Annotated in this window: 51 protein-coding genes and 1 pseudogene (2 of these 52 only partly in view); 23 read left to right on the forward strand and 29 right to left on the reverse strand. The window is 71.4% G+C overall.

The window, feature by feature from the left end; translation table 11 throughout:
* The 11 genes from gpmI to IAI59_RS07745 all read right to left on the reverse strand — a co-directional run.
* Positions 1–491 carry the 5' end (the start) of a 2,3-bisphosphoglycerate-independent phosphoglycerate mutase gene (gene gpmI / locus IAI59_RS07695; protein ID WP_207416790.1) on the reverse strand. The gene continues 1,039 nt to the left of window position 1, outside the view, so only the first 491 of its 1,530 coding nucleotides appear in the window; the start codon lies at positions 489–491; its stop codon lies off the left edge, out of view.
* Positions 492–648: 157 nt separating this feature from the next.
* The gene (locus IAI59_RS07700; protein WP_207416788.1) at positions 649–1,671 is read right to left on the reverse strand and encodes an ABC transporter substrate-binding protein; all 1,023 of its coding nucleotides are present in this window, start codon (positions 1,669–1,671) and stop codon (positions 649–651) included.
* Between the two features lie 54 nt (positions 1,672–1,725).
* Positions 1,726–2,514, reverse strand: a complete 789-nt coding sequence (locus IAI59_RS07705; RefSeq protein WP_336512470.1) for an EAL domain-containing protein — start codon at positions 2,512–2,514, stop codon at positions 1,726–1,728.
* A 113-nt stretch (positions 2,515–2,627) separates the two neighbouring features.
* Positions 2,628–2,990, reverse strand: coding sequence for a hypothetical protein (locus IAI59_RS07710; protein ID WP_207416785.1), 363 nt, complete (start codon positions 2,988–2,990; stop codon positions 2,628–2,630).
* A 120-nt stretch (positions 2,991–3,110) separates the two neighbouring features.
* Positions 3,111–3,938 carry an ABC transporter permease gene (locus tag IAI59_RS07715; protein WP_207416783.1) on the reverse strand — a complete coding sequence of 276 codons (828 nt, stop codon included), beginning with the start codon at positions 3,936–3,938 and terminating at the stop codon, positions 3,111–3,113.
* Positions 3,935–4,867, reverse strand: coding sequence for an ABC transporter permease (locus IAI59_RS07720; protein ID WP_207416781.1), 933 nt, complete (start codon positions 4,865–4,867; stop codon positions 3,935–3,937). The genes IAI59_RS07715 and IAI59_RS07720 overlap by 4 nt, the downstream gene beginning before the upstream one ends.
* Positions 4,864–6,516, reverse strand: a complete 1,653-nt coding sequence (locus IAI59_RS07725; RefSeq protein ID WP_207416779.1) for a peptide ABC transporter substrate-binding protein — start codon at positions 6,514–6,516, stop codon at positions 4,864–4,866. Before IAI59_RS07725 ends, IAI59_RS07720 begins: the two co-directional genes overlap by 4 nt.
* A gap of 191 nt (positions 6,517–6,707) precedes the next feature.
* Positions 6,708–7,169, reverse strand: a complete 462-nt coding sequence (locus tag IAI59_RS07730; RefSeq protein WP_207416777.1) for a cupin domain-containing protein — start codon at positions 7,167–7,169, stop codon at positions 6,708–6,710.
* Between the two features lie 68 nt (positions 7,170–7,237).
* Complete coding sequence (locus IAI59_RS07735; protein ID WP_207416776.1) at positions 7,238–8,062, reverse strand: sugar phosphate isomerase/epimerase family protein; 825 nt, start codon at positions 8,060–8,062, stop codon at positions 7,238–7,240.
* 117 nt (positions 8,063–8,179) lie between these two features.
* On the reverse strand, positions 8,180–9,487 hold the full coding sequence (locus tag IAI59_RS07740) for an Nramp family divalent metal transporter (protein ID WP_207416775.1): 1,308 nt from the start codon (positions 9,485–9,487) through the stop codon (positions 8,180–8,182).
* Between the two features lie 167 nt (positions 9,488–9,654).
* On the reverse strand, positions 9,655–10,380 hold the full coding sequence (locus IAI59_RS07745) for an orotate phosphoribosyltransferase (RefSeq protein ID WP_207416774.1): 726 nt from the start codon (positions 10,378–10,380) through the stop codon (positions 9,655–9,657).
* A gap of 54 nt (positions 10,381–10,434) precedes the next feature.
* On the opposite strand from IAI59_RS07745, the gene IAI59_RS07750 reads away from it, so the two are divergent.
* Both IAI59_RS07750 and IAI59_RS07755 read left to right on the forward strand, forming a co-directional pair.
* Positions 10,435–11,385, forward strand: a complete 951-nt coding sequence (locus IAI59_RS07750) for a mitochondrial fission ELM1 family protein (protein WP_207416773.1) — start codon at positions 10,435–10,437, stop codon at positions 11,383–11,385.
* Positions 11,386–11,432: 47 nt separating this feature from the next.
* Entirely contained in the window at positions 11,433–12,650 is a 1,218-nt protein-coding gene (locus tag IAI59_RS07755) for an OprO/OprP family phosphate-selective porin (protein ID WP_207416772.1), read from the forward strand.
* A gap of 24 nt (positions 12,651–12,674) precedes the next feature.
* Here the strand turns inward: IAI59_RS07755 and paaI are convergent, their stop codons facing one another.
* Complete coding sequence (gene paaI / locus IAI59_RS07760) at positions 12,675–13,109, reverse strand: hydroxyphenylacetyl-CoA thioesterase PaaI (protein WP_207416771.1); 435 nt, start codon at positions 13,107–13,109, stop codon at positions 12,675–12,677.
* A 93-nt stretch (positions 13,110–13,202) separates the two neighbouring features.
* Between paaI and IAI59_RS07765 the strand changes: the two genes are divergently transcribed.
* The 6 genes from IAI59_RS07765 (at position 13,203) to paaE (ending at position 17,812) form a co-directional block, all read left to right on the forward strand.
* Entirely contained in the window at positions 13,203–14,069 is an 867-nt protein-coding gene (locus IAI59_RS07765; protein WP_207416770.1) for a PaaX family transcriptional regulator C-terminal domain-containing protein, read from the forward strand.
* 81 nt (positions 14,070–14,150) lie between these two features.
* Positions 14,151–15,158 (forward strand): 1,2-phenylacetyl-CoA epoxidase subunit PaaA, encoded by a 1,008-nt coding sequence (gene paaA, locus IAI59_RS07770; RefSeq protein ID WP_207416769.1) that lies wholly within the window; start codon positions 14,151–14,153, stop codon positions 15,156–15,158.
* Positions 15,158–15,445, forward strand: a complete 288-nt coding sequence (gene paaB, locus IAI59_RS07775) for a 1,2-phenylacetyl-CoA epoxidase subunit PaaB (protein ID WP_207416767.1) — start codon at positions 15,158–15,160, stop codon at positions 15,443–15,445. The genes paaA and paaB overlap by 1 nt, the downstream gene beginning before the upstream one ends.
* Entirely contained in the window at positions 15,445–16,224 is a 780-nt protein-coding gene (gene paaC, locus IAI59_RS07780; protein ID WP_207416765.1) for a 1,2-phenylacetyl-CoA epoxidase subunit PaaC, read from the forward strand. Before paaB ends, paaC begins: the two co-directional genes overlap by 1 nt.
* Entirely contained in the window at positions 16,224–16,712 is a 489-nt protein-coding gene (gene paaD / locus IAI59_RS07785; protein ID WP_207417076.1) for a 1,2-phenylacetyl-CoA epoxidase subunit PaaD, read from the forward strand. Before paaC ends, paaD begins: the two co-directional genes overlap by 1 nt.
* Positions 16,713–16,723: 11 nt before the next feature.
* Positions 16,724–17,812, forward strand: coding sequence for a 1,2-phenylacetyl-CoA epoxidase subunit PaaE (gene paaE / locus IAI59_RS07790; protein WP_207416763.1), 1,089 nt, complete (start codon positions 16,724–16,726; stop codon positions 17,810–17,812).
* Between the two features lie 184 nt (positions 17,813–17,996).
* Here paaE and paaK read toward each other — a convergent pair whose 3' ends face one another.
* A complete protein-coding gene (gene paaK, locus IAI59_RS07795; RefSeq protein ID WP_207416761.1) occupies positions 17,997–19,286 on the reverse strand; it encodes a phenylacetate--CoA ligase PaaK in 1,290 nt (429 codons plus the stop codon).
* Positions 19,287–19,314: 28 nt separating this feature from the next.
* The gene (paaG, locus tag IAI59_RS07800; RefSeq protein ID WP_207416760.1) at positions 19,315–20,094 is read right to left on the reverse strand and encodes a 2-(1,2-epoxy-1,2-dihydrophenyl)acetyl-CoA isomerase PaaG; all 780 of its coding nucleotides are present in this window, start codon (positions 20,092–20,094) and stop codon (positions 19,315–19,317) included.
* Positions 20,095–20,307: 213 nt separating this feature from the next.
* Between paaG and IAI59_RS07805 the strand changes: the two genes are divergently transcribed.
* Positions 20,308–22,398 carry a 3-hydroxyacyl-CoA dehydrogenase NAD-binding domain-containing protein gene (locus IAI59_RS07805; RefSeq protein ID WP_207416759.1) on the forward strand — a complete coding sequence of 697 codons (2,091 nt, stop codon included), beginning with the start codon at positions 20,308–20,310 and terminating at the stop codon, positions 22,396–22,398.
* Between the two features lie 25 nt (positions 22,399–22,423).
* Positions 22,424–24,460, forward strand: coding sequence for a phenylacetic acid degradation bifunctional protein PaaZ (gene paaZ / locus IAI59_RS07810; RefSeq protein WP_207416758.1), 2,037 nt, complete (start codon positions 22,424–22,426; stop codon positions 24,458–24,460).
* Here the strand turns inward: paaZ and IAI59_RS07815 are convergent.
* On the reverse strand, positions 24,457–24,927 hold the full coding sequence (locus tag IAI59_RS07815; RefSeq protein ID WP_207416757.1) for an Lrp/AsnC family transcriptional regulator: 471 nt from the start codon (positions 24,925–24,927) through the stop codon (positions 24,457–24,459). The genes paaZ and IAI59_RS07815 overlap by 4 nt on opposite strands.
* Before the next feature lie 176 nt (positions 24,928–25,103).
* Here IAI59_RS07815 and IAI59_RS07820 point away from each other — a divergent pair, with 176 nt between their 5' ends.
* The gene (locus IAI59_RS07820) at positions 25,104–27,191 is read left to right on the forward strand and encodes a transketolase C-terminal domain-containing protein (protein ID WP_207416756.1); all 2,088 of its coding nucleotides are present in this window, start codon (positions 25,104–25,106) and stop codon (positions 27,189–27,191) included.
* Positions 27,191–28,342, forward strand: a complete 1,152-nt coding sequence (locus IAI59_RS07825; protein WP_207416755.1) for a dihydrolipoamide acetyltransferase family protein — start codon at positions 27,191–27,193, stop codon at positions 28,340–28,342. Before IAI59_RS07820 ends, IAI59_RS07825 begins: the two co-directional genes overlap by 1 nt.
* Here the strand turns inward: IAI59_RS07825 and IAI59_RS07830 are convergent, their stop codons facing one another.
* The 6 genes and pseudogenes from IAI59_RS07830 to IAI59_RS07855 all read right to left on the reverse strand — a co-directional run bounded on the left by IAI59_RS07830 (position 28,343) and on the right by IAI59_RS07855 (position 35,133).
* On the reverse strand, positions 28,343–29,305 hold the full coding sequence (locus IAI59_RS07830) for a tripartite tricarboxylate transporter substrate binding protein (protein WP_207416754.1): 963 nt from the start codon (positions 29,303–29,305) through the stop codon (positions 28,343–28,345).
* A gap of 139 nt (positions 29,306–29,444) precedes the next feature.
* Positions 29,445–30,257: a PEP-CTERM sorting domain-containing protein gene (locus IAI59_RS07835; protein WP_207416752.1), complete on the reverse strand. Its 813-nt coding sequence runs from the start codon at positions 30,255–30,257 to the stop codon at positions 29,445–29,447.
* Between the two features lie 379 nt (positions 30,258–30,636).
* Positions 30,637–31,125, reverse strand: a pseudogene (locus IAI59_RS07840) (ABC transporter ATP-binding protein); the annotation flags it as partial.
* Positions 31,122–32,912, reverse strand: coding sequence for a branched-chain amino acid ABC transporter ATP-binding protein/permease (locus IAI59_RS07845; RefSeq protein WP_207416750.1), 1,791 nt, complete (start codon positions 32,910–32,912; stop codon positions 31,122–31,124). The gene IAI59_RS07845 and the pseudogene IAI59_RS07840, both read right to left, overlap by 4 nt.
* Entirely contained in the window at positions 32,909–33,952 is a 1,044-nt protein-coding gene (locus IAI59_RS07850; RefSeq protein ID WP_207416747.1) for a branched-chain amino acid ABC transporter permease, read from the reverse strand. Before IAI59_RS07850 ends, IAI59_RS07845 begins: the two co-directional genes overlap by 4 nt.
* A gap of 29 nt (positions 33,953–33,981) precedes the next feature.
* A complete protein-coding gene (locus IAI59_RS07855; RefSeq protein ID WP_207416745.1) occupies positions 33,982–35,133 on the reverse strand; it encodes an ABC transporter substrate-binding protein in 1,152 nt (383 codons plus the stop codon).
* A 206-nt stretch (positions 35,134–35,339) separates the two neighbouring features.
* On the opposite strand from IAI59_RS07855, the gene IAI59_RS07860 reads away from it, so the two are divergent.
* Together IAI59_RS07860 and IAI59_RS07865 are read left to right on the forward strand one after the other, a co-directional pair.
* On the forward strand, positions 35,340–35,942 hold the full coding sequence (locus IAI59_RS07860; RefSeq protein ID WP_207416743.1) for a TetR/AcrR family transcriptional regulator: 603 nt from the start codon (positions 35,340–35,342) through the stop codon (positions 35,940–35,942).
* A 3-nt stretch (positions 35,943–35,945) separates the two neighbouring features.
* Positions 35,946–36,701, forward strand: coding sequence for an SDR family NAD(P)-dependent oxidoreductase (locus IAI59_RS07865; protein WP_207416742.1), 756 nt, complete (start codon positions 35,946–35,948; stop codon positions 36,699–36,701).
* Positions 36,702–36,705: 4 nt separating this feature from the next.
* Here the strand turns inward: IAI59_RS07865 and IAI59_RS07870 are convergent, their stop codons facing one another.
* From IAI59_RS07870 to IAI59_RS07880, 3 genes are read right to left on the reverse strand one after another with little or no spacing between them, the layout of a single operon-like run.
* Complete coding sequence (locus tag IAI59_RS07870) at positions 36,706–38,352, reverse strand: hydantoinase B/oxoprolinase family protein (RefSeq protein WP_207416741.1); 1,647 nt, start codon at positions 38,350–38,352, stop codon at positions 36,706–36,708.
* 3 nt (positions 38,353–38,355) lie between these two features.
* A complete protein-coding gene (locus IAI59_RS07875; protein WP_237181213.1) occupies positions 38,356–40,434 on the reverse strand; it encodes a hydantoinase/oxoprolinase family protein in 2,079 nt (692 codons plus the stop codon).
* An 11-nt stretch (positions 40,435–40,445) separates the two neighbouring features.
* On the reverse strand, positions 40,446–41,948 hold the full coding sequence (locus IAI59_RS07880) for an ABC transporter substrate-binding protein (protein WP_207416740.1): 1,503 nt from the start codon (positions 41,946–41,948) through the stop codon (positions 40,446–40,448).
* 129 nt (positions 41,949–42,077) lie between these two features.
* Here IAI59_RS07880 and IAI59_RS07885 point away from each other — a divergent pair, with 129 nt between their 5' ends.
* Genes IAI59_RS07885 through IAI59_RS07910 form a run of 6 tightly spaced genes read left to right on the forward strand, consistent with a single transcriptional unit; the run spans position 42,078 to position 47,463 of the window.
* Positions 42,078–42,746 (forward strand): GntR family transcriptional regulator, encoded by a 669-nt coding sequence (locus IAI59_RS07885; RefSeq protein ID WP_207416739.1) that lies wholly within the window; start codon positions 42,078–42,080, stop codon positions 42,744–42,746.
* A 20-nt stretch (positions 42,747–42,766) separates the two neighbouring features.
* The gene (locus tag IAI59_RS07890; RefSeq protein WP_207416738.1) at positions 42,767–43,816 is read left to right on the forward strand and encodes an NAD/NADP octopine/nopaline dehydrogenase family protein; all 1,050 of its coding nucleotides are present in this window, start codon (positions 42,767–42,769) and stop codon (positions 43,814–43,816) included.
* Entirely contained in the window at positions 43,816–44,736 is a 921-nt protein-coding gene (locus IAI59_RS07895; protein WP_207416737.1) for an ABC transporter permease, read from the forward strand. Before IAI59_RS07890 ends, IAI59_RS07895 begins: the two co-directional genes overlap by 1 nt.
* Positions 44,736–45,560: an ABC transporter permease gene (locus IAI59_RS07900; RefSeq protein WP_207416735.1), complete on the forward strand. Its 825-nt coding sequence runs from the start codon at positions 44,736–44,738 to the stop codon at positions 45,558–45,560. Before IAI59_RS07895 ends, IAI59_RS07900 begins: the two co-directional genes overlap by 1 nt.
* Positions 45,560–46,564, forward strand: a complete 1,005-nt coding sequence (locus tag IAI59_RS07905; RefSeq protein ID WP_207416733.1) for an ABC transporter ATP-binding protein — start codon at positions 45,560–45,562, stop codon at positions 46,562–46,564. Before IAI59_RS07900 ends, IAI59_RS07905 begins: the two co-directional genes overlap by 1 nt.
* Complete coding sequence (locus tag IAI59_RS07910) at positions 46,561–47,463, forward strand: ABC transporter ATP-binding protein (protein ID WP_207416730.1); 903 nt, start codon at positions 46,561–46,563, stop codon at positions 47,461–47,463. The genes IAI59_RS07905 and IAI59_RS07910 overlap by 4 nt, the downstream gene beginning before the upstream one ends.
* A 1-nt stretch (position 47,464) precedes the next feature.
* Here IAI59_RS07910 and IAI59_RS07915 read toward each other — a convergent pair whose 3' ends face one another.
* A complete protein-coding gene (locus IAI59_RS07915) occupies positions 47,465–49,057 on the reverse strand; it encodes an ABC transporter substrate-binding protein (protein WP_207416729.1) in 1,593 nt (530 codons plus the stop codon).
* 225 nt (positions 49,058–49,282) lie between these two features.
* Here IAI59_RS07915 and IAI59_RS07920 point away from each other — a divergent pair, with 225 nt between their 5' ends.
* From IAI59_RS07920 to mtgA, 3 genes are read left to right on the forward strand one after another with little or no spacing between them, the layout of a single operon-like run.
* A complete protein-coding gene (locus IAI59_RS07920) occupies positions 49,283–50,281 on the forward strand; it encodes a YihY/virulence factor BrkB family protein (protein WP_207416728.1) in 999 nt (332 codons plus the stop codon).
* 43 nt (positions 50,282–50,324) lie between these two features.
* Entirely contained in the window at positions 50,325–50,981 is a 657-nt protein-coding gene (locus IAI59_RS07925) for a thermonuclease family protein (protein ID WP_207416727.1), read from the forward strand.
* The gene (mtgA, locus tag IAI59_RS07930) at positions 50,981–51,646 is read left to right on the forward strand and encodes a monofunctional biosynthetic peptidoglycan transglycosylase (RefSeq protein ID WP_207416726.1); all 666 of its coding nucleotides are present in this window, start codon (positions 50,981–50,983) and stop codon (positions 51,644–51,646) included. The genes IAI59_RS07925 and mtgA overlap by 1 nt, the downstream gene beginning before the upstream one ends.
* A 28-nt stretch (positions 51,647–51,674) precedes the next feature.
* Here the strand turns inward: mtgA and IAI59_RS07935 are convergent, their stop codons facing one another.
* The 4 genes from IAI59_RS07935 to IAI59_RS23330 all read right to left on the reverse strand — a co-directional run.
* Positions 51,675–52,271, reverse strand: coding sequence for an ankyrin repeat domain-containing protein (locus IAI59_RS07935; RefSeq protein ID WP_207416725.1), 597 nt, complete (start codon positions 52,269–52,271; stop codon positions 51,675–51,677).
* A gap of 49 nt (positions 52,272–52,320) precedes the next feature.
* Positions 52,321–52,677, reverse strand: a complete 357-nt coding sequence (locus IAI59_RS07940) for a hypothetical protein (protein ID WP_207416724.1) — start codon at positions 52,675–52,677, stop codon at positions 52,321–52,323.
* Between the two features lie 67 nt (positions 52,678–52,744).
* The gene (locus IAI59_RS07945) at positions 52,745–54,844 is read right to left on the reverse strand and encodes a hypothetical protein (protein WP_207416722.1); all 2,100 of its coding nucleotides are present in this window, start codon (positions 54,842–54,844) and stop codon (positions 52,745–52,747) included.
* Positions 54,844–56,264 carry the 3' portion of a DUF4159 domain-containing protein gene (locus tag IAI59_RS23330; RefSeq protein ID WP_207416721.1) on the reverse strand. Its footprint extends 1,273 nt past the window's final position, so only the last 1,421 of its 2,694 coding nucleotides appear in the window; its start codon lies off the right edge, out of view; it ends in the stop codon at positions 54,844–54,846. The genes IAI59_RS07945 and IAI59_RS23330 overlap by 1 nt, the downstream gene beginning before the upstream one ends.

Consider the following 56,264-nt stretch of genomic DNA (forward strand, 5'->3'; position numbering starts at 1 on the left):
AGGAACTCCGTGCTGCCCAGCGGCGCGGTGTCCCGGCCGTCGGTCCAGGCATGGATGGCGACGGGGATGCCGGCCTCGGCGAAGATGTTGGCCAGGGCCAGCCCGTGATCCTGATGGCTGTGCACGCCGCCGGGGGACAGCAGGCCCATCAGCTGCAGGGTGCCGCCGCTGGCGCGCAGCTTGGCCATCAGGTCCTGGACCTCCGGCAGCCGGGCCAGCGAGCCGTCGGCGATGGCGCGGCCGATGCGCGGCAGGTCCTGCATCACCACCCGCCCGGCGCCGAGGTTGAGGTGGCCGACCTCGGAATTGCCCATCTGCCCGTCCGGCAGGCCGACATCGGGGCCGCAGGTGTGCAGAAAGGCGCGCGGCCCGGCGGCCCAGAGCGCGTCGAAGCAGGGGGTCCGGGCTTGGCGCACGGCGTTGTCCGCCTCGTCCTCCCGCCAGCCCCAGCCATCGAGGATGACCAGCATCACGGGCTTGGGCTGCGGCATGGGCGGGGCTCTCCGGCGGTGGTGGGCGAAACTTGCCCCGGATTAGACCCTGGGGGGCGGGTTTGCCAGGGGTGGGCGCGGGGACACAAGGCGGGGGCATCCGGACCTGACCGGGCCGCGAGGCGGTGCCCGGGGGAATGCCTGCCCCCGACCGTTGCTACGCCGGCAGGCGCAGCGCCTCTTCCGGCGGCAGGTAACGCGGGTCGTAGAGATCCTCCGCCCGCAGCGGGGCCGCGATGTTGAAGACGTCGCGCAGCGTGTCGATCGAGGCCTGGACACGCGGCATCGCCAAGTTGCCCATGCCGCCCTGCATCACCTCCGGCGTGCGGATGAACCCGAAATTGGCCAGCATGCGGGCCTTCTCGATATCGGCCGGTGCCGTCGGGTCGCGCTTGACCAGGGCGGCGATGGCAGCGTCCGGCGCGCGCCAGGCTTCGGCATGGCCGCGGGCGATGGCGCGGATCATGCCGGTCACCACCCTGGGGTTGGCCTCGGCATAGGAGCGGCGCACCAGCAGCGCGGTGGACAGCAGCGGCACGCCGGCATCGGCATAGCGCATGGACAGGATGTCGCCTTCCGCCACGCCCAGCGAGCGCAGGCTGAAGGCGCCGCTGATCTCGAAGCCGCTGATGGCATCCGCCTCGCGGCGCAGCAGCATCGGCTCGCGCAGCTGCGGCGTGACGCTGACCCAGGTGACGCTGGCGGGGTCCAGCCCCACGGCCTTGGCGAAGGCGGGGAAGAGCTGGCGGCCGGAATCGGTTTCGGGCGCCGCGATGCGCTTGCCGGCCAGGTCCTGCGGCTTGCCGATGCCGCGCCCCTTCAGCGCCATGACCGCCAGCGGGCTGCCCTGCTGGATCACCAGCGGCGCGATCACGTCCGTCTCTGGCGAGGCGAGGCGCATGCGGATGGTGGGCGACAGGTCGGCGATGCCGAAGGGATAGGCGCCGCTGGCCACCTTCACCGGCGTGTCGCCCGAGCCGAAGCCGCGATCGATGGACAGGTCGAGCCCTTCCTCGCGGAAGTAGCCCCGGTCCAGCGCCAGCAGATAAGGCGCCTGGGGACCCTGGAAGGCCCAGTCGAGGCAGAACTTCACCGGGGTCAGGGACTGGGCGCGCGCCAGGGCGGGCAGGGCAAGGGCGGCGGAGGCGCCGAGCAGAAGGGTGCGGCGGGTGGGCGTCATGGGTGGCGGAGGCTCCGGAACTGCGTGCCGCCGGGCCCGGCCGGCGCTCCGCCCTCAGGCGTCGGCGCGCAGGCGCGGCAGCTGCTCGAAGCCCGGCTTGGCGAGGTAATAGCCCTGGAACAACGAAACGCCCAGGTCGCGCAGCGTGTCGTATTCAGCCGGCGTTTCCACTCCCTCGGCCACCAGCGCCACGCCCAGGTCGCGGCACATGGCGATCACGTGGCGCATGATGATGGCCTTCTTGGCGTCATGGTCCAGGCCGCGGATCAGGTCCATGTCCACCTTGACCACGTCCGGCTGGAACTTGGCCAGGAGGTTCAGGCCGGAATGGCCGGCGCCGAAGTCGTCGATCGCGGTGCGGAACCCCATCTCGCGGTAGCTGTGCAGGATGTGCAGCAGGTGGGCCGGGTCGCGCATCACCTCCTGCTCGGTCACCTCGAACATCAGCGAACGGGCGGGAAAGGCGCTGCGCTCGGCCGCCGCCAGCGTGGCGCGGATGCAGGCGCGCGGCTCGTACACGGCATTGGGCAAGAAGTTGATGGACAGCAGCGCGCCGGTGGCCGGCAGGCCGAGACGCGAGGCCAGCTCGATGGCCGTGACGCGGCAGCGCTGGTCAAAGGCATAGCGGTTGCCGTCCTGCACCTGCGACAGCACGCTGCCCGCCCCTTCGCCGCCCTTGCCGCGCACCAGCGCCTCATAGGCGAAGACGCCGGCCACGCCGTCATCGCCGCTGGTGAAGATGGGCTGGAAGGCCATGGAGATCGGCATGGAAAAGCCCTGGCCATCCCGGCAGCCTTCACAGCGCGCGGGGGCAGGGTCGGCAACCGGTGCATCACGGGTCATGCGGAATGTCCAAGCACATCCGCGGCGACCATGCGCCAGGAAATGTCAAATTTCCTGAAATTTTCCGCAAATATCGCTCTGGCCGTCAAAGGCTGTGGCAGCCGGGGTGGCGGTCAGTCCTCGTGTCCCTCGGTCAGGCGCATCGCCTTCCAGGTGGCCCAGATGCCGAGCGACAGCATCAGCACCAGGATCACCGAGTAGAAGACCCGGCCGGTCTTGGCGATGTCGGCGATCACGAAGTCGAGGTTGATCATCAGCAGCGACAGCATCAGCCCGCTGTACAGCGCCCAGGCCGCGACCAGCACGGCGGGACCGGTGGCGCGGGCGCGCCAGGCCGCCCAGAACAGCACGGCGGCAACGGCCAGGTCATCCAGCGCGAGCGGAATGAAATGCGGGTCGCCCCAGCGCCGGGCAATCTCGCCGCTGGCGACCAGAAAGCCGATCATCACGGCCAGGATCTGCAGCAGGACCTTCACGCGGGCTGTCTCCTGGCCATGCGGGTGCGCCGAATCGGAAGCGCGGCCATTGATGGTATCACGGTGCCGCCGCCTTCATCATCCCCGCTTTGCACCGGCCGATCCAGCCATCAGCCCCGCTCACTCCCCCGCGCGGGACACGCCGTCGGCCAGCAATCCGCAGGCGGCGACGGCCAGCAGGATGGCCAGGCCGGGCCACAGCGCCGCCAAGGGTGCCGCGAAGACCGCCTCCTGCGCATTGGCCAGCATGTTGCCCCAGGACGGTGCCGGCGGCTGGATGCCGAGGCCCAGGAAGCTCAGCACGCTTTCCGCCAGAATGGCGCCGGCGACGGCCAGGGCGGTGGCGACCGCCACGGGGGCCGCGATGCCGGGCAGCACGTGGCGGCGCAGCAGACGTGCCTCGGAAACGCCCAGGGCGCGCGCGGCCCGCACATAGTCTGTGGCCAGCACGGACAGCGTGGCGGCGCGCGCCAGCCGCGCCACGCCCACCCAGCCGAACAGCACCAGGATGACCGTGATGCGCAGCATGTCCGTCCAGGCCTCGCCGCGTGGCAGGCCGAGACGGGCGGGGTCGATGGCCGCCAGCAGCACCAGCAGCGGCAGGGCGGGCAGCGCCAGCAGCCCGTCGGCTAGGCGCATCAGCACGGCATCCACCCAGCCGCCACGCCAGGCGGCCAGCACCCCCAGCGCGGTGCCAAGCAGGCTCGCCGCCAGCGCCGCCGAAAGGCCGACGGCCAGCGAGACGCGGGCGCCGTAGAACAGCCGCAGCAGGATGTCCCGCCCCAACTCGTCGGCGCCCAGCGGATGCGCGGCGGAGGCGGGCTCGTAGCGGGCGAAGAGATCGGGCGCGAAGGGATCGGCGCCCAGCCAGTGTTGCAGCAGCGGTGCCCCCAGCGCGGCCAGCGCCAGCAGCGCCAGGATGCCGAGGCCGAGGCGGGCGCGCGTCACGCCGCTTCCAGCCGCGGGTCGAGCCAGCGTTGGGCGACATCGGCCGCCAGCGTCGCCAGCATGGTGACCAGCGCCACCAGCAGCAGCGCCAGCAGGGCGAGGTTGTAGTCGTTGCCCATGACGGAGTCATACAGCAGCTTGCCCATGCCAGGGCGGGCGAAGACCGTTTCCGTCACCAGCGCGCCGGACACAAGGCCGCCGACATCCAGCGCCAGCAGGGTCAGCAGCGGCACGCCGGCATTGGGCAGGGCGTGGCGCCACAGCACCCGGGCTTCCGTGGCCCCGCGTGCCCGCGCGCTGCGCGCCCAGGGCTGGCGCAGCGCCTCGGTGAGCGCCGCCGCCGCATGCCGCGCATAGGCGGCGAGCTGGCCGAAGGCGATGGTGGCGACCGGCAGCACCAGAAAGGACAGCGCGGACTGCCCCGCCCCCGGCAGCCCGCCCGCCGGCAGCCAGCCCAGCCAGACGGCGAAGAAGATGACCAGCAGGATGCCCAGCCAGAAGGATGGCGTCGCCTGCGCCAGCAGCGCCAGCCCGTCGACAAAGCCCGCGAGGCGCGGCCGCGCCGCCGCCAGCGCCCCCAGCGCCACGCCCAGCACGGCGGCGATGGCCACGGCGGCGCCGACCAGCGCCAGGGTGGAGCGCAGCGCCGGCCACAGCACGGCGATGGCGGGCTGCGCGAAGAGCCGGGAATAGCCGAACTCGCCGCGCGCGAGGCCGCCAAGCCAGGCGAGGTATCGTTGCAGCAACGGCTGGTCCAGCCCGTGCAGGGCGCGCAGCCGGGCCACGTCCTCGGCCGTCAGCTTCGGATCGGACATCAGGGCCAGGGAGGCGGGGTCGCCCGGCATCAGCCCGATCGCCAGCCAGGCGGCGAGCGAGAGCAGCAGCAGGGTGAGCGCGATCTGCGGCAACCGCGCCAGCACCAATCTCACGGCGAAACCTTCCACTCCGACACCCAAAGCGAGGAGTAGTTCTGGTGCCCGGTGGGCCGCACGCCTTGCAGCCAGCGCGGCCAGACATGCGCCTCGGACCGGTGCCACAGCGGCAGGGCCGGCAGCTCAGTGGCGATCACCTTCTGCAATTCGGACCACAGGGGGCGGCGCTTGGTGGGGTCCAGTTCCAACGGCAGGGCCTCGATCAGCCGGTCGGCCTCGGGGTTGAAAAAGCCGGGGTAGTTCTGGCCGGACCAGTTGCGCGCGGCGGTCGGGATCTCGTCGCTGAAGAACAGCGTGCGCGGCACGTTTTCCGGGCTGCTGACCCAGGCGAACATCGCCATGCCCGCGAAGCGCCGCTTGCTCACCGTTTCGCCGAAGAACACGCGGGCCGGCTCGTTGCGGATGCGCGCCTCGGCCCCCACCGCGCGCCACTGGCCGGCCAGCACCTGCTGCACCTGCTCGCGCGCCCGGTTGCCGGCGGTGGTCATCAGGTCGAAGGACAGCGTCTCGCCTGCGGCATTGCGGCGGATGCCGCCGGGGCCGGGCATCCAGCCGGCTTCCTCCAGCAGCGCGCGGGCCCGCGCGGGGTCGTAGTTCCAGGCGGGGACACCGGGGTCGAACATCGGGTCCTCCGGGTGCACGTTGCCCAGCGCCACCGGCTGCCGCCCGTCATACAGCCGCGCCACGATCTGCGCCCGGTCGGCCGCCAGCAGCAGCGCCTGCCGCACCCGGCGATCCTTCAGGATCGGGTTGTCCAGGTTGATGTCGATGTGCTCGTAGGTCAGGCCGGGGCGGTAGTTGAACCGAAAGCGGTCTCCCGTGCGCTTTTCCAGCGCCACCACCTGCTCCAGCGGCAGGCCCAGCTCGCCCGCCACCATGTCCACCTGCCCGGCCAGCAGTTGCGCTTCCATGGCCGCCGTGTTCTCCACCGTGCGGACCTGGATGCGGTTGAAAGCGGGCGCCGGTCCCGCCCAATGCGCGTTGCGCTCCAGCGTCACCCCCGCGCCCGGCTGCACGGCGCCGATGCGGTAGGGGCCGTTCCACAGCGCGGGGTCGGTGGTCGCCGTCTCGTAGCGGCTGCGGGTGCGATAGCCGGCCTTGTCCGCTTCCCAGATCGGCCGCTCGATCCGCGCCGGCAGCGGCTGGAACTGGCCGAGCCCGGCATAGTCGAAGGTCACCTTGTCGAAGCGGATCGTGAAGCGCCGCGCGTCCTCGATGATGAACTCATAGGCGGAGCGGTAGAATTCGGCGGGGCCGAAGCCGGTTTCGAAGGCCCGCCCGGCTTCCCAGGCGAAGCGCAGGTCCTCGGTGCTGACCGGCGTGCCGTCGCCCCACGTCTCGCCCTCCCGCAGCGTCCAGGTGATGCGGATGCCGGGCTTGCCGTCCGGCGTCGTTTCCCGCACCGCCTGGCCGTTCTCCAGGCTGGGCAACGCCGTGCAGGACAGGCAGGCGAGCTTCCAGTCCTCGCCATAGGCGGTGACGGGCCGCAGCACGAAGCCGCCGATATAGGCCTTGGCGGCCATGCTCTCGATGTTTGGGTGGAAGTTGCCCGGATACTGCGTGATGCCGATCGTCAGGCTGTCCCGCGCCGGCTGGGCCAGGGCAGGGGTGGCGAGGAGCAGCAGGGCGGCGAGGGCTTTGCGCATGACCGCGATGATGCCGCCTGGGGCTGGGTGGGAGAAGGCCGGGGGAAAGAATTCCCCCGGACCCCCATCCTCTTTTTATCTGTCTTGCTGGTGCGCCGGGCTGAAGCGTTCCGCTTCCATGGCCATCACCGGAAAACAGACAGAAAAAAGATGGGGGGGTCCGGGGGGAATTCATTCCCCCCGGCTTTTCTTCACGGCACCGGCTGCGTATCCCCCGCCCGCTGCGGCGGCAGCTTGATGGCCAGCGCGCGGAACCGCCCGGTGCTGGCGCGCGACCCGGCATGGACGGTGCCGCGCGGGATGATCACCAGGTCCCCCGGCTTCACCTGCTGCTCGGTGTCGCCCAGCCAGAAGGAGCCCTCGCCGGCCAGGATGAGCTGGATCTCGTCGCTGCCGGAATGGGTGTGGCGCAAGACGTTGCCGCTTTGCACGCTGACCGTGCCGTCCGGCGTCGCCGCGAGCAGGCGGGAGCGCAGGTCGGTGCCGGCCACCAGGGGACCGATCTCATCCTCGGTCATGGTGGACAGGTTGACGATGCGGGGTTGCAGCGGCGGCGGCGCGGTCTGCGCGCCGGCGGCGGGAACAAGGTGCTGGGCCAGCAGCCCGGCGGCAAAGGCGGCGGCGAAGCCGGCGCAGGCGAGGGAAAGGCGCATTCCTGGTGGTCCTCCGGTGCGTGTGCTTCCACGCACCGGGGATCATGCGCCCGTGGCCGCGGGCCGCGCTACTGCGCGAGGCCGAGGGCTTCCAGATGGGCGGCGCCCGCGCGCACCAGGGTGTGGTCGCGCAGCTCCAGGATCAGGCGCGGGTTGGAGGACAGCGCGCCAATGGCGGCGAAGACCGGCGCCCAGCGGATAGTGCCCTGGCCGGGCGGCCAGTGGCGGTCGGCGAAGCCGTCGGCGTCCTGCAGGTGAATGTGGCGCAGCGCCTCGCCGGCGGCGCGGATGTAGTAATCCACCGGCGGCGCGCCCAGGCTGCCATGGGCGTAGTGGGCATGGCCGGTATCGACCGAGACGCGCACGGCGTCGCTGTTGAAGGAGGCGGCGAGTGCCACGCGGGCGCGGGGGTCGCGGTCCTCGATGTTCTCCACCACCAGGGTCACGCCCTGCTGCTCGGCGCGGCTGACGACGGGGCGCAGCGTCCGGTGCGTGCGCTCGGTCAGGTCGGCCAGCCCGGTGCGGTCGTTGTCGAGGTTGTTGTGGTCCCAGGCCGTGAAGGGCGAATGGATCACCATCTGGTCCGCGCCCAGCACCGCGCAGGCATCCAGCGCCTGCATCAGGCGGCGGGACACGACGTCGCGGATGTCGGGGTCATGCGAATCCAGCTTGAAGCCCCAGAAGGGGCCATGGATGCCGCGGCGGCCGGTATGGCCGTCCAAAAGGCGGCTGGTGCGCTCGGCCATGCCGCGCCAGTCGCCGGACAGGTCGGCGGCGCTGTGGAAGTCCTGCAGCTCCACGTCGCGCTGCTTGTCCAGCAGCCAGTCGCGGTGCTGGGTGAGGCCGGCGATCTTCAGCGCGGCGCCGAGAACGGGAAGGGAGGTCTGAGGCAAGACACGGCGCTCCGGCCCGGGCGGCGGGGAAAGTCCCGCCTCCGGGTGGGCGCCGTTCTGGCCAGCGCATCTGACGCCGCCATGACGGGGCGGCGAAAGATCCGTGACAGCAGGCCGTCAGCCGAAGAAGAAGTCCTTCAGCAGCATGACGTTCAGCCCGACGATCAGCACCGCGCAACCCCAGCCCAGCGCCATCTGCCACAGCGGCGTCGCCAGCGCGCCCATCCGCTTGCGATCGCCGGCGAAGAGCATCAGCGGGATGACGGCGAAGGGCAGCTGCAGGGACAGCACCACCTGCGACAGCACCAGCAGCTGCGCCGTGCCGCTTTCGCCATACATCCAGGTCACCACCACGGCGGGGACGATGGCGATGCCGCGGGTGATCAGGCGGCGCAGCGCCGGCGGCAGGCGGATGCGCAGGAAGCCTTCCATCACCACCTGCCCGGCCAGCGTGGCGGTGACGGTGGAGTTCAGCCCGCAGGCCAGCAGCGCGATGGCGAAGAGGGTGGGGGCGGCGGTGCCCAGCAGCGGCGCCAGCAGGGCGTGGGCGTCACCGATCTCGGCCACCTCGGTCCGGCCGTTCACGTGGAAGGCGGCGGCGGCGAGGATCAGGATGGAGGAATTGATCAGCAGGGCGAGCACCAGCGCCACCGTGCTGTCGATGGTGGCGAAGCGCACCGCCTCCTGCTTCTCCTGCACCGACTGGCCGGCATCGCGCGACTGCACGATGGCGGTGTGCAGGTACAGGTTGTGCGGCATGACGGTGGCGCCGAGGATGCCCAGCGCCAGGTAGAGCTGCGTGCTGTCCGTGACCACGGAGGCGGCGGGCAGGTAGCCGCGCAGCACGTCGCCCCACACCGGGTCCGCCATCACCAGTTGCGCGACAAAGCAGATGACGATCACGCCGATCAGCGCGATCACGAAGGCTTCCAGCCAGCGCAGGCCCTTGTGCTGCAGCCACAGGATCAGGACGGTGTCCAGCACCGTCAGCAGCACGCCTTCCAGCAGCGGCAAGCCGAACAGGAGCTGCAGGGCGATGGCGGTGCCGATCACCTCGGCCAGGTCGGTCGCCACGATGGCGGATTCCGCCAGCAGCCACAGCGGAAAGGACAGCGCGGGGTGGAAGCGCTCGCGGCACAGCTGCGCCAGGTCGCGCCCGGTGGCGATGCCGAGCCGGGCGCAGACCGCCTGCAGCAGCATGGCCATCAGCGAGGACAGCAGCGCCACGGAAAGCAGCGTGTAGCCGAAGGCCGAGCCGCCGGCGATGGAGGTGGCCCAGTTGCCCGGGTCCATGTAGCCGACGGCCACCATGTAACCCGGCCCGATAAAGGCGAAGAGGCGGCGGAACCAGCTGGCCCCGGCCGGCACGCGCACGCTGCGATGGATCTCGGTCAGGCTGTTCTGCTGCAAGGAAAGGTCACTCACGGGTTGGGTCCCAGGGCGCGGGTGTGCATGGAGGTTTCTCCTGTGCCATCGGCACGCATGTCTTGCCGCGTATTGAGCCTGTAGCCTTGGCTACAATCAAGGCCAAAAATCAGGGCGCCATCCGGAAGGAAGGCGCCCTGCGATGGCCGGACCCGGTTCGTGCGGCCCTAGCCCGCCTTGGCCTTGAAGGCCTCGGCCTCTTCCAGGCTCGACACGCCGCCGCGCTCGCGCGACCAGCTCATCGGGTCTTCCAGGAACTTCCGCACTTCCTTGAGCGCCGGCTCGGAGAAGTAGGGGCGCTCGCGACACACTTCCAGCACGTCCCACCAGGTGGCCAGGTGCAGCAGGTTCAGGTTGATCGCGGCGAGCTTTTCCTGCGCGCCGGGGAAGACGCCGTAGAAGAACACCACGAAGGTATGGTCCACCACCACGCCGGCGTCGCGCATCGCCTGGGCGAAGCGGATCTTGCTGCCGCCGTCGGTGGTCAGGTCTTCCACCAGCAGGGTCTTCTTGCCTTCCGGCACGTCGCCCTCGATCTGCGCGTTCTTGCCGAAGCCCTTGGGCTTCTTGCGCACATAGGACATCGGCGCGCCCATGCGGTCGGCGATCCAGGCGGCGTAGGGGATGCCGGCGGTTTCGCCGCCCGTCACCGCCTCGATGCTTTCGAAGCCGATGTGGCGGTTGATCTTTTCCACCGCCAGGTCGCAGATCCGGGTGCGGGCGCGCGGAAAGGAGATGATCTTGCGGCAGTCGATGTAGACCGGGCTTTTCCAGCCGCTGGTATAGGTGAAGGGCTCGTCCGGGCGGAAGTTGACCGCCTTGATCTCCAGCAGGATACGGGCGGTGGTGAGCGCGGCGTCGCGGTCCCAATCGGAAAGATGCGTGGCGGTCATGGCGGAAAGCTCTCCTTCTGGCGCGGTTCGTAACGCCGCCGCCCGCGCGCGTCCATGACGCAGCGCGCGGTCTGGGTGCTGGCGGACCCGCGCGCCGGCACCGCCGCGCAGGCGCTGGGCATCGCGGAACGGCTGGGGGTGCCCTTCCGCACGCTGCCCCTGGGCTGGGGGCCGCTGGCGCGGGTGCCCTGGCCCTGGCCCACCCTGGCGGGGCTGGACGCGGGCGCGCTGGCGGCGCTGCGGGCGGCGGGGCGGGACACGCCCGGCGGCCCGGGGCTGGTGCTGTCGGCCGGGCGCCGCGCGGCCCCGGTGGCGCTGTGGCTTGGCGCGCGCGGCGCCCGCACCGTGCATTGCATGCGGCCTGGCTTCGGTGCCGCGCGCTTCGATGGGCTGGTGGTGGGGCGGCACGACGCGCCGCGCCCCGCGCCCAACCTGCTGCCGATCCTGGGGGCCACGCACCGCATGTCGCCCGCGCGGCTGGCCGAGGCGCGCGCGGAATGGGCGGAGCTGGGCGCGCTGCCCGGGCCGCGCGTGGCGGTGCTGGTGGGCGGCGCCGTGCGCTCGGAAGGGCTGGACGCGGCCACCGCCGCCGCGCTGCTGCCCGGCGTCCGGCGGCACTTTCCCCACGCCACGCTGCTGGTGTCCACCAGCCGCCGCACCGGGGCGGGGGCCACGGCGCGCATCGCCGCCGCGCTGGACGGCACGCCCCACCGGCTGTTCCGCTGGGGCGACGGCGGAGCCAACCCCTATGCCGGCTTTCTGGCCTGGGCGGATGCCGTGGTGGTCACCGCCGACAGCGTGTCCATGCTGTCGGAAGCCTGCGCCACCGGCGTGCCCGTGCTGGTGGCGGGCCAGGCGCCGGGCCGGCACGCCGCCCTGGCGCGAAGCCTGTTCGATGCGGGCTACGCCGCGCCGCTGGATGCCCCTGCGCTGCCACGGCCGCCGGCGCCGCTGGACGAGAGCGGGCGGGTCGCGGCGTTGCTGCGCGAAAGGGGTTTCGCCTGAGGCTCGGGCGCGGCTATGCGCACCATCCCTGCATCGTGAGAACCGCCGTGACGTTGCGCATCCTGTTTCCCGGCCTGGCGGCCGCGCTGCTGTTCCTGACCCCGGCCGCCCAGGCCTCGCAGGACGGCGAGGCCGCCGTGGAGGGCGTGCGCCTCGGCAGCGCCGTGCTGCGGCCCTATGCCTATGGCCAGTTCGACGTCGGCAACGCCTTCCGCGGCCGGCCCGACTCGCCCGATGGCGGCGTGGAAACCCGCCGCTTCCGCCTGGGCGGCGAGATCGACTTTTCCGACAGCTGGATGGCCAGCCTGATCGGCGACTTCGGCGGGGAAGGTCAGGACGGCCCGCGCCTGGGCACCGCCCGGCTGTACGAGGCGATGGTCGAGTATTCCGGGCTGAAGCCCTTCAAGCTGCGCGCCGGTGCCTTTGAACCGACCCTGACCATGGAGGATTCGCAGAGCTCGGCCTCCACCCTGTTTCTGGAACAGGCGGCGATCGTGACGCTGGCCGGCGCCATCGTGGATGGCGGCCGCACCGGCGTGGAGCTGCAGGCCATCGGCGACCGCTACACCGCGCTGCTCGGCCTGTTCGGCTCCCGCGTCGGCTATGGCGACGACGAGCGCGAGCGGGCGCTGACCGGCCGCCTCGCCGGGCTGGTGGTGCAGCAGGAGAACCTCGCGGTGCATCTGGGCGCCGACGTGCTGTACCGCTTCCGCACGCCGCAGGAGGCCGGGCAGCGGCCGGGCGTCACGCTGTCCACCGCGCCGGAATACACCATCACCCCGGAATCCTATCTGAGCACCGGCTTCATCGAGGCGCGGGGCATGACCTCGGGCGGGCTGGAAGCGGGCGTCGCCAGCGGGCCGCTGTGGCTGTCGGGCGAATGGTACCGCATCAACGTGGACCGCACGGACGGCAAGAACCCGTGGTTCGGCGGCTACTACGCCCAGGCCGCCTGGACGCTGCTGGGCAAGCCGCGCCAGTGGGATTCCAAGGATGGCGCCTGGGGCGCCCCCACCGCGCCGCGCCTGGACCCGGCGCGCGGCGAATGGGGCGCGCTGGAAGTCGGCGCCCGCTTTTCCCACGCCAACCTGCGCTCGGCCGAGATCGACGGCGGGCAGCAGGATGTCTGGTCCGCCAGCTTGGGCTGGTGGCCGGCGGAAAGCCTGCGCGCCCTGCTGCAATACCAGCACGCCCGCGTCACCGGCGGCGAGGACCCGCACCGCTTCCAGGCGGTGACGCTGCGGTTGCAATTCCGGCTGGATTGACCGGGCAGGGGCGGGCGCGGGGCCTTATGGCCCCGGCCTGTTCCCCGCCACCTCGCGCGATTGCCCCTGGAACAGGGCCACCACCTTGCCCGCCGCGTCGGTGACGCGCACCTCGTAGACCCCGCTGCGCCCGGCCTCCGCCACCAGCCGCGCGGCGGCCGTGACGGTTTCGCCCACCTGACCGGGGCGGAGATAGGTGATGGTGCAGGCCTGCCCCACCGTGGGGCGCCCGAAGCTGTTGCAGGCAAAGGCGAAGGCGCTGTCCGCCAGCGCGAACAGAAAGCCGCCGTGGCAGGCGCCGAAGCCGTTGGCCATGCGGGGCTCGATACGCATGGCCAGATCGGCCTCGCCGGGGGCGACGCGGACCAGGCGCAGGCCGAGCCCCTGGCTGGCGGCGTCGGCTTGCCACATCGCCTGGGCGGAGGCCTCGGCGACAGCCTGCGGGTCGGGTTCGGTCATCGGCGGCTCCTGTGCCGGTGAAGGTCACATTCACCGGACGGACGGTCAATGCGGCGGGCTGGCGCGGCGGCGGTGCTCGGCTAGAAAGGCAACATGACCGCGGCCCCGTTGCAGGAGATCCTGCGCCATCTCAACAGCGCGCCGTCGCGCACCTGGTCGCTGGTCATCACCCTGTTCGGCGACGCGGTGGTGCCGCGCGGCGGCGCCATTGGGCTGGCGACGCTGACGGAGATCCTGCGCGCCATGGGCGTGGCGGATGGCGCGGTGCGCACCGCGATGTCGCGCCTGTCGGCCGATGGCTGGCTGGACCGCGCGCGCCAGGGCCGCAACAGCTTCTACCAGCTCGCGGCCAAGGGGGAGGCGGTGTTCGCCGAGGCCGCCGCGCGCATCTATGGCCCGCCGCCGCCGGCGGGTGCCGCCATCCGGCTGCGCCTGGTGCTGGCGGACACGGCGGACGCGCGCGCCGCCCTGCAGCGGGCCGGCTTCGGCACGCCACTGGGCGGCCTGTGGCTGGCGCCCGAGGCATGGCCGGTGCCGCCGGAAGCCGCCGGCGGCGCCATTGTCCTGCTGGCGGAGGCAGCGGACGGGGACGCCGCGCGGCTGGCGGCGCAGTCCTGGCCGCTGCCGGCGCTGGCGGAAAGCTATCGGCATTTCATCGCGGCCTTTGCCCCGCTGGAAGCGTGGCTGGACCAGGGCCATTCCCTGCCGGGGCTTCAGGCGCTGGTGGCCCGGGTGTTGTTGGTCCACGAATACCGCCGGCTGGTGCTGCGCCACCCGCCGCTGCCGCTGGCCCTGCAACCCGCCGAATGGCCCGGCGAGGCGGCGCGGGCGCTGTGCGGGCGGCTTTACCCGGCGCTGCTGCCGGCTTCGGAAGCTTGGCTGGACAGGCATGGGCTGCACGCGGAAGGACCGCTGCCGCCGGCCGGGCCGGGCTTGACAGAGCGTTTCGCGAACCGCTGAAGCGTTACCGAATTTCCTTTAAATCGGCCTGGAATGTTTTATATTCCTCGAAACGGGATCAGATCCCGAGGAGGACCGGCCATGTACACCCAGGCGCTGAACAGCCGCGACGACGCCCCCGCCATCCGCCCGGCGGAGGAGATCGAGCAGGAAGCCCGCTTCCAGGCGCGCGTCGATGCCGAAGAGCGGATCGAGGCCAACGACTGGATGCCGGCCGCCTACCGCAAGACGCTGGTGCGGCAGATCTCGCAGCATGCGCATTCCGAGATCATCGGCATGCTGCCCGAGGGCAACTGGCTGACCCGCGCCCCCAGCCTGCGCCGCAAGGCCGCCCTGCTGGCCAAGGTGCAGGACGAGTGCGGCCACGGCCTGTACCTTTATGCCGCCGCCGAGACGCTGGGCGTTTCGCGGGAAGAGGTGACGGAGCAGCTCTTGTCCGGCCGCGCCAAGTATTCCTCCATCTTCAACTACCCGACGCTGACCTGGGCGGATATCGGCGCCATCGGCTGGCTGGTGGATGGCGCGGCGATCATGAACCAGATCCCGCTGTGCCGCTGCTCCTACGGCCCTTATGCGCGCGCGATGATCCGCGTGTGCAAGGAGGAAAGCTTCCATCAGCGCCAGGGCTTCGAGATCATGCTGACGCTGTGCCGCGGCACGCCGGAGCAGAAGGCGATGGCGCAGGACGCGCTGAACCGCTGGTGGTGGCAGTGCCTGATGATGTTCGGCCCGCCGGACAGCGCCAGCCAGCATTCCGACCAGTCCACCCGCTGGAAGATCAAGCGCTTCTCCAACGACGAGCTGCGCCAGAAGTTCGTGGATGCCACGGTGCCGCAGGCGCAGTTCCTGGGCCTGACGCTGCCCGACCCCGAGCTGCGCTTCGTGCCGAACGCGGAGGGCGAGGGCGGCCACTGGCACTACGGCGCCATCGACTGGGACGAGTTCAGGCAGGTGCTGGCCGGCAACGGCCCCTGCAACCGTGACCGTCTGGCCACCCGCAACAAGGCGCATGACGAGGGCGAGTGGGTGCGCGAGGCCGCCATGGCCCACGCCGCCAAGCGCCAGGCCCGAGAGAAGGAGGCCGCGTGATGAGCAAGACCGTCACGCCGCTCTGGGAAGTCTTCATCCGCAGCCGCAACGGCATGGCGCACAAGCATGTCGGCTCGCTGCACGCGGCGGACAGCACGCTCGCGCTGCAGGCGGCGCGCGACATCTATACGCGGCGCGGCGAGGGGCTGTCGGTCTGGGTGGTGCCGTCCTCCGCCATCACCGCCTCCGACCCCGGCGACAAGGGCATGATGTTCGAGCCGGCGGAAAGCAAGATCTACCGCCACCCGACCTTCTACGACGTGCCGGACGAAGTGGGGCACATGTGATGGCCGCCACCACCAACATCCGCGTCACGGAAACGCCGCTGGTGCTCTACGCCCTGCGCCGCGCCGACGACGCGCTGGTGCTGGGCCACCGCCTGTCCGAATGGTGCGGCCGCGGGCCGGCGCTGGAGGAGGACATGGCACTGGCCAACATCGGGCTGGACCTGCTGGGCCAAGCCCGCTCGCTCTACGCCTATGCCGCCGAGGTCGAGGCCGCCGGCCACGACGAGGACGGCTACGCCTATCTCCGCGAGGCGCCGCAATACCGCAACCTCTTGCTGGCCGAGCTGCCGAACGGCGACTTCGCCCGCACCATCCTGCGCCAGTTCCTGTATGCCGCCTTCGCGGACCCGTACTGGCGGGCGATGATGCGCTCCACCGACCCGACGCTCGCCGCCGTCGCCGCCAAGTCGGAGAAGGAAACCGCCTACCACCTGCGGCACACCGCCGAATGGGTGATCCGCCTGGGCGACGGCACCGGGGAAAGCCACCGCCGCATCGCGCAGGCGCTGGATGATCTCTGGCCCTATACCGGCGAGATGTTCGAGGCCGATGCCGCCGAGCATGCGCTGGTCGAGAGCGGCGCCGTGCTGGACCCGGCCGCTTTCCGCGCGGAATGGGAGCGCACGGTCGCGGACGTCCTGTCCCAGGCGACGCTGGCGGTGCCGCCTTCGGGCTGGATGCAGAAGGGCGGCCGCACCGGGCGGCACAGCGAGCACCTGGGCCACCTGCTGGCCGAGATGCAGTCCGTCGCCCGCGCGCATCCCGGCGCCACCTGGTGATGGAGGACGCGGCGCTGCGCCAACGCGCCATCGAGGCCGCGAGCACGGTGGTGGACCCGGAGATTCCGGTGCTGACCATCGCCGACCTCGGCGTGCTGCGGGCAGTGGTGGTGGATGGCGGGCGTGTGCGCGTCGACATCACGCCCACCTATTCCGGCTGCCCGGCGATGAACATGATCGCGGTCGAGATCGATCTGGCACTCGCCCGCGCTGGCATCGACGGTGCCGAGGTCCGCACCGTGCTGTCCCCCGCCTGGACCACCGACTGGATGACCGAGGACGGCCGCCGCAAGCTGCGCGACTACGGCGTGGCACCACCGCAGAAGGGGCAGGGGCGGCGCGCGCTGTTCGGCCGTGACACGGTGGAATGTCCGCAATGCGGCTCCACCGACACCACGCAGTTGGCCGAGTTCGGCTCCACCTCCTGCAAGGCGTTGTGGCGCTGCGAGACGTGCCGCGAGCCCTTCGACTACTTCAAATGTCACTGACGGAGGCTGGCATGTCCGCCACGGCACCGCGCTTTCACCGCCTCCGCATCGCTGACCTGAAGCGGGAAACGCCGGAAGCCGTTTCCATCGCCTTTGCCGTGCCGGACGAGATGCGCGGCGCCTATGCCTTCGCCCCCGGCCAGTACCTGACGCTGCGCGCCACGCTGGACGGCGAGGACCTGCGCCGTTCCTATTCCATCTGTTCCGGCCCCGACGACGGCGAGCTGCGCATCGCGGTCAAGCAGGTGGAAGGCGGCACCTTCTCCACCTGGGCCAACACGGCGCTGCACGCCGGCGACGAGCTGGAGGTGATGACCCCCACCGGCCGCTTCGGCATCGCCCACGCGCCGGCCGAGGCGCGCACGCATGTCGGCTTCGCCGCCGGCTCCGGCATCACGCCCATCCTGTCCATCGCCCGCGGCATCCTGGCGCGCGAGCCAAACAGCCGCTTCTTCCTGTTCTACGGCAACCGCAACCCGCGCGAGATGCTGTTCCGCGAGCAGCTGGAGGAGCTGAAGGACCGCTTCCTCGGCCGCTTCGCGGTGTTCCACGTGCTGTCGCAGGAGGAACAGGACATCCCCATCCTGAACGGCCGCCTGGACGGCGAGAAGGTGCGCGTGCTGCTGCGCCACATGGTGCCGGCCGAACAGGTGGACCATGTCTTCGTCTGCGGCCCCACCGGCATGAGCGAGGAGATCGAGGCCACGCTGCGCGCGATCGGCGTGCCGGACGAGCGCGTGCATATCGAGCGCTTCGTTTCGGCGCTCGGCGGCAGGCCGCGTCCGAAGCCGGTGCCGGACGCCGCGCGAGCTGAGGCGGCGCACCGCGTCGCTTCCCTGATCGTCGACGGCAACCGGCGCGACGTGCCGGTGGCGGAAGGCGAGGCCATCCTGGACGCCGCGCTGCGCGCCGGGCTGGACCTGCCCTATGCCTGCAAGGGCGGCATGTGCAGCACCTGCCGCGCCAAGGTGGTGGAAGGCACGGTGGAGATGGACGTGAACTACTCTCTGGAGCCCTGGGAAACCCGGGCCGGCTTCGTGCTGACCTGCCAGGCGCACCCGACGAGCGAGCGGGTGGTGATCGACTACGACCAGATGTGAGGAAAGGCCGGGGGAAGGAATTCCCCCGGGCCCCCATCTTTTTTCTGCCATTTGGCGCTGCCGGCGCCGGGGGCGCCTGTGGCAGTTTCACATGGCCGCGCGCGGGGCGGCCTTTCCCCTCCCGCATGCAAACTCGGGAAAAGAAAAGAAGGGGCCCGGAGAATTCCTTCCCCGGCCTTGCTTCCTACCGTTCCCGCTTGTCGATCACCCGCCGCATCTTGCCCAGCGAGCGTTCCACGCCCCCCGGCTGCTCGATCACCACGGTGGTCGTCACGCCGATGGTGTTCTTGATCTGCTCGACCAGCGCCTTCGCATCCGCGAGCAGCCCTTCGCCGTCCCACAGCCCCGGGCGGCATTCGGCGTGGATGGCCATGCAGTCCATCCGCCCCTGCGTGGACAGGCGGATCTGGAAGTGGCCGCTGCACCAGTCCTGCGCCAGCAGGGCTTCCTCCACCTGGGAGGGAAAGATGTTGACCCCGCGCAGGATGATCATGTCGTCGGACCGGCCGGTGACCTTTTCCATGCGCCGCATGCCGGGGCGGGCGGTGCCGGGCAGCAGCCGCGTCAGGTCCCGCGTGCGGTAGCGGATGACGGGCTGTCCTTCCTTTGTCAGCGTGGTGAAGACCAGCTCGCCCTTGTCCCCATCCGGCAGCACGGCGCCGGTGTCGGGGTCGATCACTTCGGGGAAGAAGTGGTCTTCCCAGATGTGCAGGCCGTCCTTGGTGTCCACGCATTCCTGCGCCACGCCCGGGCCCATGACTTCCGAAAGCCCGTAGATGTCGACGGCCTGCATGTCGAAGGCCTGTTCGATCTCGGCGCGCATGGCATTGGTCCAGGGCTCGGCGCCGAAGATGCCGATTTTGAGCGAGGACTGGCGCGGGTCCAGCCCCTGGCGGCGGAACTCGTCGAGGATGGCCAGCATGTAGGAGGGCGTGACCATGATGATCTCGGGCCGGAAGTCGTGGATCAGCTGCACCTGCCGCTCGGTCATGCCCCCCGACATCGGGATCACGGTGCAGCCCAGCTTTTCCGCGCCGTAATGCGCGCCGAGGCCGCCGGTGAACAGCCCGTAGCCATAGGCGTTGTGCAGCTTCATGCCGGGCCGGCCGCCGGCGGCGTAGATGCTGCGGGCCATCAGGTCCGCCCAGCAGTCGATGTCGCCCTGGGTGTAGCCGACGACGATGGGCTTGCCCGTGGTGCCGGAGGAGCCGTGGATGCGGGCAATCCGTTCCTGCGGCACCGCCAGCAGGCCGAAGGGGTAGTTGTCGCGCAGGTCCGCCTTGGTGGTGAAGGGGAACTTCGCGATGTCCTCCAGCACCTTGAAGTCGTCCGGATGCACGCCGGCGGCATCGAAGCTGCGGCGGTAGTGGGCGACGTTGCCATAGGCGTGGCGCAGGATCTTCGCCATGCGTTCCGTTTGCAGGGCGCGGATCTCGTCGCGCGGGGCCATCTCGATGGCGGTGGGGCGCGGCATGGTCGGGCTCATTGCTTGGATGTCTCCCTCAGCCGAAGCGGGGCGCGCGCTTTTCCAGAAAGGCGCGCACGCCTTCCGCATAGTCCGGTGCCGCGCCGGCCTCGCGCTGCAGGTCGCGCTCGGTGTCGAGCTGCGCGTCCAGCGACTGCGTGGCGCCGGCGTCCAGCGCCCGCTTGATGCGGGCGAGACCGGCGGTGGACTGCGCGGCCAGGCGGGCGGCGAGGTTCTCGGCTTCCAGCGTCAGCCGGTCGTCCTCCACCGCCTTCCAGATCATGCCCCATTCGGCGGCGGTGCTGGCGGGCAGGGGCTCGGCGGTCAGCATCAGCGCGCGGGCGCGGGCCTCGCCGATCAGCCGCGGCAGCAGCCAGGTGCCGCCGGAGTCCGGCACCAGCGCGATCTTGCTGAAGGACTGGATGAAGCGCGCCGACTGCGCGGCCAGCACGATGTCGCAGGCAATGGCGATGTTGGCGCCGGCCCCGGCGGCCACGCCGTTGACGGCGCAGACCACGGGCTTGGGCAGGCTGCGGATCTGGCGGATCAGCGGGTTGTAGAAGCGCTCCAGCGTGTTGCCGAGGTCGGGGGGCGGGCCCTCCCCGGGGCGGCGGTCGCCCAGGTCCTGCCCAGCGCAGAAGCCGCGTCCCTCGCCGGTCAGCAGCACGGCGCGGCAGTCGGCGGCCGTGGCGGCATCCTCCAGCGCGGCCCGCAGCGCCTGATGCAGCGCTTCGTTGAAGGCGTTCAGCTTGTCCGGCCGGTTCAAGACCAGCTTGCGCCAGCCGTCGCGCTGCTCCACGCGCAGGACCTGTTCCATCGCGCTTCCTTCCCTGTGTTTCGCCGGACCATGGATGGTCTCTTGCCAGAGCCGCAAGCGGCCTTGCGTTATTCCTTGCATTAACCGTCCGGACGGTCAAAGAATTTCAGGTGTCGTCGGACAGCACCGTCCGGGACGTGGGGAGGGGGCCTGGCTTGGCCCGCCGGAAAAAAGACCATAAAGCTGGCCTAAACCCGGCTGGAGAACGCCCGCATGAGCCAGAACGACACTGCCGTTTCCGTCACCCGCCAGGGCGGCGTGGCCCTGGTGCGGATCGACCACGCGCCGGTGAATGCCCTGTCCGGCCCGGTGCGGCGCGGCCTGCTGGCGGCGGCGCGGGCCCTGGCGGCGGATGCGGCGGTCGCGGCGGTGGTGATACACGGCGGCCCGGGCCGCTTCATCGCCGGCGCCGACATCAAGGAAATGGACCTGCCGCTGGACGAGCCGGTGCTGCCGGAGGTGATCGCCGCCATCGAGGCGATCCCGCAACCGGTGGTCGCCGCCATCGACGGCGCGGCGCTCGGCGGCGGGCTGGAAATTGCCATGGCCTGCGACCTGCGGCTGGCAGCACCCAAGGCCAGCGTCGGGCTGGTGGAAACGCGTCTCGGCATCATCCCCGGCTCTGGCGGCACGCAGCGGCTGCCGCGCCTGGTCGGCACCGCCAAGGCGATCGAGCTGATCGGCCAGGCCCGCGTGCTCCGCGCGCCGGAGGCCGTGGCGCTGGGCATCCTGGACGCGGTGGTGGAGGGCGACCTGCTGGCCGAGGCGGTGCGGCAGGCGCCGTCCACCGCCAAGCGCGTCGTGTCGCGCCTGCCGGTGCCGCCGGGCGACGCGGCGGCCGAGGATGCGGCGGCGCATGCCGCGCTCAAGGCGGGCCGCGGCGTGCCCGCCATCGCCGCCGCCGTGACGCTGCTGCGCGAAACAGCCAGCATGGATTTCGCCCCCGGCTTGGCGCGGGAGCGCGCGGTGTTCCTGCCGTTGCGCGCCAGCGACGAGGCCGCCGCGCTGCGCCACCTGTTCCTGGCCGAGCGCGAGGCCGCACGCGTGCCAGGGCTGGAAGGCGTGGCGCCACGCGCCGTGGCGGCGGTGGGCGTGATCGGCGGCGGCACCATGGGCAGCGGCATCGCCATGGCGGTGGCCGATGCCGGGCTGCCGGTGGTGGTGATCGAGCGTGATGCGCAAGCCGCCGAAGCCTGCGGCACGCGGCTGCGCGAGGCCTACGATGCCCAGGCCGCCCGCGGCCGGCTGGGCGCGGCCGAGGCCGCCGCGCGCGCCGCCCGCATCCGCCCCACCGACGACTGGTCCGCCCTGGCCGATGCCGACCTGATCATCGAGGCCGCCTTCGAGGATATGTCGGTCAAGGAGGATATCTTCCGCCGGCTGGACGGCGTGGCCAAGCACGGGGCGGTGATGGCCACCAACACCTCCTACCTCGACCCCGACGCCATCGCCGCCTTCACCAGCCGGCCGCGCGACGTGCTGGGGCTGCATTTCTTCGCCCCCGCCAATGTCATGAAGCTGCTGGAAGTGGTGCATGCCGCAGACACGGCGCCGGCGGTGCTGGCCACCGGCATCGCCTTCGGCAAGAAGCTCGGCAAGCTGCCGGTGGTGTCGCGCGTGTGCGAGGGCTTCATCGGCAACCGCATCTACGCCGCCTATCGCCGCCACGCGGAATACCTGGTGATGGACGGCGCCAGCCCGGAGCAGGTGGACGCGGCCCTGCGCGACTACGGCTTCGCCATGGGACTCTTCGCGGTGGGCGACATGTCGGGGCTGGATATTGCCTGGGCCATGCGCAAGCGCCGCGCCGCCACGCGCGACCCGGCGGAACGCTACGTCGCCATCGCCGACCGGTTGTGCGAGGACGGGCGGCTGGGCCGCAAGACCGGGGCCGGCTGGTACAGCTACGCCGACGGCAAGGCCGCGCCCGACCCGGCGGTGGAGGCCATCGTCGCCGCCGAACGCCGCGCCGCCGGCGTCACGCCGCGCGCGTTCACAACAGAGCAGATCCAGCACCGGCTGCTGGCCGTCATGGCCAACGAGGGTGCGAAGATCCTGGAGGAAGGCATCGCGCTGCGGCCTTCCGACATCGACCTCGTGTTCACCAATGGCTACGGCTTCCCGCGCCTCAAGGGTGGGCCGATGTTCGCCGCCGACCGCCAGGGGCTCGGCGCCGTGCTGGCGGAGGCGGAAGCCGCCCATGCGGCCGGCGGCGCGGGCTCCGAGCCCGCCACGCTGCTGCGCGAGCTGACCGGTGATGGCACGACCTTCAAGCAATGGCAGCGCGGGCGCGCGCCCGGCTGACCGCGACAGACAGGATGGAACGCCCATGGCCCTGACACTGCAAAGCTTCGCCGAAGGCCATTGGGTGCCCGCCGGGGCGGACGCCGTGGACATCCCCAGCGCGGTGGACGGGCGCGTGGTGGCCACCGCCTCCTCCACCGGGCTGGACTTCGCGGCCATGGCGCGCTTTGCCCGCATGGTGGGCGGCCCGGCGTTGCGGGCCATGACCTTTCACCAGCGCGCCGAGCTGTTGAAGCGTCTGGCGGTGCATCTGACCGAGCGCAAGGAAGCGCTCTACGAGCTGTCCTTCGACACGGGTGCCACGCGGCGCGACAGCTGGATCGACATCGATGGCGGCATCGGCACGCTGTTCGCCTATGCCTCGCGTGGGCGCAAGGAGCTGCCGAGCGAGCGCTTCATCCTGGACGGGGCCTTCGAGCCGCTGTCGCGGCAGGGCAGCTTCGTCGGTGCGCATATCCTGTCGCCGCTGCACGGCGTGGCGGTGCACGTCAACGCCTTCAACTTTCCCTGCTGGGGACTGCTGGAAAAGCTGGCGCCCGCGCTGCTGGCCGGCATGCCGGTGATCAGCAAGCCCGCGACCTCGACCGCCTATGTGGCGCATGCGATGGTGGCGATGATCGTGGAATCCGGCATCCTGCCGCCCGGCGCGCTGCAATTCGTGGCGGGTTCCACCGGCGACCTGCTGGACCACCTGACGGGGCAGGACGTGGTGTCCTTCACCGGCTCCGCCGCCACCTCCGGCAAGCTGCGCGACCACCCTGCGGTGTCGCGCAACGCGGTGCGCTTCATCGCCGAGCGGGATTCGCTGAACGCCGCCATCCTGGGTTCCGACGCGGCGCCGGAAAGCCCGGAGTTCGACCTCTTCGTCAAGGAAGTGGCGCGGGAGATGACCGCCAAGGCCGGGCAGAAATGCACCGCCATCCGCCGCGTGATCGTGCCGCGCGCCCAGGTGCAGGCGGTGCGCGACGCGCTGGCCGCCCGGCTGGCCCGGCAGCGCATCGGCAATCCGCGTGACGAGGCGGTGACCATGGGCCCGCTGTCCAGCCAGGGCCAGCGGCGCGACGTGCGCGCCCAGGTGGCGGAGCTGGCGCGGGACGCGGAGATCGTCTTCGGCGACCCCGCGCGGGTGGAGGTGTCCGGTGCCAATGCCGAGCGCGGCGCCTTTCTCTCCCCCCTGCTGCTGCATTGCGCCGATCCGATCCGGGCCGAGCGGGTGCATCACGTCGAGGCCTTCGGGCCCGTCGCGACGTTGTTGCCTTATGACGACCTGGATCAGGCCGTCATGCTGGCGCAGCGTGGCGAGGGCAGCTTGGTCGCCTCGGCCTTTTCCTACGACCCGGCGGTGACGGAACAGCTGGTGATGGGCCTCGCGCCGTTTCACGGCCGGCTGTACCTGCTGGACCGCGACAGCGCCAAGGAAGGCACGGGCCACGGCTCCCCCCTGCCGGCGCTGGTGCATGGCGGCCCGGGGCGCGCCGGCGGGGGCGAGGAGATGGGCGGCATGCGTGGCGTGCACCATTACCTGCAGCGCACGGCCTTGCAGGGCTCGCCCGCCAAGCTTTCGGCGCTGACCCGCCAATGGGGTGCAGGGGCGCCGACCCGCACGGACGGCCCGCACCCCTTCCGCCGCTCCTTCGACGAGCTGGCCATCGGCGATACGGTGGAAACGCCTTCGCGCGTCATCACCCTCGGCGACATCGAGCATTTCGCGCACTTCACCGGCGACACCTTCTACGCCCACATGGACGAGGAGGCTGCCAAGGCGAACCCCTTCTTTCCCGGCCGCGTGGCGCATGGCTACCTGATCCTGTCCTTTGCCGCCGGGCTGTTCGTGGACCCCGCGCCGGGGCCACTGCTGGCCAATTACGGGCTGGAGCGGCTGCGCTTCCTAAAGCCCGTCTCGCCGGGCGACAGCATCCGCGTGCGGCTGACGGTTAAGGCCAAGCGCCTCGGCCGCCTGCCGGAATACGGCGAGGTGCGCTGGGACGCCGAGGTCTTCAACCAGCACGACGAGACGGTGGCGCAATACGACGTGCTGACCATGAGCGCGCGTGCCCCCTAGAGCGGCAGCGCCGTCACGTTCTTGATCTCGCGCAGCGCGAAGTGCGAAGAGATGTGCTGGATGGCGGGATTGGTGAACACCGCTTCCTGCAGGAAGCGCTCGTAATGCGCGGCGTCGCGCACCACGGCGCGGATGATGTAGTCGGCGCTGCCGGTCATCGAGAAGCATTGCAGCACTTCGGGCCGCTCCAGGATGGCGCGCTCGAAGTCGCGCATCGCCTCGCGCTGGTGCTTGATCAGCGTGACATTGGCGAAGACCGTCTGGCCGAAGCCGAGCTTGGCGGCGTCCAGCCGCGCCACGTAGTCCAGCACCAGCCCGGCATCCTGCATCGCCTTGATCCGCCGCCAGGTGGGCGAGGCGGACAGGCCGATGGAATCGGCGATCTCCTGCACGCTCAGCCGCGCGTTCTTTTGCAGCGCCACCAGAATGGCACGCTCGAAGCCGTCCAGTTCGACGGGTTGGGACATGCGGGCTTTCCTTCCACCGCGCGGCGGCATGATCGACCCCGAAAGGGCTGGTTGTGGAAATATCATGCCCCGATTGCCGCCGCGCCAGCTAAAACAGGCACGGTTTCTCCCCGGATCGCGGTCTAGCCTCCTTTCAAGAATAAACGGCGCCGTGTGCCGCGACGGGAGTGGAAGCGATGGGGTCCTTGTCAGCCAACATGCCACGCGTGGCGGGCGAAAGCCGCGTCGCGCCGGACTGGCGCCGCGTCGCCTATCTGCTGCACGTATCCCGCGCGCTGGACGCGCTGGAAGAGAAGACCCTCGTTCCTGAAAAGAAGGTTCTCTACCAGTTTTCCGCCCGCGGGCACGACATGGCGCAGATCCTGCTCGGCCTCGGGCTCGACCATCGGCATGACGCCGCCTGCGGCTACTACCGCTCCCGCCCCATGCTGCTGGCGCTCGGCGTGGCGGTCGAGGACGCGCTGGGCTCCTCCATGGCGCGGGCCGGCGGCTATTCGGACGGGCGCGACATCGGCGTGGTGTTCAACTACCCGAACCGGCAGGGTGCCTCGGCGCTGCCCATGTGCGGCGGGGTGGGGGCGCAGTACACCCCCACCGTCGGCTGGGCGCAGGCGGTGGAATACCACCGCACCGTGCTGCGCGATGCCAGCTACGAGGGCGCCATCGGCGTGGTGCTGGGCGGCGACGCCTCGGTCGCCAGCAATGGCTTCTGGGCGGCGCTGACGGCGGCGACCACGCAGAAGCTGCCCGTGCTCTTCTACATCGAGGACAATGGCTACGGCATTTCCGTGCCCGGGCATTTCCAGACCCCGGGTGCCGACATCGCCGCCAACCTGGCCAGCTTCGGCAACCTGCATGTGCTGTCCGGCGACGGCACCGAGCCGGCGGAGGCGGCGGCGCTGATTGCCGCGGCGCAGGCGCATGTGCGCGGGCGCCAGGGGCCCTGCCTCTTGCGGCTGCGCGTGCCGCGTCTGCAAGGCCACAGCTTCCAGGACACCCAGGCCTACAAGCCGGCCGAGCTGGTGGCCGAGGAATGGGCGCGCGACCCGCTGCCGAAGCTGCGCGCCCAGCTGGTGCCGGCGTTGATGTCCGGCGCCGAGTGGGACGCCCTGGCCGCCGAGGCCGCCGCCGCCGTGGAAGCGGCACGCGAGGCGGCGGAGCGCCGCCCGGTGGCCGCGCCCGAGACAGTGCTGCGCCACGTCTTCGCCGAAGGCGAGGCGCCGGTGCTGGGCGGCCTGCGCGCCGCCGGCATCGCGCCCCGCGCGACGGACACCGCACCCAGGCCCGAGGGCGCGCGCATCAACATGGTCACCGCCATCCGCCGCACGCTGGAGCACGAGCTGGATACCAACCCGCGCGTGCTGCTGTTCGGCGAGGATATCGGCCCCAAGGGCGGCGTGCACGCCGTGACGCTCGGGCTGCAGGAGAAGTTCGGCGAAAGCCGTGTGTTCGACACCAGCCTGTCGGAGGAAGGCATCGTCGGCCGTGCCGTGGGCATGGCGATGGCCGGGCTGATGCCGGTGCCGGAAATCCAGTTCCGCAAGTATGCCGACCCGGCGACGGAGCAGATCAACGACTGCGGCACGCTGCGCTGGCGCACCAACAACCGCTTCGCGGCGCCCATGGTGCTGCGCATGCCGGTTGGCTTCTTCAAATGCGGCGACCCCTGGCACAGCCAGACCAACGAGGTGCAGTTCGTCCACGCGCCCGGCTGGCGCGTCGCCGTCCCCTCCAACGCCGAAGATGCGGTGGGCCTCTTGCGCACGGCACTGCGGGGCGACGACCCGACCATGTTCCTGGAGCACCGCGCCATGCTGGACACCGCCTGGGCGCGGCGTCCTTACCCCGGCGATGACTACGCCATCCCCTTCGGCAGCGCGCGCACCACCGTGTCGGGCGACGCGATCACGGTCGTCACCTGGGGGGCCATGGTGGAGCGCTGCGAAGAGGCGGCGCGCCTCAGCGGCCATTCCGTGGAGGTGATCGACCTGCGCACGCTGATGCCGTGGGACAGCGCGGCGGTGCTGGCTTCCGTGGCGCGCACGCATCGCTGCCTGATCGTGCATGAGGACCTGCGCACTGGCGGCTTCGGCGCCGAGATCGCCGCCGTGGTGGCGGACGAGGCCTTCATGCAGCTGGACGCACCCGTGGCGCGGCTCGCCATGCCGGATATCCCCAGCCCGCACAACCCGGTGCTGCTGGACCACGTGGTGCCTTCGGTCGTCCGCATCCGCGAGAAGATCGACGCGCTGGTGGCCTTCTGATGATGACCGAGGTCCTGTCCCCCTTGTCGCAGGAAGGCACCACGGCGGCCATCCGCACCTGGTTCAAGGCGGTGGGCGACCGCGTGGCGGAAGGCGAGCCGCTTTTGGAGCTGGAAACTGACAAGGTGGCCATGGAAGTCGCCGCCCCCGCCAGCGGCGTGCTGGCCGCCATCCTGGTGGCGGCGGGCGACGTGCAGCCCGGCGCGCTGCTCGGGCACATCACGCCGGGCGAGGCCGCCACGCCGCCGCGGCCGGCCGTTGTGCCGCCCCCGGCCGCCGCCCTGGCGGACCCGGAGCACCGCCTGTCCCCCGCCGTGCGCAAGCTGGTGAGCGAAAGCGGCATCGACCCCGCCGGGCTGCCCGGCACCGGCAAGGACGGCCGCCTGACGCGGGACGACGTGGTGCGCGCGCTGCAGGCCCGCGCCACCCCCGCCATGCCGCCGCAGCCGAGTGCCGGCAGCACCAGCATCCCGCACAGCCCGATGCGCCGGCGCATCGCCGAGCATATGGCGCATTCGGTGGCCACCGCGCCGCATGTGACGGCGTTGTTCGAGGCCGATTTTTCCGCGATCATCGCGCATCGGGCGGCCAACAAGGCCGGGTTCGCCGCGCAGGGCGTCAACCTGACCTTCACTGCCTATTTCATCGCGGCCAGCGTGGCGGCGATGCAGGCCGCGCCCACCGTCAACAGCCGCTGGCATGACGACCGGCTGGAAGTGTTTTCCGCCGTCAACATCGGCATCGGCACGGCGCTGGGCGATCAGGGGCTGGTAGTGCCCGTGATCCATGCGGCCCAATCGCTGTCGCTGCTCGGCATCGCGCAGACGTTGCAGGCGGTGACACAGCGCGCCCGCACCGGCACCCTGGCGCCGGAGGACGTGCGCGGCGGCACCTTCACCATCTCCAACCACGGCACCTCCGGCTCGCTGCTGGCGGCGCCGGTGATCATCAACCAGCCGCAATCGGCCATCCTCGGCATCGGCAAGGTGGAGAAGCGTGTGGTGGTGCGCGAGGTGGCCGGCGGCGACGCGATGCTGATCCGGCCGATGAGCTTTGTTTCGCTGACCATCGACCACCGCGTCATCGACGGCGCGCAAACCAACGCTTGGCTGACGCGCTTCGTGGACACGCTGGAGAACTGGCCGGCCTGACTACTGCTTCTCGATGCCGGCCTGGGTCACGACCGCCTGCCACTTCGCCACCTCGGCCCGCACGAAGTCCTGCGCGGCTTCCGGCGTGGTGCCCACGGGGGTGGCGCCCAGCGCCGCCATGCGCTCCAGCACGGAGGGTTGCTTCAGCTGCGCGACCGCATCGGTGCTGATCCTGGCCGCGATCGGCGCCGGCAAGCCGGCGGGGCCGATGACGGCACCCCAGGTGGCGGCCTCGAAGCCCGGCAGGCCGGCTTCGGCCACGGTGGGCAGCTCGGGCAGGATCGGCAGGCGTTGCGCCGCGGTGGTGGCCAGCGCCTTCAGCTTGCCGGACTGCACGTGCCCCAGCACGGCGGGCAGGGTATCGAACATCACGTCCACCCGGCCGCCGATCAGGTCGGGATGCGCGGCGGTGGAGCCGCGATAAGGCACGTTGAGCATGGCCGCGCCGGTGCGGTGCGCGAACATCTCGGCCGCCAGGTGCACGGCGCCGCCGGTGTTGGCGAAGCTGACCTGGCCGGGGCGGCTTTTCACCATCGCCACCAGCTCCTGCACCGTTCCGGCCTGGAAGTCGGGTGCCGCCACCAGCACCAGGGGCACCGAATAGATGATGCTGAGCACGGAGAAGTCGCGCAGCGTATCGAAGGGCGTGGTGTAGAGCGCGGCGTTGACGGCATGGTTGACGGATACGAAGCCGAGCGTGGTGCCGTCCGGTGCCGCCTTGGCCACCGCGTCGCTGCCGACGATGCCGTTGGCGCCGGTGCGGTTTTCCACGACCACCGACTGCTTCCACAGCGGCGTCAGCTTTTCCGCCAGCAGGCGGGCCGCGATGTCGGAGGCACCGCCCGGCGAATAGGGCACGATGATGCGCACCGTCTGGCCGGGAAAGCCGCCCTGGGCGCGTGCGACGCGTGGCAGGGCCAGGGCGAGGGGCGCGAGCAGGGTCGCGCGGCGGGTGGTGTTCATGGAGCTGGGTTCTTCTTGCTTGGACGTCCTCCGGCAGCCGCGGCCGCCGTCAGATGGCGAGAAGTTCATCCCACTTGGTGATACTCTGCAATAGCAGTCTTCCGGGCCAGGGGGCCTGCCCCTGGCCCGGATGCCGGTGTCAGCCGGCCTTGCGGCGGCGGACAAAGGCGAGGCCAGCCAGGCCGACGCCGATCAACGCCATGGACGACGGCTCCGGAACCGCCAAGGCGCGGGTTTCGAAGTTGAACGTCGTGGTCGTGCCCGCGACGGTATAGGACACGAGGTCCACGGCGCCGGCGAAGCTGCCGTCCCAACCGGACCCGATGCCGATGCTCAGCCCCGTGACGGTGAGGCCGGGCAGCAGCGCCGCCCAGTCGGCCGCCGTGCGGTTGTAGTTGCTGAAGGAATCGGGCAGCGAGCCGGTGGCCCAGATCTTCTGCTGCCCGGCCGTGCCGATCACGTCGACCGAAGTCCAGGAACCGACCGGCGCGACGGTCTGGCCGTTGTAGACGCCCTCATACACCAGGTAGCCGCTGCGCGTGCCGTCGGTCACGGACAGCCGCAATGCGGGGTGATAATGGCCCGAGGCGGTGCTGGAGGCGGCGCGCAGCCAGTCATAGGACAGCGCCGAAAGGTCCGACAGGCGGAACTGGTTGGCGGTGGAGAAGTAGTACTCGAAATCGGCCTTGGCATTGGCGTTGGCCGGGCCGGCGAAGGCCAGCGATCCGTTGCCCGCGTGCGCATAGGTGCCGGTGATGCCGACGCTGCCGCCGGCGCGGACATTGTTGGCGAACCAGGTATCGGCCGCGAAGCCGGGGCCCATGGCGTTGGACGGACCGTTGTTGCTGAACACGCCGGCCGGGTTGGTGACGATGACATCGGCCATGGCGGCGCCGGAGGTCAGCAGCATCGCCGACAGGCCGATGGTGCACAGCAGATTCTTGATCGACATGGACGTTCCGCTTCAGGAGAGAAGCCAGGCAGAGCAATTATTATGCCGAGAGCGGAATGTTCATATTTTCAGAAACTTATCTGCGGTTGCGAAATCAGGAATTTCTGAGGCGTAAGATCTTCCGACATTCGACCCCTCCGCGTCAGCGCGCAGCGACGCCCCGCATGCCCAGGTAGGACTCGATCACCCGCCGGTCCGCCTGCAAGGCCGCCGGCTCGCCTTCCAGCATGACGCTGCCGTTTTCCAGCACGTAGCCATAGTCGGCGATGGCCAGCGCCGCCCGGGCGTTCTGCTCCACCAGCAGGATGGAGGTGCCGTTGTCTCGCAACCGCGCGGCCGTGCCCAGGATCTCCCGCACGATCAGCGGCGCGAGGCCGAGGCTCGGCTCGTCCAGCATCAGCAGCTCCGGCTCGCCCATCAGGGCGCGGGCCATGGCCAGCATCTGCCGCTCGCCGCCCGACAGCGTGCCGGCCAGTTGCCGGCGGCGTTCCTGCAAGCGTGGGAACAGCGCGAACATCTCGCGCAGCATCGGCTCCGGGCTGCCGGCGCGGCGCAGGCGGAAGCGGCCCAGGCGGAGGTTGTCCTCCACCGTCATGGTGGTGAAGAGTTCCCGTTTCTCGGGCACCAGGCTGATGCCGGCGGCAACCCGCGTTTCGGCGCCGAGGCCGGCCAGGTCGCGGTCCCGGAAGCGGAAGCGTCCTTCGGCCGGCACCACGCCCATCACCGCATTGAGCAGCGACGACTTGCCGGCGCCGTTGGCACCCAGGATGGTGACGATGGCGCCCTTGGGCACCGTCACCGAGACGTCCGATACCGCCAGAATGGCGTCGTAATGCACCGTGGCGCCGGACACGCTCAGGATGCTCACGCAGCCGTCCCCAGATAGGCGTCGATGACGGCCGGGTTGGCCTGGATCTCGCGCGGGCGGCCCTGCGCCAGCTCGGCACCGAAGTTCATCACCACCAGCCGGTCGGTCAGGTTCATCACGAAGTCCATGTCGTGCTCGACCAGCAGGATGGTCATGCCCTCGGCCCGCAGCCGGTCCAGCAGCTTGGCCAGCGCCGCCTTTTCCAGGTGGCGCAGCCCGGCCGCCGGCTCGTCCAGCAGCAGCAGCACGGGGTCGAGGCAGAGCGCGCGGGCGATCTCCACCAGCCGCTGCTGGCCCAGCGACAACTCATCCGCCACCAGATGCGCCACGTGGGCGAGGCCGACGCGATGCAGCTGCTGCCAGGCGAGGGCGAAGATCCGCGCCTCCTCCGCCCGGTCCAGCAGCAGGGCGGCGTGCGCGGCACCCGCGTGGCCGCGCAGGTGGGCGCCGATGGCCACGTTGTCCAGCACGGTCATGCCATGCACCAGCTTGACGTGCTGGAAGGTGCGGGCGACGCCGCGGCCCGCGATGGCGCGCGCGCTGTGGCCGCCGATCGGCTGGCCCAGCAGCGTGACCGCGCCGCCACTGGCGGCCAGCACGCCGGTCAGCAGGTTGAAGGTGGTGCTCTTGCCGGCGCCGTTGGGGCCGATCAGCCCCACCACCTCGCCGGCGTTGAGCGCGAAGCCGATGCCGTCCACCGCCACCAGCCCGCCGAAGCGCTTGGTCAGCGCGCTGGCGCGCAGCACCTCGCTGCCGCGGGCGGGCTGCGCGCGGGGCGGCAGGGCGGGAGCCTCGGCCGGCGGCGGCACGGGCGCGGGGGCGGGGGCCGGCAGCAGGCGGGCGGCGAGGCGCGCCAAGTGCGGCCAGATGCCGCGCGGCGAGAACTGCAGCAGCAGGATCAGCAGCCCACCGAAGACGATGGTCTCGAAGTTGCCCTGGGCGTTCAGCAGCCAGGGCAGGAAGCTCTGCAACTGGTCGCGCAAAAGCGTGACGATGGCCGCCCCCAGCAGCGCCCCGCCGATGTTGTGCACGCCGCCGGCGACCGCCATCAGCAGGTAGTCGATGCTCATGGTGATGCCGAAGGGCGAGGGGTTCACCGTGCGCTGCATGTGCGCGTAGAGCCAGCCCGACAGCCCCGCCAGCAGCGCCGCGTAGACAAAGGCCAGGATGCGCGCGCGGTGCGTGTTCACGCCGAAGGATTCGGCGGCCAGCGCGCCGCCGCGCAGCGCCCGCACGGCGCGGCCGGTGCGGCTGTCCAGCAAATTGCGGGTCAGCAGGATGGCCAGCACCACGAAGCCCAGCACCAGGAAGTAGAAGGCCAGCGGCTGCCCGAAGTCGATGCCCGGCAGGCGGATGGGCGGGATGCCGCTGATGCCGTCGTTGCGCGCGAAGAAGTCCAGGTTGCCGACGAGATAGAAGAAGCTGACGTTCCAGGCGATGGTGGCGATGGCCAGGTAATGCCCCCGCAGCCGCAGCGTGACAGCGCCGATGGCCCAGGCCAGCGCCCCGGAAATCGCCAGCGCCACCGGCAGCGTCGCCCAGGGCGAGACGCCGTAGCGGGTCGTCAGGATGGCGGTGGCATAGGCGCCGAAGCCCGCGAACATCGCCTGCCCGAAGGAGGTGAGGCCGGCGACGCCCACCAGCACCACCAGCCCCAGCGCCACCAGCGACGACAGGCCGATGTAGCTGAGCAGCGTGACCCAGAAGGGCGGAAAGCCCGGCAGCAGCGGCGCCACGACCGCGAGCAGCAGCGCGAGGCCGGCGAGGATGCGGTGCGCGGGGGTCATTCCTCGCCCTCGTCCACCATCACCGGCGTGCGCCAGGACCGCCACAAAAGCACCGGGATGATGATCATGAACACCAGCACCTCCTTGAAGGCGCTGGCGTGAAAGGCGGCGAAGCTTTCCACCAGCCCGATCAGCACCGCGCCCGCGGCGGCCAGCGGATAGCTGACCAGGCCGCCGATCACGGCGGCGACGAAGCCCTTGAGCGCGATCAGGAAACCGGTGTCGTAGTAGATGGTGGTGACCGCCGAGATCAGCACGCCCGCCAGCGCGCCGATCAGCGCCGCCAGCGAAAAGGCGATGTGGCCGCACAGCACGGGCGAGACGGCGACCAGCCGCGCGCCCAGCCGGTTGACCGCCGTGGCGCGCAGCGCCTTGCCCAGCAGCGTGCGTTCGAAGAACAGGAACAATGCGACGATCAGCCCCCCCGTCACCGCCAGGATGACCAGCGACTGGCCGGTGACGAACAGCGGCCCGACCTCCAGGCTGACATCGGCCAGCGATGTGGTGCGCGAGCCCTCGGCGCCGAAGAACACCAGCCCCAGCCCCTGCAGCGCCAGATGCAGCGCGACGGAGACGATCAGCAGCACCAGCACGCTGCTGTCGGCCATCGGGCGGTACACGACGTCATAGAGATAGGGGCCCATGGGCACGACGATGGCCAGCGCCAGCAGCACGCGGGCGAGTTGCGGCAGCGGGTATTGCAGGCTGGCCCAGGCCAGCACCGCCACCAGCAGTGGCAGCAGCAGCGAGGTCGCGACCTGCAGTGCCAGGCCGCGCACCGTGGCATGGCGCCGCGCGGCCCAGAGGCGGCTGGCGCAGGAAGCGGCGCCGAGCAGCAGCAGCAGCCACACCGTGCCGGGCAGCGCGCCGGTTTCCAGAGCGGCCAGCGTCAAAGCGCCAAAGGCGACGAATTCGCCGATCGGCACCAGCACCACGCGCGTGACGGTGAAGACGATCACCAGCGCCAGGGCGAGCAGCCCGTAGATGGCACCGTTGACGATGCCATCCTGGACCAGGACCAGAAGGATGGAGAGATCCACTTACCGCCCCCGGCGCAATGACGCGGCGGCTATTGTGGCAGCGCCTGCCACTTGCCGTCCTTGATGACGGCCATCACCCGGGCGCGCGCGTCTTGGCCCACGTGGTCGGTGGCGGACATGGTGGCAACGCCGTTGACGTAGGTCACCTCGCGCAGGCCTTCCAGGGCGTCGCGCAACGCGGTGCGGAATTCCGGCGTGCCGGGCTGGGCATTGCGCGCCGCCACCGGCACGGCGTTCTGCAGCAGAATGCCGGCGTCATAGGCGTAGGAGCCGAAGGCCGAAACGCTGCCCGCGCCATGCGCGGCCTCATAGGCGTCGCGGTATTGCGTGGCGACCTGTCGCGAGGGATGGGTGGCCGGCAACTGGTCCACCACCACCACGGGGCCGACCGGCAGGATGGTGCCTTCCACGTCCCGCCCGCCGACGCGCAGGAAGTCGGCGTTCGCCACGCCGTGCGTCTGGTACATCGGGCCACGGAAGCCGCGCTCGCGCAGCGTCTTGGCCGGCAGTGCGGCGGGGGTGCCGGCGGAGATGATGAACACCGCGTCCGGCCGCGCCGAGGTCACCTTGAGCATCTGCCCCGTCACGCTGGTGTCCGTGCGGGCATAGCGCTCGTCAGCCACGACGCGGATGCCGCGCTGCTCCAGCAGCGGCCGCATGATGCCGAGCCAGCCATCGCCATAGGAATCGCTGACGCTAACTAGCGCCAGCGACTTCACGCCTGCGCCGGCCATGTGGTCGGCGACGGCGGTCGCCATCAGCGCGTCGTTCTGCGCGGTCTTGAACACCCAGCGGCGACGGTCATCGACCGGCGAAACGATGGCGGCGGAGCCGGCCAGCGAGATCATCGGCACCCGCAGCTCGGCCGCCACCTCCACCATGGCGATGGAGGCGGGGGTGACGGTGGAGCCGATGACGGCGTCCACCCGGTTGTCCGCCACCAGCTTGCGCATGTTGGCCACGGCGCGGGTGGTGTCCGATCCGTCGTCCAGCACGATCCATTCCACCGGCGTGCCGCCGAGGTCGCGCGGCAGGAGGCGGATGGAGCGGCCTTCGGGGATGCCGAGCGACGCACCCGGCCCGGTTTCGGAAATGACGACGCCGACCCGCACGGGTTCGGCCGCCTGGGCGGCGGTGCTCAGGCCAAGCGCCAGCGCCAGGCCGGCGGCGAGATTCCGCATCGGTTTCCAACCCCATTCTTGGACGCCGGGGCTCATGCGGCCCCGGTCTGTTGTGGTTCCCCCGCCGGGGCGGAGATGCGAAAGAATTGACCAGCCGGTCGGTCAAAGCAAGGGCTTTCCAACCGCTTCGCGGGGTTGCATTCGCCGACCGGGCGACCGCTTAATCCGTCGCGAAGGGCGGCGGAGCATGCCCCGGGGGAAGCCGCATGGCACGCACACGGGCGGACGATTACGACGAAAAGCGGCGCCAGATCCTGAAGGCCTCGGCCCGGCTGTTCGCGCGCCACGGCTTCACCGGCACCTCCATCACCATGGTGGCCAAGGCCTGCGGGGCGTCCAAGGCGCTGCTGTACCATTACTACGCGTCCAAGGACGACGTGCTGTTCGACATCCTGCAGCTGCACCTGCAAACGCTGCTGGACACGGTGGAGCGCGCGGCGGCGGCGGCGGCCGAGCCGCGTGCCAGGCTGCACGCCTTGTCGGCGGCGCTGCTCGACACCTATCGCGACGCGGATGCCGAGCATCAGATCCAGATCGCCAACCTGCAGCTTCTGCCGGCCGACAAGCAGGACGCATTGCGCGCGCTGGAGCGGCAGATCGTCGCCGTCTTCGCGGCGGCGATCGCCGCCGCCGTGCCGGACGCGCGGCAGGGCGTGCTGAAGCCGCTGACCATGTCGCTGTTCGGCATGCTGAACTGGAGCTACCTGTGGTTCCGCGACGGCCGTGGCATGACGCGCGAAGCCTATGCGCGCTTTGCCACGGACATGCTGCTGGCCGGCGCCGCGCCGGCGATGGAGGGACTGGAATGAACCATGCCTGACCCCGGCACCAAGGTGGCCCTGATCACCGGGGCCGGAACCGGCATCGGCCGGGCCACGGCCGCGCGCTTCCGCGCCGCCGGCTGGAACCTCGCCCTCGGCTGCTTCGGCGCTGATGAGCTGGCGGAGGTGGAGCGCGATGCCGCTGCCCTGGCGCTGCTTTGCGACGTCAGCGACGACGCGCAGTGCCGCGCCGCCGCGGCGGCCGTGCAGGCGCGCTTCGGGCGGCTGGATGCCCTGGTCAACAGCGCCGGCACCACGCGGCTGGTGCCGCATGCCGAGCTCGATGCGCTGGACGCCGCCGAGTTCCACCGGCTCTACGCCGTCAACACCATCGGGCCGTTCCAGATGGTGCGGGCCTGCGCGCCCCTGCTGGCGGCGGGCGAGGGTGGCTCGGCGGTGATCGTGTCGTCCTACGGCGCCATGCTCGGCACCGGCTCCTCCATCGCCTATGCGGCGTCCAAGGGCGCGGTGAACACCATGACCATGTCACTGGCCCGCGTGCTGGCGCCCCAGGTGCGCGTCAACGCCGTGTGCCCGGCGCTGGTGGACACCGACCTGATCCAGCGGCTGGACAAGGACGTCTTCGCCGCCCGCCGTGCCCGGCAGGTGGAGCGCGCGCCCCTGCAAAAGGTGGCGAGCGCGGAGGAGGTGGCCGAGACCATCTTCTTTCTGTCCGCGCAGGACCGGCTGATGACGGGCGAGATCATCAACCTGACCTGCGGCGTCCACCTGCTGGGAGACGCCTGAGCGCTCAGACGTCCTCCAGCCCATAGATCTCCCGCGCCGCTTCCGCCGAGATGCGGTCCTCGCGCAGGTCGCGCCGCACCAGCGCCCGGTCGCGCAGGCGCGGGTCGCCGTAGCCGCCGCCGGCGGCGCCCAGCATGCCGATGGACTGCCCCGGCTGCAGGATGCCGGCGCGGCGGTTCAGCGGCGCGGCACCCTCGCTCAGTTCCACGCGCCCCGTCATGCCGGGCAGCCCGCCATCCAGCCCGAAGGGCGGCACCACGTTGTTGGTGCCGCCTGCCGAAACGGTGGCGACATGGTCCAGCACGCGGATCTGCCGGCGCATGCACATGCCGCCACGGAACCGCCCGGCACCGCCGGAATCGCGCACCAGCTCGTAGCGCTCCACCATCACCGGGTGCTCGGTTTCCAGCGCCTCGATCGGCAGGTTGGCGGTGTTGGTGGTGTTCACCTGCACGCCGTCCAGCCCGTCCTGCGCGAAGCGCGCACCCATGCCGCCGCCGCACATCTCATTGTACACGTAGAAGCGGCCGGTGCGCGGGTGCTGGCCGCTGGTGGTCAGCAGCGTGCCGCCGGTGGAGGCCGCTGCCACCCGTTCCGGAATGGTCCGCGACAGGGCCGCGAAGATCATGTCCACCAGCCGCTGCGCGATGTCGGTGCGGCTGTAGACCGCCGCCGGCGCCGTGGCGTTCAGCACGCTGCCCAGCGGCGCCGTGACATGGATGGGGCGGTGGAAGCCGGCGTTGGCGGGCGTGTCCGGGTCCACCAGCACCTTGACCGCGAAGTAGACGGTGGCCTGCAGCGCGGTCAGCACCATGTTGATGCCGGCCCGCACCTGCGGCGGCGCCTCGGGGAAGTCGAAGAAGATCTCCTCGCCCCGCACCTCGACGCGCACGCGCAGGTCGAGGACCTGGTCCACCAGATTGCTGTCGAAGTCGTGGCGGAACTCATAGACGCCATCGGGAATGGTGCTGATGCCGGCGCGGGTCTTGCGCTCGGCGTAGTCCAGCACCTTGCTGGCGGCGATGCGCACCACCTCGGGCCCGTACTTGTCGCACAGCGCCTGGAAGCGCTGCACGCCCAGGCGGTTGGCGGCCATCTGCGCGCGGAAGTCGTTGATGCGCTCGCGCGGCACCTGGCAGTTCAGCAGTACCAGGTCCATGACGTCCTGCTGCAGCACGCCCTCGCGGTACAACCGCACGGGCGGGATGCGCAGGCCTTCCTGGAAGATGTGCGCGTGGCCGCGGTCCACGAAGTCGGAATGATGCGCCAGGTTGGTGACCCAGGCGACCAGCACGCCGCCATGGAAGATCGGCTCCAGGAAGACGATGTCGTTGAGGTGCGTGCCGCCGCCGGTATGCGCGTCGTTGCCGATGAACACGTCCCCCGGCCGCACCGTGGACAGGTCGTGGTGCCGGAAGACGTAGTCGGTGATGCCGAGCAGCGAGCCGAGATGGATCGGGATCAGTTCCGCCTGCGCGATGATGCGGCCGGTGGCGTCGAACAGCGCGGTGGAGCAGTCCTGCCGTTCCTTGATGTTGGTGGAATAGGCGGCGCGGATGATCGCCTTGCCCATCTCCTCGACAATGGTGGCCAGCGCGCTGCCGATCACCTCCACGGTGATGGGGTCGACGCTGTGCGGGGCGGCGTCCATGACTCAGTTCCCGATCATCAGGTTCAGGTGGGCGTCCACGGTGGCGACCTGCCCGGGCAGCACCAGCGTGGTGGAATCCATCTGGTCGATCACGGCGGGGCCGGCGACGGCGTGGCCGGGCGCCAGCTTCTCGCGGTCGTAGAGCGGGCAGGTCGTGAAGCCGCCGGCTTCCGGCAGCCAGACCTCGCGGTGGCCGGTGACGGCGGCGGAGGCCGGCGTCGTGGCGGCGGGCGGCGCGGGCAGCTCCGCCTTGGGCACCAGCCCCACGGCTTCCAGCCGCAGCGTGGTCACCTGCACCGGTTCCTCTTCCGCCACGTAGCCATAGACCTGCCTGTGCGCGGCCTCGAAGCCGGCGCGCAGCGCAGCGATGGCGGCGGCGTCGATCGGCCCGGCGGGGCAGGGCACGGTCAGCTCGTAGCCCTGGCCGCCGTAGCGCATGTCCACCGCGCGCAGCACCTGCCGGCGGTCGTCGCCGATGCCTTCCTGCGCGAACCAGTCCCCGGCTCGCGCTTCCAGCTGCGCGAGGGCCGCCTCCAGGCCCGGCGCGCCCGCCTCGTCCAGCGGTTGCAGGCGGGTGAGGGACAGGTTGGTGCGCAGGTCGGTCAGCAGCAGGCCCAGCGCGCACATGATGCCGGGGTTCTTCGGCACCATCACGCGCGGGATGTCCAGCTCCCGCGCCAGCCGCGCGGCGTGGATCGGGCCGGCGCCGCCGAAGGCCAGCATGGCGTAGTCGCGCGGGTCGTAGCCGCGTTCCACCGAGATCACCCGGATCGCCTTGGCCATGTTGGCGATCACCACGCTGATGATGCCCTGGGCGGTGGCCATCACCTCCATGCCCAGCCGGTCCGCCAGCCGCTGGATGGCGGCGCGAGCGCGAGACTGGTCGATCGCCATGCGGCCGTTCAGCAGATGCGTCGGGTTCAGCACCTGCAGCACGACGTTGGCATCCGTCACCGTCGCCTCCTCGTTGCCGCGGCCGTAGCACACGGGGCCCGGGTCGGCGCCGGCGCTGCGCGGCCCCACCTTCAACAGCCCGCCGGCGTCGACATAGGCGATGGAGCCGCCGCCGGCGCCCACCGTATGGATGTCGAGCATCGGCAGCTTCAGCGGATAGCCGTGCACCGACATGTCGTTGGCCATGGACGGCCGCCCCCGGTCGATCAGCGAGACATCGGTGGAGGTGCCGCCCATGTCGAAGGTGATCAGGTTCTCCTGCCCCGACAGGCGGCCGATCGCCAGCGCGCCCATCACCCCCGCCGCCGGGCCGGACAGCACCGTGCGCGCCGGAAAATTCTGGGCGACTTCGGAAGAAATGACGCCGCCGTTGCTTTGCGTCAGATGCGCCTTGGCTTCCACCCCGATCGCCGCCAGCCGCGGCTGCAGGCGGCGCAGATACGAGCGCATGATGGGGCCGAGATAGGCGTTCACCACCGTGGTGGACAGCCGCTCGTATTCGCGGAACTCGGGCGCGACCTCGTGGCTGACGCTGATAAAGGCGTCCGGCATCTCCTGTTCCAGGATGCGCCGCACCGCCTCCTCGTGCGCCGGCTCGATGTAGGAGAACAGAAAGCACACGGCGACGGTCGCGATGCCTTCGGCCTTGAGCTTGCGCGCGGCCGCGCGGACATCCTCCTCGTTCAGCGGCGTCTCGATGCGGCCGTCGAACATCACCCGCTCGCGCACCTCCAGCCGCTTGTCGCGCTTGGCCAGGATCTCCGGCTTGCGGGTTTGCAGGTCGTACAGGCTGTCGCGCTTCTGGCGGCGCAGCTCCAGCAGGTCGCGGAAGCCGGCGGTGGTGATCAGCCCGGCCTCGGTGCCGCGCCCGGTGATCAGCGCGTTGGTGGCGACGGTTGTGCCGTGGCCGAAGTAGCTGACCTCCACCTCGCGCCCGGTGCCGCGCGCGACCTCCCCCATGCCCTGTTCGATGCCGGTGGCGATGCCGAGGCTGGGGTCGCCCGGCGTGCTGCTGACCTTCCAGACATGGATGCGGCCGCTGTGCTCGTCATACATGCAGACATCGGTGAAGGTGCCGCCGGAATCGACGCCGACGCGCAGGCGGGCGGCGGTGTGTGCAGTGCTCACGGATCGGTCTTTCAACGGGGCGTCATGTCGAAGGCGCGCACCCAGTCGTCGCCGCGCGCCTGCCACTGGATGTCGCGCCGCTCGGCATAGGTGATGGGCGGGAAGAACAGGAAGATGTTGGGCGATGCCTCGCACAGCTGCGCGGTCAGCTCGCGGTACAATGCCTCGCGCTTGGCGGGATCGGTGGTGGAGCGGGCGGCCACCGCGCGCCGGTTGTATCCGGCGTTGGGCCAGAAGGATTGCGGGTTGCCTTCCTCCCAGAAGTTCAGCAGCCCGGCGGCATCCAGCGTCGGCCAGGCGAGGCCGAAATAGGCGGCGTCGCCCAGGTTGCGCTGGTTGATGAACTTGCTCATCCAGGCACCGAACTCGATCTCGCGGATCGACACGTTGACGCCGATCTCGCTGAGCTGGGCGGCGACGATCTGGCTGATGTCCTGCGCCTGCAGGTAGCGACCGGTCGGCACCTCCAGCTCCATGGACAGGCCGCGCGGAAAGCCGGCCTCGGCCAGCAGCTTCCTGGCCGCCGCCGGGTCATAGGGGATCGGCTTTAACACCGGGTTGAAGCCGAAATAGGCCGGGGACAGCGGCTGGCAGGCGGCCACCTGGCCCAGCCCGCCCATCAGCGCCTGGTTGATGCCCTCCTTGTCCACCGCCAGGTTCAGCGCGCGCCACAGCTTGGCATTGTCCTGGAACGGCGGGCGGGCGGCGTTGAGCTTGACGAACATCACCCGCGTGCTGGGCACGGAGCCGGCACGCGCGCGGCTGCTGCGGTTCACCCGCTCCAGCTCCGACACCGGCAGGGCGGTGGCGAAGTCGATGTCGCCGGCCAGGATGGCGGCCACGCGCGCGCTGTCTTCCGGCATGATGCGAAAGGTCACGCGCTCGAAAGCGGGCTTCTCGCCCCAGTAGTCGGGGCGCGCCGTCAGCACCACGCGGTCGCCGGAGGCGAAGCGTTCCAGCGCATAGGGACCGCTGCCGAGCGCCGAAACATTGGCGTTGTTGTCCGCCGTCCATTTCGGCGGCATCAGAAAGAACATGCCCATCTGCGCCGGCAGGTCGGGGTAGGGCGTGCGGGTGAGGAACTCCACCACCGTGGGGCTGACCACGCGCACCTCGGCGATGTTGGCGAACCAGGGGCGGTTGCGTGCGGCCGTGGCCGGGTCCAGCACGCGGGCCACGTTCCACTTCACCGCCTCGGCGTCGAGCTTCTCGCCGTTGGGAAAGGTGACGCCCTCGCGCAGCGTGAACCGCCAAGTGGTGTCGTCCACCGCTTCCCACCGGGTCGCGAGCCCGGGCCGCAGCTTCAGGTCCGGCCCGCGGTCGACCAGCGGGGTGTAGAGATGCGCGATGACGCTGAGGTCGGTGCCGACCGTGTTGGTCTTGTCCGGGTCCAGCGTATTGACGTTGCCGGGCAGCGCGATGGTCAGCTCGCGCGCCATGGCATTGCCGCATGCGGCGGCGAGCGACAGCAGCAGGGCGGCCGAGAACCGGGCCAGGGGGGGCAGGGACGCCATCTCCACATTCTCCACTTGCGCAGCATGACCATTGGCGCCAATCCTGATGCCGATGTCAAACGGCCGTTTGCGATGCCGCGTGGCGGGGGCGGGGTGCGCCGCCGCCATGCAGCCGCTAAGGATCACCTGATGCAACAGGCAGGGACAGCGACGATGGCGGAAGGCGGCGCGGGGCATCGGACCGGCGACCTGGCGGCGCGGATCGAGGCGGACATCAACGTCGGCCATCTGGGCACCGGTGCCTGGCTCAAGCAAATCGACCTGGAAGGGCGCTACGGCTGCACGCGCATCGACCTGCGGCAGGCGCTGGACCGCTTGGCCAACAAGGGGCTGGTGCGGCTGGTGGCCAACCGCGGCTATCGCGTGGCGGAGATGGAGCCGCACCGGCTGGCGGAGATCCTGGAACTTCGCGCGGTGGTGGAAACCGCCGCCGTGCTGCGCGTGCTGGGCCGCCCCGGGCCCGCCGACCTCGACGCGCTGGAGCCGCTGGCCGCCGACTTCGCCCATGCCGTCGCCCACGGCACGGTGGTGGAGCAGGAGGCGACCAACCGCGCCTTTCACGCGGCGCTGCTCGGCCATTGCCCGAACCGCGAGATGGTGGCGACGGTGTTTGAGCTGCGCTCCCGCGTGCCGGCCGCCGTGACGCGGCAAAAGAACACCCAGGCGATCCTGGAGCGCACGGCGCGCGAGCATGTCGTGATGATCGACTGCCTGCGCCGCCAGGATGCGGAGGGGCTGCGCGCGGTGACGCGCAGCCACATCCTGGGCGATGTCGAGCAGATCCTGGCCGAGGCCTGAAGCGAAGAACGGAGCCGCCCATGCGCGTCGCGATCCTCGGCACCGGCGGCATCGGCCGCGGCTACGCCGCCTTTCTGGCGGCGAACGGCCACCAGCCGGTGCTGTGGTCCCCCACCGGCCACCCGCCCACCACGACGCTGGTGGCGACCGGCGTTGTGCCGGGGCGCCATGCGGTGGAGGTGGCGGCGGATTGCGCCGCGGCGCTGGCGGGCGCCGATGTCGCCATCGTGGCCACGGTCGCCAACGGCCACCGCGCGGTGCTGGACGCCATGGCGCCGCATCTGCTGGCGTCCCAGGTGGTGGTGATCAGCGGCCATTGCTCCTTCGCCGCGCTGTACCTGCACCGGCTGCTGGCAGCGCGCGGGGTGGAACTGCCGATCGCCGCCTGGGCCACCACGGCGCTGACCGCCAGGCGCGGCGGCGCGGAAGGCGTGCACGTGTCCGGCCTGCGCCAGCGGCTGGACGTGGCGACCCTGCCACAGCGCCTGGCCGACCGGGGCGAGGCCGCCTGCCGCGCTCTGTTCGGCGACCGCTTCCAGCGGCGCGAGGACCTGCTGGCCATCATGCTCAGCAACCTCAACCCGCCGGCGCACATGGCCAACATGCTGCTGAACCTGACGCGGGCGGAGCAGGGCGAGGACTGGCCCAACTACGGCAGCATCACCCCCGCCGTCGGCCGTGTGATCGAGGCGCTGGACGCCGAGCGGCTGGCGCTGGCCGCCGCCTTCGGGCTCAGCGTGCGCACGGTCACGGAGCATTTCGTGCTGTCCCACAACATCGCGCCCGGCAGCGTCGCCGAGATGGCCGCCGCCGTGCACGCCAAGCGGCCCGAACTGCTGGGGCCGAAGACGCTGGACAGCCGCTTCGTGACGGAGGACGTGCCCTTCGGGCTGGTGCCGCTGGAATTGCTGGGGCGGATCAGCGGCGTGCCGGTGCCGCTGCACGCCGCCGGCATCGCGCTGTTCTCCGCCACCCATGGCCGCGACTTCCGGGCCGAAAACGACCTGCTGCCGCCGCTGGCGCTGGCCGGCACCACAAAGGCGGCGCTGGCCGCCGCGCTGCGCGGCTGATGTCGCGCTTCGTCGCTTCGCGGCTGCTGGACAGCCTGGTCGCCGTGTGGGGGGCGGTGACCATCGTGTTCTTTGTCACCCGCGTGCTGGGCGACCCGGCGACGCTGCTGCTGCCGATGGGCGCGGCGCCCGAGCAGATTGCCCGCTTCCGCGCCGACCTCGGCCTCGACCGCCCGCTGCTGGTGCAATACGGCGAATTCCTGTGGCGCGCGGTGCAGGGCGATTTCGGCCAGTCCTTCCAGCATGCCCGCCCGGCCATGGAAGTGGTGCTGGAGCGGATGCCGGCGACCATGCTGCTGGCCGGCTGCGCCATCCTGTTCGGCGTGCTGATCGGCGGCGCGCTGGGCATGGTGGCGGCGGTGAAGCGCGGCACGGTGCTGGAGCTCGTGGTCATGGTCGGCGCGTTGATCGGCCAGGCGACGCCGCTGTTCTGGCTGGGGCTGATGCTGGTGCTGGTTTTCGCGGTGGAGCTCGGCTGGCTGCCGACCGGCGGCTACGGCACCGCCGCGCATGTGGTGCTGCCGGCGCTGTGCCTGTCCGTCTTCGTGGCCGCCGGCATCGCGCGGCTGTTCCGCTCCTCCGTGCTGGAGGTGCTGCGGGACGACCACGTGCGCACCGCCCGCGCCAAGGGGCTGACGCCCGCCACGGTGCTGGGCTGGCATGTGGGGCGCAACGCGCTGATCCCGGTGGTGACCATGGTGGGCATCCTGGCCGGCGAGCTGCTGGGCGGCTCGGTGGTCACGGAAACGGTGTTCTCCTGGCCCGGCGTCGGCCGGCTGATCGTGCAGGCGATCGAGGCGCGGGACTTTCCGGTCATCCAGGCGGGAATCGCGCTGGTGGCCGCCATCTTCGTGCTGATCACCTTCGGGGTGGACCTGCTCTACGGCCTCTTGGACCCGCGCATCCGGGGGCGGCGCTGATGCGCGTGCTGTTGCGCAGCCGCACCGGGCTGCTGGGCGCCGTGCTGCTGGCGCTGTTCGTCGCCGCGGCCATCCTGGCGCCGTTCCTGCCGGTGCCGGCGCCGACGCGGCCGGACCTGATGGCCCGGCTGGCGCCGCCCGCCTGGGGCGCGCATCCGCTGGGCACCGACCAGCTGGGGCGGGACATCCTGAGCCGCATCCTCTACGGCAGCCAGGTGACGCTGCTGGTGGCGGCCGCCGCCGTGCTGCTGGGCGGCGTGGTGGGCGTGGGGCTGGGCATCCTGGCGGGCTACGCCGGCGGCTGGACCGACCGCATCCTGATGCGCGTGGTGGACATGCAGCTCGCGGTGCCGCTGATGCTGCTGGCGCTGCTGGTGGTCGCCACCCTCGGCCCCAGCCTGCAGAACATCGTGCTGGTTCTCGCGCTCACCTGCTGGGTGCGATACGCGCGCATCGTGCGCGGCCAGGTGCTGGCGCTGCGCGACCGCGAGTTCATGCTGGCGGTGCGTGCCGCCGGTGCCGGCCCCGTGCGCGCCATGCTGCGCCACATCCTGCCCAACGTGCTGACGCCGGTGCTGGTGGTCGGCACGCTGGAACTGGCGCGCGTGATCCTGCTGGAAGCGGCGCTGAGCTTTCTCGGCCTTGGCGTGCAGCCGCCGTTCCCGAGCTGGGGGCGCATGCTGGCGGAAGGGCGCAACTACATGGCCAGCGCCTGGTGGATCGCCGCCTTTCCCGGCCTCGCCATCATGCTGACGGTGCTGGCGGTGAACCTGCTGGGTGACTGGCTGCGCGACCACTTCGACCCCCGCCTGGGGCGCGGCTGATGGCGCCGCTGCTGCAGGTCCGGAACCTGAGCGTCGCTTTCGACACGCCGGGCGGCGTGGTGCACGCGGTCAACGACGTTTCCTACGGCCTCGACGCCGGGGAAGTGCTGGGCATCGTGGGCGAAAGCGGCTCCGGCAAGTCGGTGCATGTGCTGGCCATGCTGGGGCTGGTGCCGCGGCCGCCGGCGCGCATCGCGGGCGGGCAGGTGCTGTTCGGCGGCCGCGACCTGCTGGCCCTGTCGGAGCCGGAGCTGCGCGACATCCGCGGCCGCGACATCGCCTTCATCTTCCAGGACCCGATGACGGCGCTGAACCCGGTGCTGACGGTCGGCCGGCAGATCATGGAGCCGCTGCGCCGGCATTTCGGCCTGTCCCCCGCCAGGGCGCGGGCGCGCGCCGCCGAGCTGCTGGAATTGGTCGGCATCCCCGACCCGGCGCGGCGGCTGCACCAGTTCCCCTTCCAATTCTCCGGTGGCATGCGGCAGCGCGCCATGATCGCCATCGGCATCGCCTGCGAGCCGAAGCTGCTGATCGCCGACGAGGCGACCACGGCGCTGGACGTGACGGTGCAGGCGCAGATCCTCGACCTGGTGCGCGACCTGCGCCAGCGGCTCGGCATGGCGGTGATCTGGATCACGCACGACATGGGCGTGGTGGCCGGCATCGCGGACACGGTGCAGGTGATGTATGGCGGACGCATCCAGGAACGCGGCCCGGCGCGCGACGTGTTCCACGACCCGCGCAGCGCCTATACCTGGGGGCTGCTGCGCTCCTTGCCCGGGCACGGGCAACAGGGCGGCGCGCGGCTGCACCAGATCCCCGGCAGCCCGCCCGACATGATCCGCCCGCCGGCCGGCGACCCCTTCGCGCCCCGCAATGCCTTCGCCACGCCACGCTGCTTTGCCGAGGTGCCGCCGCTGCGCCAGGCGGCCGGCGCCGCCCCCGGCCATCTGGTGGCCGCCTGGTACGACCTGCCGGCCGCCCTGCGGGAACACGCCCGATGAGCACCGGACCGCTGCTGCGCGTCGAGGGGCTGTGCAAGCATTACGGCGGGGGCGGCGGGCTGTGGGGACGCACGCCGCCGGTGCGGGCGGTGGACGGCGTGTCCTTCCATGTGCAGCCGCGCGAAACGCTGGGGCTGGTGGGCGAATCTGGCTCCGGCAAGTCCACCACTGGCCGGCTGGTGCTGCAGCTGGAGCCGGCCACGGCGGGCGAGGTGTGGTTCGAGGGGCGGAACCTGTCCGACCTGTCCACCGCCGCGCTGCGCGCCGTGCGGGCACGCATGCAGGTGGTGTTCCAGGACCCCTATGCCGCGCTGGACCCGCGCATGACGGTGGGCGACTTCGTGGCCGAGCCGCTGGTGATCCACCGCGCCGTGTCCTCGCGCTCGGAGCGGGAGGACCGTGTGGCGGCGCTGTTCCGCCGCGTCGGCCTGAACCCCGACTTCATGCGCCGCTACCCGCACGAGTTTTCCGGCGGCCAGCGCCAGCGCGTCGGCATCGCCCGCGCCATCGCGCTCGGCCCCAGCTTCATCGTGGCGGACGAGCCGATCACGGCGCTGGACGTGTCTATCCAGGCGCAGGTGGTCAACCTGTTCCAGGACATGCAGCAGGAGATGGGCATCGCCTTTCTGTTCATCGCCCACGACCTGAACATGGTGCGCTACCTGTGCCAGCGCGTGGCGGTGATGCTGCGCGGGCGGATCGTCGAGATGGGGCCTGTGGAGGCGATCTTCGGCAACCCGCTGCACGCCTATACCCGTGCGCTGCTGTCCGCCGTGCCGGTGCCCGACCCGGACGTGGAGCGCGGCCGCCAGCGCATCCGCCTGTCGGCCGCCGATCTGACACCACCGCCCGGCGCGGCGCTGGTGGAGGCCGCGCCGGGGCACTTCGTCCTGCGCTGAGCTAGCCGCGCCGGATGCCCCAGAACACGAAGGTGCCGCGCACCAGTCCCGTCAGGCCGCGCCGCCAGGCGCTGTCCAGGAAGTACTGGCCGGTCGGCAGGTAGGGCACCTCCTCCAGCGCCGCTTGTTGCAGCTCGGCCGCCAGCTTCTTCTGCGCCGCGAGGTCCGGTGCTTCCGCCCAGGCGTTGCGCAGCGTCTCGATCCGCGGGATGTCGGGCCAGCCGAAGAAGGCCTTGTCGCCGTTGGCGCGCAGCACCTGCTCCACCATCGGGTTCAGCATGTCCACGCCGTTCCAGGTGGTGTGGAACATGTTCCAGCCCCCCTGGGACGGCGGCGCCTTGCTGGCGCGGCGCTGCACCACGGTGCCCCAGTCGGCCACCACGTAGTCCACCTCCATGCCCAGCCTGGTCAGCAGGTCGCGCCCCACCTCGCCCAGCGCGGCCAGGATCTGCTGGTCGGAGGCCGCCATCAGCACCACGCGCTCGCCATTGTAGCTGGATTGCTTCAGCATCTGCCGGGCGCGTTCCAGGTTGCGCGGCCCGCGCACCAGGTCCAGCCCGGCCTCGTTGGCCATCGGCGTTTCGGGGGTGAAGACGCCGATGCCCGCGCGCTGCATGGCGGGGTCGGTGCCGGCGGCGGCGGTCATGAAGTCGCTTTGGGAGCAGGCCATCAGCACCGCGCGGCGCACCGCCACGTCGTTGAAGGGCGGGTGCAGGTGGTTGAAGATGCCGCTGCCCAGCGCACCCTGGGTGACGATGCGGTCCGTCACGATGCCGCGGTTGCGCTTCAACACCGGCAGCAGGTCGTTGGGCGGGTTTTCCCACCAGTCCACCTCGCCGTTGCCGAGCGCCGCCACGGCGGTGCCGGGGTCGGGCATGACGTGCCATTCCACGCGGTCGAAATGCACCTCCTTGGGGCCGGCGGTGTGTTCGGCCTGACCCTGGCGGGGCACGTAGTCGGGGTTGCGCTCATAGACCACGCGCGCCCCGACGATGCGTTCATCCGCCTTCCAGCGATAGGGGCCGGAGCCGACCAGCTCGGTGATCGGCTTGAACGGGTCGCTGTCCGCGATCCGCTCCGGCATGATCACCAGCGCCGGCGGGCCCAGCTTGGCCAGAGTTTCCAGCATCAGCCCGAAGGGCCGCGTCAGGCGGATGGTGAACACCCGGTCCTCCGGCGCCGCCATCTCGGCCACCCGCGCCATCAGCGCCTGGCCCAGCGTGTCGCGCGCCGCCCAGCGCTTGATCGAGGCGATGCAGTCCCGCCCGCGCACCGGCGCGCCGTCGTGGAACTTCAGCCCTTCGCGCAGCCGGAAGGTCCAGAGCAGCCCGTCCTGCTCCGTGGTCTGGCCTTCCACCATCTGCGGCTGCGGCACCAGCCGGTCGTCCAGGCCGTAGAGTTGGTCCCAGATCATCAGGGCATGGTGGCGGGTGATGTAGGCGGTGGTCATCACGGGGTCGATGACCGTCAGATCCGATTGCGGCACGAATTTCAGCAGGGGCGCGGGCGCGGCGATGGCCGGGCGCGCCAGCGTGGCGGCGGCGGGCAGGGCGGTGGCCAGGGCGGCCGCCTTGAACAGGTCTCGTCGCAGCATGGGTCGTTGCTCCCGGAAGGGGGGATGACAGATCCGTGCCGTGTGCCGGGCGCTGCGCGCGCCTCGTTCCGCCAGCAGACCGGCATTCCCGCCCCGGCGCAAGCGGCTTGGCGGGGCGGGGGGGCTGTGGCGCCACGGCCACAGCCGGGTGCCGGTGCCCCGGCGGCGCGCAACCGCCGCCGCGACGCTTCCGTTCCAGCAGCGACAGCGGAAGATCCAGCGACAATGTTGAAACAGCGCCTGCGCAAGGGCTGGTGGCTGACCAAGCAGACGGTGCTCGGGTTCCTGGAGGACGAGGCGCTAAGCCGCGGGGCCGCCATCGCCTTCTATACCGTCACCTCGCTGGCGCCGGTGCTGATCATCGCCATCGCCATCGCGGGCGTGGCGTTCGGCGAGGAAGCGGCGCGCGGCGCCGTGGTCGCGCAACTGGGCGGGCTGATGGGCACGGCGGGCGCCGAGGTCGTCCAGGGCATCATCCGCAGCGCCGCAGACCCCAAGGCGGGGCTGATGGCCAGCGTCCTCGGGCTGGTCACGCTGCTGGTCACCGCCAGCGGCGTGTTCGGCGAAATCCAGGCCAGCCTCAACAAGATCTGGAAGGCGGAGGTGACGGGCGTCACCGTGTCCTCGCTTCTGCGTGCCCGCGCGCTCAGCCTCGGCCTGGTGGCGACGCTGGGCTTCCTGCTGCTGGTTTCGCTGGTCGTCAGCGCGCTGCTGTCCGGGCTGCGGGAGTCCCTGGACAGCGAGTTGCCCGGCATCGCCACCGTGGTGCGGGTGGCCAACATCTTCATCTCCTTCGGGCTGATCTCGGCGCTCTTCGCGGCCATCTACAAGGTGCTGCCGGACCGCAAGCTGGAATGGCGGGACGTGATCGTGGGCGCCATCGTCACGGCCATCCTGTTCAACCTCGGCAAGACGGTGATCGGCCTTTACCTCGGCCGCAGCGCCGTGGGCTCGACCTACGGCGCGGCGGGCTCCGCGGTGATCGTGCTGCTGTGGATCTACTATTCGGCGCAGATCTTCCTGCTGGGTGCCGAGTTCACCAAGGCCTACGCCATGTGGCGCGACGCGGCGGGCTGGAACCTGGCAGTGGACCCGCGCGCCGCCAACCGCGCCATCGCGGCCGGTGCGCCGCCGGTGGAAGTGGAGGTGGAGGCGGAGGCACGGCCCGAACGCCCGCCCGTGCCGCTGAACACCGCCACGGCGGGACCGCAACCCGAACCGTAACAAGGGATGCATCGCGGCATCGGGCATGGCACAGAGCCGCCTCATGAACCGCCGCACCCGCACCGCCGCCCCCTGGGTCGCCGTGGCCGCCGCCGTCGCCGCGCTGTTCGGCACCGGGCAGCTCACGCCGTCCGGGCTGGAGCGCCTGGGCCACGCCTTGTGGCGGGCCGTCTCCTCCGAGCAGCGCGGCACCTTCCACCCCCGCGCCAGCACCCAGGAGGGGCGCCGCGACGCGCCGCACGCGGCCGATGGCGAGCCGATCGCCGGCACCGCGCGCATCGTGGACGGGGACACGCTGGACCTCGGCCGCATCCGCATCCGCATGGGTGGCATCGATGCGCTGGAACACGACCAGAGCTGCACCCGCCCGGGCGACCGCAGCTACGACTGCGGCAAGCTGGCGCGCGACGCGCTTGTGGCGCTGATCGGCGGCGCCACCGTGACCTGCCAGCCGGACGGCAGCGAGACCTACGGGCGCACGGTGGCCATCTGCACCGTGCCGGGCCGGGACGGCGCGCCGCGCGACCTGAACACCGCCATGGTGCGCACCGGCCTCGCCTTTGATTGCCCGAAGTTCTCCGGCGGCCGCTATGCCGAGGCGGAGCGCGCCGCGCGGGCCGCCCGCAGCGGGGCCTGGGCCGGCAGCTTCGAGTTCCCCTGGCGGCACCGCGGCCGCGACGCCGCCTGCGGGCGCGACTGATGCGCCCGCCGCGCTGGCTCCGGCGCCTGGCCCTGGTCCTGCTGCTGGGGCCGCCGCTGCTGATCCTGGCGTTCCGCTTCGTTCCCGTGCCGGCCACGCCCCTGATGCTGATCCGCGCCGCCCAGGGGCATGGCTGGCACAAGGAATGGGTGCCCTACGACCGCATCGACCCGGCGATGGCCCGTAGCGTCATCGCCGCCGAGGACAACCTATTCTGCACGCAATGGCTGGGCTTCGACTTCGCGCAGCTGCAAGGCCAGGTGGAGGCGGCATTGGATGGCGAACGCCCGCGCGGCGCCAGCACCATCACCATGCAGGTGGCCAAGAACCTGTTTCTGTGGCCGGGCCGCGACCCGCTGCGCAAGCTGCTGGAAGCCTGGCTGACGCCGCAGATCGCCTTGCTGTGGCCCAAGCAAAGGGTGCTGGAAGTCTACCTCAACATTGTGGAGTTCGCGCCCGGCGTGTATGGCGCGGAAGCCGCCGCCCAGGCCGCCTTCAGGCGGCCCGCCGCGAGCCTGACCGATGCCCAGGCCGCCCGCCTCGCCGTGGTGCTGCCCGCTCCGCTGGAATGGTCCATCACCGCGCCCGGCCCTTACGTGCAACGGCGGGCCGAAACAATCCGGCGCCGGGTGGGGCAGCTGGGCAGCCTGACGGACTGCGTGTGACCGCGGGGCGAGGGCAGCCCGCCGCGGATTAGCCGCCGCGCCCCGCGTCAAAGCCCAGGAAGCCGACATCCGGCCGCGCCGCGCCGCCGTCCGCGCGGGCGGCGGGGGTCGCGGGCATGGCGCGCGGGGCCGGGCGAGGGGTGGGCGTCGCCAGTTGCGGCGGCGCCGACATGGGGCCGGGGCGGGCAGGGCGGCCGCTGGCCAGCGCGGGCGGCGGCGGGGTCGGCTCCGAGATCGGGCCGGGACCGCGCGCTGACAGCAGAAAGAAGGCGATCTCGTTGCGCCCCTGGTCCACCGCCGAATCCAGCGGCGTCAGGCCCAGGACGTTGCGCCCGTTCAGGTCCGCGCCGCGCGTGACGGCATCGCGCGCCGCACCCAGGTCGCCGCGATTGATGCTGTCGAACAGCGCCTCGGTGGGGCCGAGGTTGTTGTAGTTGGCATCCGGCGGGATGGCGGGGGCAGCGTTCCGGTTGGCCAGCCCCGGCAGCGCCGGCGGCAGCGCGGTGGGGGCGGAAGGCGGCGTCGGCGGCACCATCGGCCCGCGCTGCGCCAGGGCGGGTGCTGCCATCAGCGGCAGCGCCAGCGCGGAGAGGGAAAAAAGGCGGATGGTGTTCAAACGGCGCATGGTCGCACCTTGTAGAGGGTTTCGGATCGCGGCGCCAACCGCCAAGGCGTCAGCCGCAGGCCTGACCATTCAGGGTGAAGCTTTCCACCCGCCTGTCACGCAGCGCAAAGGTGATGTCGCAGCGCACCTGCGCATAGGCCGGTGGCGGCGCGATCCAGGGGCGGTAGCGGTAGGGGCCGGGGTAATAGAAGAACGGGTCGGGCTGCGTCACGGCAACCGTGCGTTCCCGCTCGAACTGCAGGAAGCGGCGGCCGTCGGTTTCATAGGACCGGACGGGAACGCCGAGCTCGGCCACCAGATCGCCTTCGCCACGGCCGATAAACGTGGCCAGCCGCTGTTCCAGCGTCGGCCCCACCGCGCAGGCGGCGAGCAGGGGCAGCAGCAACAAGGCTGGGGCAATGCGCATCGGGCGGTCCTCCGGTCGCATAGATAGGAAGCTCCGAACATGGCTGCAACGAGGCGGCCGCGCCGCCTCAGCGCCCTTCCCGCCGCCAGGCGAGGAGGGCGACGCCCAGCACCAGCGGCAGCGCCATCCAGGGCGGCAGCAGCGGCATGGCGGAAATGCCCGTGACCACGTGGTCCTGGTTGCGCCGCAGGCCCAGCCAGCCATTGGCCGCACCGCCCGCCATGTCCCGCCCGGCGGCCACGCGGCGCAGCTCGGGCACCGCCGGCGCCGGGCCGTTGCCCAGCCAGCGCACGCCCCCGCCGGTGGCGGACAGCACGGGCGCCAGCTTGGCCGGGTCGGCACGCAGGTCGGCGATTTCCAGCGGATTGGCGGCGGCGGCGGCGGCAAAGGCGGTGCGGCGGCCGTCCGTCACCTGCCACACGCCGGGCTGGGTGGCCGGCAGGCTGAGCGTCGCATGGCCCCCGCCGGCGGCCTCGGCGGTGCGTCGGGTGGTGGTGCCGTCCGGCGCGGTGACGGTCAGCTCCGGCGGCGGCCCGGCATCCACGCTGCGGCGGGTGGCGGTCAGGGTGCCGTTTTCCACGCGCGCCAGCAGGTCTTCTTCCTCCAGCTCCGGCTCCTTCATCAGCCAGTGCGCGGCGCGGCGCAGCAGCTCGGCCTGCGGGCCGCCGCCATCATGGCCGCGCGACCACAGCCAGATCTGGTCGGACAGGAGCAGCGCCACGCGGCCCTCGCCCACGCGGTCCAGTTGCAGCAGGGGGGCGCCGTCATCGCTGTCCATCACGGTGGTGCCGTTCAGCACGTCGGCGCGCAGGTGCCGGTACCAGCGGCCCCAGCTGGGCTGCGCCGTGCCGGCGTTGGCGCCGGCCAGCCCCTGGGTGACGGGGTGGCGCGCGCCGGCCTCCGTCACGCGCGGGCGGAAGGCGCCTTCGGCCAGCCCGCCGGCACCGCTCAGCGGCCGCGCCGGCAGCACGGCGCCGAGCGGCGTGGTGGCCAGGCTGGTGGGGCCGAGGAATTCCGGCCCGACCGACAGCAGCAGCGCGCCGCCGCCCCGCACGTAGTCGGCGATGTTGCGCAGGTAGGTAGGCGGCAGGATGCCGCGGTTGCTGAAGCGGTCGAAGACGATGAGGTCGAAGTCGCGCAGCTTCACCTGGAACAGCTCGCGCACCGGAAAGGCGATCAGCGCCAGCTCGTTGAGCGGCGTCAGGTCATCCTTTTCCGGCGGGCGCAGGATGGTGAAGTGCACGAGGTCCACATTGGGGTCGGCCTTCAGCAGGCGGCGCCAGGTGCGCTCGCCCGAATGCGGCTCGCCGGACACCAGCAGCACCCGCAGCCGGTCGCGCACGCCGTTGATGGTGACCACGGCGCGGTTGTTCAGCGCCGACACCTCGCCCGGCCGTTCCTCCACGGCCAGCTCCACCACGGAAGGGCCGCCGCGCTCGATGGGAATGGTGATGCGGTGCTCGCGCCCGAGGGGCACGGATTCCACGCGGGGCGGGGCGCCGTCACGGCGGATGGTCAGGCGTGCCGCGCCCGTGGCCTGCGCGGCGGGCACGCCGAGGTCCTCCACCGCCACGCGCAGCTCCACGCTGCGGCCGACAATGCCGAAGCCCGGCGCCTCGATCACGCGGATGCGCCGGTCGGTCTCGCCGGGCGCGCCGGGCAGGATGGCGTGGAAGGGGGCGTCAAAGGCCGGCGCGGCGGGCACGTCATGCGCCTGCCCGTCGGTCAGCGCCAGGATGCCGGCCAGCCGGGCGCGCGGGATGTCGGCCAGCGCGCGGTCGATGGCGGACACCAGCCTCGTGCCCTGGTTGCCGCCTTCCGGCACGTCCAGCGTGCGCAGCTCCAGGTCGGGAAAGCGCGCGGCGGCGGCTTCCAGCGCGGCGCGGGCCGCGTCCATCTGCGTGCCGCGCGTGCCGATGCGGGCGCTGTCGCTCCGGTCCTGCACCAGCAGCGCGATGTCGGGGCGCGTTTCGCGGGTTTCCTCCACCAGCCGGGGGTTGGCCAGGGCCAGCAGCAGCAGCGCGAAGGACAGCGCCCGCCACCCCGTGCCGCGCGCCCGCCGCCACAGCGCGGGCAGCAGCGCCAGCAGGGCCAGCGCGGCCAGGGCCAGCAGCAGCCACAGCGGCAGGATGGGCGAAAGGTCGATGCCCGACAGCGCGCTTTGCATCAGTTGCCGAGCCTTTCCAGGATGGCCGGCACATGCACCTGGTCACCCTTGTAGTTGCCGGTCAGCGCGTACATCACGAGGTTGACGCCGAAGCGATAAGCCAGCGTGCGCTGCCGCGCGCCGCCGGGAATGGCGGCGTAGGGGTTGTTGCCGCGCGCATCGATGGCCCAGGCGCCCGCCCAGTCGTGGCCGCCGATGATCACGGGGCTGACGCTGTCATTGGCCCGGTCCTCTTCACGCGACACCCAGACCTGCCCGCCCGCGAAGCGCCCCGGCAACTCCTGCAACAGGTAGAAGGAACGGGTCAGCACGTGTTCCGGCGTGACCGGCATCAGCGGCGGGATGGCCAGGCTGCGGGTGACCCGCTGCAAGGCTTCCCGCGCGCCGGGGGCGAAGCCCTCGCCCGAGCCTTCGTCGCGCGTGTCGAACAGGATGATGCCGCCGTTGCGCATGAACTCGTTCAGCGCCGCCGCCGCCGCCGGGCCGGGGGGCTGCGCTTCCGGCAGGATGGCCCAGTAGAGCAGCGGCAGCACGGACAGGTCGTCCTGCCCCGGCCGCACCATCACGGGGTCGCCCAAGGCCGCGGCCGTGCGGCGGTTGACGTATTCGGACAGGCCGACCAGCCCTTGCCGCACGGCCTCGTCCGCCGCCGGGTCCTCGGTCGCCACGAAGCCGATGCGGGTGACGGTGGGCAGCGTGTCCGTCTGGGCCCGGGCCTGCAGCGGTGCCGCCAGCAGCAGGGCCAGCACCGCCAGCCTCGCGGGCTTGGCCAGCAGCCCGCGCTGGCCCAGCGACAGCAACAGGTCCAGCGCCAGCAACAGCAGCGCCGCGCCCAGCAGCCAGGGACCCAGGTCGCGTTCCGCCGGCACGCCGCCGATCGCCAGCGTGGCGGTGCCGGCGGGCGGCGCCGCCATGGGCACCGGGGCGGGCAGGCTGGCGGACAGGTTCAGCGCGCGGCGCTCGCCACCCTCGCCGGGCACGCCATACCAGCCGGGCGGGTGCCGTGGGCCGGGCAGGGTTTCGGCCAGCAGGTTGGCGGGAATGGCGGCGACGCCCCCCGGGGCGGGGCCGAGGCGGCCGAAGCCGTCCATCACTTCCACCGGCGCCAGCGGTGCCGCGCCTTCCGCCCCCGCCACGCCGGTGGACAGCGCCACCACGCGGCGCAGCATGTCGGGAAACAGCCCGGACAGCGGCAGGTCGGACCATTCGGCATTGGCCGTGACATGGAACAGCACGATGCGCCCGGCGCCGCGCGTCTCGGCCGTCACCAGCGGCGTGCCGTCGCCCAGCCGGGCCCAGGAGCGTTCGGACAGGCGCGGGTCGGGCTCGGCCAGCACCTGGGTCTGGATGCGCACCTCCTCCGGCGGCACCAGCCCGGCGAAGGGCGAGGTATCGGGGAAGGGCGCCATGCGCTGCGGCT

It is taken from the genome of Roseomonas haemaphysalidis (assembly GCF_017355405.1).
Taxonomy (GTDB): Bacteria; Pseudomonadota; Alphaproteobacteria; order Acetobacterales; family Acetobacteraceae; genus Pseudoroseomonas; species Pseudoroseomonas haemaphysalidis.

Coding starts and splice junctions, on each gene's coding strand:
- IAI59_RS07700 (WP_207416788.1), bottom strand. CDS start 1,671: ATGACGCCCACCCGCCGCACCCTTCTGCTCGGCGCCTCCGCCGCCCTT.
- IAI59_RS07705 (WP_336512470.1), bottom strand. CDS start 2,514: ATGACCCGTGATGCACCGGTTGCCGACCCTGCCCCCGCGCGCTGTGAA.
- IAI59_RS07725 (WP_207416779.1), bottom strand. CDS start 6,516: ATGCGCAAAGCCCTCGCCGCCCTGCTGCTCCTCGCCACCCCTGCCCTG.
- IAI59_RS07730 (WP_207416777.1), bottom strand. CDS start 7,169: ATGCGCCTTTCCCTCGCCTGCGCCGGCTTCGCCGCCGCCTTTGCCGCC.
- IAI59_RS07745 (WP_207416774.1), bottom strand. CDS start 10,380: ATGACCGCCACGCATCTTTCCGATTGGGACCGCGACGCCGCGCTCACC.
- IAI59_RS07750 (WP_207416773.1), top strand. CDS start 10,435: ATGACGCAGCGCGCGGTCTGGGTGCTGGCGGACCCGCGCGCCGGCACC.
- paaI (WP_207416771.1), bottom strand. CDS start 13,109: ATGACCGAACCCGACCCGCAGGCTGTCGCCGAGGCCTCCGCCCAGGCG.
- IAI59_RS07765 (WP_207416770.1), top strand. CDS start 13,203: ATGACCGCGGCCCCGTTGCAGGAGATCCTGCGCCATCTCAACAGCGCG.
- paaA (WP_207416769.1), top strand. CDS start 14,151: ATGTACACCCAGGCGCTGAACAGCCGCGACGACGCCCCCGCCATCCGC.
- paaB (WP_207416767.1), top strand. CDS start 15,158: ATGAGCAAGACCGTCACGCCGCTCTGGGAAGTCTTCATCCGCAGCCGC.
- paaC (WP_207416765.1), top strand. CDS start 15,445: ATGGCCGCCACCACCAACATCCGCGTCACGGAAACGCCGCTGGTGCTC.
- paaD (WP_207417076.1), top strand. CDS start 16,224: ATGGAGGACGCGGCGCTGCGCCAACGCGCCATCGAGGCCGCGAGCACG.
- paaE (WP_207416763.1), top strand. CDS start 16,724: ATGTCCGCCACGGCACCGCGCTTTCACCGCCTCCGCATCGCTGACCTG.
- paaK (WP_207416761.1), bottom strand. CDS start 19,286: ATGCCGCGCCCCACCGCCATCGAGATGGCCCCGCGCGACGAGATCCGC.
- paaG (WP_207416760.1), bottom strand. CDS start 20,094: ATGGAACAGGTCCTGCGCGTGGAGCAGCGCGACGGCTGGCGCAAGCTG.
- IAI59_RS07805 (WP_207416759.1), top strand. CDS start 20,308: ATGAGCCAGAACGACACTGCCGTTTCCGTCACCCGCCAGGGCGGCGTG.
- paaZ (WP_207416758.1), top strand. CDS start 22,424: ATGGCCCTGACACTGCAAAGCTTCGCCGAAGGCCATTGGGTGCCCGCC.
- IAI59_RS07815 (WP_207416757.1), bottom strand. CDS start 24,927: ATGTCCCAACCCGTCGAACTGGACGGCTTCGAGCGTGCCATTCTGGTG.
- IAI59_RS07820 (WP_207416756.1), top strand. CDS start 25,104: ATGGGGTCCTTGTCAGCCAACATGCCACGCGTGGCGGGCGAAAGCCGC.
- IAI59_RS07825 (WP_207416755.1), top strand. CDS start 27,191: ATGATGACCGAGGTCCTGTCCCCCTTGTCGCAGGAAGGCACCACGGCG.
- IAI59_RS07830 (WP_207416754.1), bottom strand. CDS start 29,305: ATGAACACCACCCGCCGCGCGACCCTGCTCGCGCCCCTCGCCCTGGCC.
- IAI59_RS07835 (WP_207416752.1), bottom strand. CDS start 30,257: ATGTCGATCAAGAATCTGCTGTGCACCATCGGCCTGTCGGCGATGCTG.
- IAI59_RS07845 (WP_207416750.1), bottom strand. CDS start 32,912: ATGACCCCCGCGCACCGCATCCTCGCCGGCCTCGCGCTGCTGCTCGCG.
- IAI59_RS07855 (WP_207416745.1), bottom strand. CDS start 35,133: ATGCGGAATCTCGCCGCCGGCCTGGCGCTGGCGCTTGGCCTGAGCACC.
- IAI59_RS07860 (WP_207416743.1), top strand. CDS start 35,340: ATGGCACGCACACGGGCGGACGATTACGACGAAAAGCGGCGCCAGATC.
- IAI59_RS07865 (WP_207416742.1), top strand. CDS start 35,946: ATGCCTGACCCCGGCACCAAGGTGGCCCTGATCACCGGGGCCGGAACC.
- IAI59_RS07870 (WP_207416741.1), bottom strand. CDS start 38,352: ATGGACGCCGCCCCGCACAGCGTCGACCCCATCACCGTGGAGGTGATC.
- IAI59_RS07880 (WP_207416740.1), bottom strand. CDS start 41,948: ATGGCGTCCCTGCCCCCCCTGGCCCGGTTCTCGGCCGCCCTGCTGCTG.
- IAI59_RS07885 (WP_207416739.1), top strand. CDS start 42,078: ATGCAACAGGCAGGGACAGCGACGATGGCGGAAGGCGGCGCGGGGCAT.
- IAI59_RS07890 (WP_207416738.1), top strand. CDS start 42,767: ATGCGCGTCGCGATCCTCGGCACCGGCGGCATCGGCCGCGGCTACGCC.
- IAI59_RS07895 (WP_207416737.1), top strand. CDS start 43,816: ATGTCGCGCTTCGTCGCTTCGCGGCTGCTGGACAGCCTGGTCGCCGTG.
- IAI59_RS07900 (WP_207416735.1), top strand. CDS start 44,736: ATGCGCGTGCTGTTGCGCAGCCGCACCGGGCTGCTGGGCGCCGTGCTG.
- IAI59_RS07905 (WP_207416733.1), top strand. CDS start 45,560: ATGGCGCCGCTGCTGCAGGTCCGGAACCTGAGCGTCGCTTTCGACACG.
- IAI59_RS07910 (WP_207416730.1), top strand. CDS start 46,561: ATGAGCACCGGACCGCTGCTGCGCGTCGAGGGGCTGTGCAAGCATTAC.
- IAI59_RS07915 (WP_207416729.1), bottom strand. CDS start 49,057: ATGCTGCGACGAGACCTGTTCAAGGCGGCCGCCCTGGCCACCGCCCTG.
- IAI59_RS07920 (WP_207416728.1), top strand. CDS start 49,283: ATGTTGAAACAGCGCCTGCGCAAGGGCTGGTGGCTGACCAAGCAGACG.
- IAI59_RS07925 (WP_207416727.1), top strand. CDS start 50,325: ATGAACCGCCGCACCCGCACCGCCGCCCCCTGGGTCGCCGTGGCCGCC.
- mtgA (WP_207416726.1), top strand. CDS start 50,981: ATGCGCCCGCCGCGCTGGCTCCGGCGCCTGGCCCTGGTCCTGCTGCTG.
- IAI59_RS07935 (WP_207416725.1), bottom strand. CDS start 52,271: ATGCGCCGTTTGAACACCATCCGCCTTTTTTCCCTCTCCGCGCTGGCG.
- IAI59_RS07940 (WP_207416724.1), bottom strand. CDS start 52,677: ATGCGCATTGCCCCAGCCTTGTTGCTGCTGCCCCTGCTCGCCGCCTGC.
- IAI59_RS07945 (WP_207416722.1), bottom strand. CDS start 54,844: ATGCAAAGCGCGCTGTCGGGCATCGACCTTTCGCCCATCCTGCCGCTG.